Annotated in this window: 58 protein-coding genes, 7 pseudogenes and 2 riboswitches (2 of these 67 cut by a window edge); of the genes and pseudogenes, 58 read left to right on the forward strand and 7 right to left on the reverse strand. The window is 34.6% G+C overall.

Annotation, left to right across the window (positions count from 1 at the left end; genetic code table 11):
• The 28 genes and pseudogenes from MHH45_RS01530 to MHH45_RS01665 form a co-directional block, all read left to right on the forward strand.
• A protein-coding gene (locus tag MHH45_RS01530) for a hypothetical protein (RefSeq protein WP_016115372.1) crosses the window boundary here: on the forward strand, window positions 1-139 show its 3' portion. It extends 2 nt beyond the left edge of the window; the window shows 139 of its 141 coding nt (coding positions 3-141); its start codon straddles the left edge of the window (only 1 of its three bases is visible, at window position 1); it ends in the stop codon at window positions 137-139.
• 416 nt (window positions 140-555) lie between these two features.
• The gene (locus MHH45_RS01535; RefSeq protein ID WP_016133056.1) at window positions 556-1092 is read left to right on the forward strand and encodes a SecY-interacting protein Syd; all 537 of its coding nucleotides are present in this window, start codon (window positions 556-558) and stop codon (window positions 1090-1092) included.
• 125 nt (window positions 1093-1217) lie between these two features.
• Window positions 1218-1781: a DUF1444 family protein gene (locus MHH45_RS01540; RefSeq protein ID WP_016115370.1), complete on the forward strand. Its 564-nt coding sequence runs from the start codon at window positions 1218-1220 to the stop codon at window positions 1779-1781.
• 95 nt (window positions 1782-1876) lie between these two features.
• Window positions 1877-2476 (forward strand): immunity protein Imm33 domain-containing protein, encoded by a 600-nt coding sequence (locus MHH45_RS01545; RefSeq protein WP_016115369.1) that lies wholly within the window; start codon window positions 1877-1879, stop codon window positions 2474-2476.
• Window positions 2473-2607 (forward strand): annotated as a pseudogene (locus MHH45_RS01550) (cupin domain-containing protein); the annotation flags it as partial. The gene MHH45_RS01545 and the pseudogene MHH45_RS01550, both read left to right, overlap by 4 nt.
• Window positions 2608-2929: 322 nt before the next feature.
• Window positions 2930-3055, forward strand: a complete 126-nt coding sequence (locus tag MHH45_RS01555) for a hypothetical protein (protein WP_016115368.1) — start codon at window positions 2930-2932, stop codon at window positions 3053-3055.
• 339 nt (window positions 3056-3394) lie between these two features.
• On the forward strand, window positions 3395-4453 hold the full coding sequence (locus MHH45_RS01560) for an endonuclease/exonuclease/phosphatase family protein (RefSeq protein ID WP_016115367.1): 1059 nt from the start codon (window positions 3395-3397) through the stop codon (window positions 4451-4453).
• Between the two features lie 24 nt (window positions 4454-4477).
• Window positions 4478-4719, forward strand: a pseudogene (locus tag MHH45_RS01565) (DUF4077 domain-containing protein); the annotation flags it as partial.
• 638 nt (window positions 4720-5357) lie between these two features.
• On the forward strand, window positions 5358-5801 hold the full coding sequence (locus tag MHH45_RS01570) for a hypothetical protein (protein ID WP_077293972.1): 444 nt from the start codon (window positions 5358-5360) through the stop codon (window positions 5799-5801).
• Between the two features lie 81 nt (window positions 5802-5882).
• Complete coding sequence (locus tag MHH45_RS01575; RefSeq protein ID WP_016115364.1) at window positions 5883-6230, forward strand: DUF2185 domain-containing protein; 348 nt, start codon at window positions 5883-5885, stop codon at window positions 6228-6230.
• 144 nt (window positions 6231-6374) lie between these two features.
• Complete coding sequence (locus MHH45_RS01580) at window positions 6375-6893, forward strand: SecY-interacting protein Syd (RefSeq protein ID WP_088093715.1); 519 nt, start codon at window positions 6375-6377, stop codon at window positions 6891-6893.
• Between the two features lie 54 nt (window positions 6894-6947).
• Entirely contained in the window at window positions 6948-7127 is a 180-nt protein-coding gene (locus MHH45_RS01585) for a hypothetical protein (RefSeq protein WP_088093714.1), read from the forward strand.
• Window positions 7128-7283: 156 nt separating this feature from the next.
• Window positions 7284-8417, forward strand: a complete 1134-nt coding sequence (locus MHH45_RS01590) for an RNA-guided endonuclease InsQ/TnpB family protein (RefSeq protein WP_016115361.1) — start codon at window positions 7284-7286, stop codon at window positions 8415-8417.
• A 17-nt stretch (window positions 8418-8434) separates the two neighbouring features.
• A complete protein-coding gene (locus MHH45_RS01595; RefSeq protein WP_016115360.1) occupies window positions 8435-8959 on the forward strand; it encodes a hypothetical protein in 525 nt (174 codons plus the stop codon).
• A gap of 71 nt (window positions 8960-9030) precedes the next feature.
• Window positions 9031-9720: an SMI1/KNR4 family protein gene (locus MHH45_RS01600; protein WP_170927921.1), complete on the forward strand. Its 690-nt coding sequence runs from the start codon at window positions 9031-9033 to the stop codon at window positions 9718-9720.
• Between the two features lie 65 nt (window positions 9721-9785).
• Window positions 9786-10178, forward strand: coding sequence for an immunity 22 family protein (locus tag MHH45_RS01605; RefSeq protein ID WP_016115358.1), 393 nt, complete (start codon window positions 9786-9788; stop codon window positions 10176-10178).
• 21 nt (window positions 10179-10199) lie between these two features.
• Complete coding sequence (locus MHH45_RS01610) at window positions 10200-10916, forward strand: endonuclease V (protein ID WP_016115357.1); 717 nt, start codon at window positions 10200-10202, stop codon at window positions 10914-10916.
• A 236-nt stretch (window positions 10917-11152) separates the two neighbouring features.
• Complete coding sequence (locus tag MHH45_RS01615; RefSeq protein WP_016115356.1) at window positions 11153-12097, forward strand: ATP-binding protein; 945 nt, start codon at window positions 11153-11155, stop codon at window positions 12095-12097.
• 25 nt (window positions 12098-12122) lie between these two features.
• Complete coding sequence (locus MHH45_RS01620) at window positions 12123-13862, forward strand: tetratricopeptide repeat protein (RefSeq protein ID WP_016115355.1); 1740 nt, start codon at window positions 12123-12125, stop codon at window positions 13860-13862.
• 207 nt (window positions 13863-14069) lie between these two features.
• Window positions 14070-14261 (forward strand): DUF378 domain-containing protein, encoded by a 192-nt coding sequence (locus MHH45_RS01625; RefSeq protein WP_016115354.1) that lies wholly within the window; start codon window positions 14070-14072, stop codon window positions 14259-14261.
• Window positions 14262-14468: 207 nt separating this feature from the next.
• Complete coding sequence (serC, locus tag MHH45_RS01630) at window positions 14469-15551, forward strand: 3-phosphoserine/phosphohydroxythreonine transaminase (protein ID WP_016115353.1); 1083 nt, start codon at window positions 14469-14471, stop codon at window positions 15549-15551.
• A 12-nt stretch (window positions 15552-15563) separates the two neighbouring features.
• A complete protein-coding gene (locus tag MHH45_RS01635) occupies window positions 15564-16736 on the forward strand; it encodes a phosphoglycerate dehydrogenase (RefSeq protein WP_016115352.1) in 1173 nt (390 codons plus the stop codon).
• Window positions 16737-16749: 13 nt separating this feature from the next.
• Window positions 16750-17997, forward strand: coding sequence for a DUF1015 domain-containing protein (locus MHH45_RS01640; RefSeq protein WP_016115351.1), 1248 nt, complete (start codon window positions 16750-16752; stop codon window positions 17995-17997).
• Between the two features lie 639 nt (window positions 17998-18636).
• Window positions 18637-19314, forward strand: coding sequence for a response regulator transcription factor (locus tag MHH45_RS01645; RefSeq protein ID WP_077293979.1), 678 nt, complete (start codon window positions 18637-18639; stop codon window positions 19312-19314).
• A 1-nt stretch (window position 19315) separates the two neighbouring features.
• Entirely contained in the window at window positions 19316-20692 is a 1377-nt protein-coding gene (locus MHH45_RS01650; RefSeq protein ID WP_016115349.1) for a sensor histidine kinase, read from the forward strand.
• Window positions 20693-20893: 201 nt separating this feature from the next.
• A pseudogene (locus MHH45_RS01655) lies at window positions 20894-21334 on the forward strand (Tn3 family transposase); the annotation flags it as partial.
• Window positions 21335-22175: 841 nt separating this feature from the next.
• On the forward strand, window positions 22176-22865 hold the full coding sequence (locus MHH45_RS01660) for a hypothetical protein (RefSeq protein WP_016115347.1): 690 nt from the start codon (window positions 22176-22178) through the stop codon (window positions 22863-22865).
• A 243-nt stretch (window positions 22866-23108) separates the two neighbouring features.
• A pseudogene (locus MHH45_RS01665) lies at window positions 23109-23554 on the forward strand (hypothetical protein); the annotation flags it as partial.
• Window positions 23555-23639: 85 nt separating this feature from the next.
• On the opposite strand, the gene MHH45_RS01670 reads toward MHH45_RS01665, so the two are convergent.
• Together MHH45_RS01670 and MHH45_RS01675 are read right to left on the reverse strand one after the other, a co-directional pair.
• Entirely contained in the window at window positions 23640-24080 is a 441-nt protein-coding gene (locus tag MHH45_RS01670; RefSeq protein WP_016114898.1) for a YaiI/YqxD family protein, read from the reverse strand.
• Between the two features lie 61 nt (window positions 24081-24141).
• Window positions 24142-24729 (reverse strand): annotated as a pseudogene (locus MHH45_RS01675) (MFS transporter); the annotation flags it as partial.
• Between the two features lie 93 nt (window positions 24730-24822).
• On the opposite strand from MHH45_RS01675, the gene MHH45_RS01680 reads away from it, so the two are divergent.
• From MHH45_RS01680 to MHH45_RS01705, 6 genes and pseudogenes are all read left to right on the forward strand, one after another.
• Window positions 24823-25887, forward strand: coding sequence for an ABC transporter permease (locus tag MHH45_RS01680; RefSeq protein ID WP_016115344.1), 1065 nt, complete (start codon window positions 24823-24825; stop codon window positions 25885-25887).
• Window positions 25887-26558: an ABC transporter ATP-binding protein gene (locus tag MHH45_RS01685; protein WP_016115343.1), complete on the forward strand. Its 672-nt coding sequence runs from the start codon at window positions 25887-25889 to the stop codon at window positions 26556-26558. The genes MHH45_RS01680 and MHH45_RS01685 overlap by 1 nt, the downstream gene beginning before the upstream one ends.
• Before the next feature lie 131 nt (window positions 26559-26689).
• Window positions 26690-27037 (forward strand): DUF4260 domain-containing protein, encoded by a 348-nt coding sequence (locus tag MHH45_RS01690; protein WP_016115340.1) that lies wholly within the window; start codon window positions 26690-26692, stop codon window positions 27035-27037.
• Between the two features lie 98 nt (window positions 27038-27135).
• Entirely contained in the window at window positions 27136-27897 is a 762-nt protein-coding gene (locus tag MHH45_RS01695; protein WP_016115339.1) for a CPBP family intramembrane glutamic endopeptidase, read from the forward strand.
• A gap of 155 nt (window positions 27898-28052) precedes the next feature.
• Window positions 28053-28304: pseudogene (locus MHH45_RS01700) on the forward strand (DUF4073 domain-containing protein); the annotation flags it as partial.
• A gap of 339 nt (window positions 28305-28643) precedes the next feature.
• Complete coding sequence (locus MHH45_RS01705) at window positions 28644-29639, forward strand: D-cysteine desulfhydrase (RefSeq protein WP_016115337.1); 996 nt, start codon at window positions 28644-28646, stop codon at window positions 29637-29639.
• Window positions 29640-29706: 67 nt separating this feature from the next.
• On the opposite strand, the gene MHH45_RS01710 is transcribed toward MHH45_RS01705, so the two are convergent.
• The gene (locus MHH45_RS01710; RefSeq protein WP_016131725.1) at window positions 29707-30051 is read right to left on the reverse strand and encodes a VOC family protein; all 345 of its coding nucleotides are present in this window, start codon (window positions 30049-30051) and stop codon (window positions 29707-29709) included.
• Between the two features lie 113 nt (window positions 30052-30164).
• Between MHH45_RS01710 and MHH45_RS01715 the strand changes: the two genes are divergently transcribed.
• From MHH45_RS01715 to MHH45_RS01760, 10 genes are all read left to right on the forward strand, one after another.
• Window positions 30165-32474, forward strand: coding sequence for an AAA domain-containing protein (locus MHH45_RS01715; RefSeq protein ID WP_033671851.1), 2310 nt, complete (start codon window positions 30165-30167; stop codon window positions 32472-32474).
• Window positions 32475-32560: 86 nt separating this feature from the next.
• Window positions 32561-32665: riboswitch (SAM riboswitch) on the forward strand.
• A 93-nt stretch (window positions 32666-32758) separates the two neighbouring features.
• Window positions 32759-33961, forward strand: a complete 1203-nt coding sequence (locus MHH45_RS01720; protein WP_088094512.1) for a M20 family metallopeptidase — start codon at window positions 32759-32761, stop codon at window positions 33959-33961.
• 78 nt (window positions 33962-34039) lie between these two features.
• The gene (locus MHH45_RS01725; protein ID WP_340861779.1) at window positions 34040-34618 is read left to right on the forward strand and encodes a GNAT family N-acetyltransferase; all 579 of its coding nucleotides are present in this window, start codon (window positions 34040-34042) and stop codon (window positions 34616-34618) included.
• 9 nt (window positions 34619-34627) lie between these two features.
• Window positions 34628-35125: a GNAT family N-acetyltransferase gene (locus MHH45_RS01730; protein WP_016115332.1), complete on the forward strand. Its 498-nt coding sequence runs from the start codon at window positions 34628-34630 to the stop codon at window positions 35123-35125.
• A gap of 328 nt (window positions 35126-35453) precedes the next feature.
• A complete protein-coding gene (locus MHH45_RS01735) occupies window positions 35454-36083 on the forward strand; it encodes a YdcF family protein (protein WP_016115331.1) in 630 nt (209 codons plus the stop codon).
• A 171-nt stretch (window positions 36084-36254) separates the two neighbouring features.
• Window positions 36255-36344: riboswitch (SAM riboswitch) on the forward strand.
• A 59-nt stretch (window positions 36345-36403) separates the two neighbouring features.
• Entirely contained in the window at window positions 36404-37222 is an 819-nt protein-coding gene (locus MHH45_RS01740) for a MetQ/NlpA family ABC transporter substrate-binding protein (protein WP_016115330.1), read from the forward strand.
• 13 nt (window positions 37223-37235) lie between these two features.
• The gene (locus MHH45_RS01745; protein WP_016115329.1) at window positions 37236-38396 is read left to right on the forward strand and encodes an acyl-CoA dehydrogenase family protein; all 1161 of its coding nucleotides are present in this window, start codon (window positions 37236-37238) and stop codon (window positions 38394-38396) included.
• Window positions 38397-38402: 6 nt separating this feature from the next.
• On the forward strand, window positions 38403-39164 hold the full coding sequence (locus MHH45_RS01750) for a methionine ABC transporter ATP-binding protein (RefSeq protein WP_016115328.1): 762 nt from the start codon (window positions 38403-38405) through the stop codon (window positions 39162-39164).
• The gene (locus tag MHH45_RS01755; RefSeq protein ID WP_088094511.1) at window positions 39154-39816 is read left to right on the forward strand and encodes a methionine ABC transporter permease; all 663 of its coding nucleotides are present in this window, start codon (window positions 39154-39156) and stop codon (window positions 39814-39816) included. Before MHH45_RS01750 ends, MHH45_RS01755 begins: the two co-directional genes overlap by 11 nt.
• Before the next feature lie 202 nt (window positions 39817-40018).
• Complete coding sequence (locus tag MHH45_RS01760; protein WP_016115326.1) at window positions 40019-40240, forward strand: YdbC family protein; 222 nt, start codon at window positions 40019-40021, stop codon at window positions 40238-40240.
• 617 nt (window positions 40241-40857) lie between these two features.
• On the opposite strand, the gene MHH45_RS01765 is transcribed toward MHH45_RS01760, so the two are convergent.
• Window positions 40858-42006, reverse strand: coding sequence for an SH3 domain-containing protein (locus MHH45_RS01765; RefSeq protein WP_016115325.1), 1149 nt, complete (start codon window positions 42004-42006; stop codon window positions 40858-40860).
• Window positions 42007-42403: 397 nt separating this feature from the next.
• Between MHH45_RS01765 and MHH45_RS01770 the strand changes: the two genes are divergently transcribed.
• From MHH45_RS01770 to lepB (MHH45_RS01825), 12 genes are all read left to right on the forward strand, one after another.
• Window positions 42404-43087, forward strand: a complete 684-nt coding sequence (locus tag MHH45_RS01770) for a copper homeostasis protein CutC (protein ID WP_016115324.1) — start codon at window positions 42404-42406, stop codon at window positions 43085-43087.
• Window positions 43088-43108: 21 nt separating this feature from the next.
• Window positions 43109-43663 (forward strand): signal peptidase I, encoded by a 555-nt coding sequence (gene lepB, locus MHH45_RS01775; RefSeq protein WP_016115323.1) that lies wholly within the window; start codon window positions 43109-43111, stop codon window positions 43661-43663.
• A 170-nt stretch (window positions 43664-43833) separates the two neighbouring features.
• Window positions 43834-44601: an IclR family transcriptional regulator gene (locus MHH45_RS01780; RefSeq protein ID WP_077294012.1), complete on the forward strand. Its 768-nt coding sequence runs from the start codon at window positions 43834-43836 to the stop codon at window positions 44599-44601.
• Complete coding sequence (gene pxpB, locus MHH45_RS01785) at window positions 44601-45308, forward strand: 5-oxoprolinase subunit PxpB (protein ID WP_033671314.1); 708 nt, start codon at window positions 44601-44603, stop codon at window positions 45306-45308. The genes MHH45_RS01780 and pxpB overlap by 1 nt, the downstream gene beginning before the upstream one ends.
• The gene (locus tag MHH45_RS01790) at window positions 45305-46294 is read left to right on the forward strand and encodes a 5-oxoprolinase subunit C family protein (protein ID WP_088094510.1); all 990 of its coding nucleotides are present in this window, start codon (window positions 45305-45307) and stop codon (window positions 46292-46294) included. The genes pxpB and MHH45_RS01790 overlap by 4 nt, the downstream gene beginning before the upstream one ends.
• A 20-nt stretch (window positions 46295-46314) precedes the next feature.
• Entirely contained in the window at window positions 46315-47073 is a 759-nt protein-coding gene (gene pxpA, locus MHH45_RS01795; RefSeq protein ID WP_016115319.1) for a 5-oxoprolinase subunit PxpA, read from the forward strand.
• 20 nt (window positions 47074-47093) lie between these two features.
• Window positions 47094-47789, forward strand: coding sequence for a DUF969 domain-containing protein (locus MHH45_RS01800; RefSeq protein ID WP_088094509.1), 696 nt, complete (start codon window positions 47094-47096; stop codon window positions 47787-47789).
• 1 nt (window position 47790) lies between these two features.
• The gene (locus tag MHH45_RS01805) at window positions 47791-48753 is read left to right on the forward strand and encodes a DUF979 domain-containing protein (RefSeq protein WP_016115318.1); all 963 of its coding nucleotides are present in this window, start codon (window positions 47791-47793) and stop codon (window positions 48751-48753) included.
• A gap of 15 nt (window positions 48754-48768) precedes the next feature.
• The gene (gene pcp / locus MHH45_RS01810) at window positions 48769-49416 is read left to right on the forward strand and encodes a pyroglutamyl-peptidase I (protein ID WP_077294020.1); all 648 of its coding nucleotides are present in this window, start codon (window positions 48769-48771) and stop codon (window positions 49414-49416) included.
• A gap of 60 nt (window positions 49417-49476) precedes the next feature.
• On the forward strand, window positions 49477-50202 hold the full coding sequence (locus MHH45_RS01815; protein WP_088094508.1) for an NAD-dependent protein deacylase: 726 nt from the start codon (window positions 49477-49479) through the stop codon (window positions 50200-50202).
• A 213-nt stretch (window positions 50203-50415) separates the two neighbouring features.
• On the forward strand, window positions 50416-52578 hold the full coding sequence (locus MHH45_RS01820) for a peptidoglycan D,D-transpeptidase FtsI family protein (RefSeq protein ID WP_088094507.1): 2163 nt from the start codon (window positions 50416-50418) through the stop codon (window positions 52576-52578).
• A 63-nt stretch (window positions 52579-52641) separates the two neighbouring features.
• Complete coding sequence (lepB, locus tag MHH45_RS01825) at window positions 52642-53163, forward strand: signal peptidase I (RefSeq protein WP_088094506.1); 522 nt, start codon at window positions 52642-52644, stop codon at window positions 53161-53163.
• Window positions 53164-53222: 59 nt separating this feature from the next.
• Here the strand turns inward: lepB (MHH45_RS01825) and MHH45_RS01830 are convergent, their stop codons facing one another.
• The 3 genes and pseudogenes from MHH45_RS01830 to MHH45_RS01840 form a co-directional block, all read right to left on the reverse strand.
• Window positions 53223-53987: a class I SAM-dependent methyltransferase gene (locus MHH45_RS01830; protein ID WP_088094505.1), complete on the reverse strand. Its 765-nt coding sequence runs from the start codon at window positions 53985-53987 to the stop codon at window positions 53223-53225.
• 248 nt (window positions 53988-54235) lie between these two features.
• A pseudogene (locus tag MHH45_RS01835) lies at window positions 54236-54502 on the reverse strand (HNH endonuclease); the annotation flags it as partial.
• Window positions 54503-54718: 216 nt separating this feature from the next.
• Window positions 54719-55234, reverse strand: a complete 516-nt coding sequence (locus MHH45_RS01840; RefSeq protein WP_088094503.1) for a DUF3231 family protein — start codon at window positions 55232-55234, stop codon at window positions 54719-54721.
• A 338-nt stretch (window positions 55235-55572) separates the two neighbouring features.
• Here MHH45_RS01840 and MHH45_RS01845 point away from each other — a divergent pair, with 338 nt between their 5' ends.
• Both MHH45_RS01845 and colA read left to right on the forward strand, forming a co-directional pair.
• On the forward strand, window positions 55573-55878 hold the full coding sequence (locus tag MHH45_RS01845; protein WP_016115310.1) for a WGxxGxxG family protein: 306 nt from the start codon (window positions 55573-55575) through the stop codon (window positions 55876-55878).
• Window positions 55879-56434: 556 nt separating this feature from the next.
• Window positions 56435-57671, forward strand: partial view of a collagenase ColA gene (gene colA / locus MHH45_RS01850; RefSeq protein ID WP_088094732.1) — the beginning only. It continues 1400 nt past the right edge of the window; the window shows 1237 of its 2637 coding nt (coding positions 1-1237); the start codon lies at window positions 56435-56437; its stop codon lies off the right edge, out of view.

Below are 57671 nucleotides of genomic sequence, written 5' to 3' on the forward strand. Positions count from 1 at the left end.
GTATCATACAGATAATGCAGTAGAATTATTTCAAGCTTTTGTTACAGTGGCCGAAGAAGATGATTTTTACTATACATGTGGTATGCATTGCTTTGGGCTACCGGATGTAATTACTTTTAAAGATCAAGTAACTCCGTAATATGCTCAAGAATTAATGAACGTTTTTTGTCTGTATAATCTCATTGAAAATCCTAGCTTAACGGACTATTCTACATTCAGCTTAGATGAAGAAAACCCTCATTTCATATTGCAACATACGGAGTGTAAACATTTTTCAGAAGATGAATTGTTTTATAATCAGTATGGTATTTGGGCGTTAGTAAAAAAATAGTAGTATAAAATTTGTTGTGATAGGAATAGATGGTGCAGGAAATCCGATTTATTGTAAATCACTAACTGTAGAAATGATGAGAGTTGATATGGATACAGGTGAATAAGAATGGAGTGCTTCTAATTTAGGGGCATATTTACATAGGCATTTACTGAAGAGATACAAATCCATTTTTGATGAAAGATTTGTAGGGGGAAAATTAAGTGAAGTAAAGGGGAATATGCGTGTCTATTAAGAATGCAATGCAACAATACTTTAGGTTAAGAATAAAATTAGCGCACGAAGGTTTAGAGTTTCTATTAAAAACACCAGTTCTTGAAGAAGTGAATCCTATTCTTTATGATGGGGAAATAAATGAGGAAGGTTATATTCTATGGAAACCAGTAGAAAAAAATATCGTACACGACTTTATTCATTTAGAACAAGAAATGGATATTCACTTTCATCAAACGGTTATTATGTACTTTAATTCCTATTGGTTTGCTAAATTAAATGGTTTTTATAAAAATTATTATATTGAATTAGAAGCGGTATTGCCGAATATTGAATTGAATTCATTTGAAGAACAGTTAAAGGGCTATAAGGAGAACCACCAAGAGAGATTAAAACATATCCCAATAGGTATTGAAGGTAACGGGATGTTAGTTGTAATTGACAATGAGGATGGAAAAGTTAAATTAGAAGATTATGAAAGAGGTTCATTTGAAACCATTTCAGAGAGCATACAAGAATTGATTTCAAATTTACGTTTGAAGAGGTGATAGTCAGTACAAGTTTAAAGGAACTCATATCTCGATTAAGCTTCCGATGAATTTAGTAGTGTTTTGCTGGCTTTATATCTGTTAATTGGTGTGTATTGTTATAGAAAGTAAAGGGGCGTATTTATATGACAATCCGGTTTTGTAAGGAAGCAGTTGCATACTTAAAACCAATAGTAAAAGAGGATCTTGATGAAGAGTGTTTTACTTTATCTGAAGAAAGTAGTTTTGTCCATACATTTTTTAATGAAGATTTAATGATTACCTTTTTAGCTGAAAATGATCAAAACGATTATTTTCAATATGTTCAAAATAAGCATATATCAGGAGAAGGATTGGATGAGGAACAGTTATTAGAAATCGGGATCAATAATCTTTATAAATTAGCAGATGAAAAAGAACTACGGGTTCACACGCTATCGGAAGGGTGCTTTGCTTTAATTCTTGACGGGAATTTCGAAGCTAGCTTAATTGTTTTAGACGACTTATGGGATCACTCATTAAAAGAATTCGTATCAAATGGATATGCAGTTGCGATACCAGCGAGAGATATTCTTGTTTTTTGTGATTGTAATGCTAGTAACGGAATTGAAAAAATGAAAAGTATAATAGAAAAGGTTTGGGAAGACGGAGATCATTTACTTATTGATAAAATTTTGCTGAGAAGTGAGGGGAAATGGAGCTATTTATAGCCATCCAAAATATTCAAAAATAAAGTTGTACTTATTCTAATAGAGTGAGTATTTGGGATGAAAACGAAGTGCTTGTGAAAAGAGGGAGGAAATAGGTGGAAAAGTTTATTAAGAAGATAGGGGATAAAACTTTCATTGCTCAGGCAGAAAAGATCTTTGCAGTGCAGGTAGAAGGGTTATTTCATTTTTTAACTGAAGTAGAAAATGATCGTTTAATAGATGGATTTTCTATACAAGTTGGTTGGTCGATTTATTTTCTTGATAAAAGGGAAGATGGGTATCATATTATCATACATGATTATACGAAGAATCCATTTGAAGATATGACAGATGATTTGACGATTTCTTTATGGATATTATTAACACAAGTGAGTTTTTTAAAACCATTAACAATTGAAGGGGAATTGCTGCGTTTTTGTGACAAAATTGTTGCTGCTAAAAATGTACTGGAGTTAGATAATATTTATTTGGAAAGAACAAAGGGGTGTGAAAAAGGTGACTCCGGTTGGTATATAGGTCCTGTTAATGATGAGCATAATGCAGAAGAGTACGAAGCGCTTTATGCATATGAATTACTAAAATTGAGACCTTCTCTTATTCGAGTTTTGACATTGCCTTTTGAATATCTTGTAATCTTTGAAAAAGATGAATTGAAAGCAGTTGTAAATGAACGCAATGTTAACATTATGTTTTAAACGTTCAAGAAGGAATAGAAGTACCACCTTTAGTTCCACATCAAATGAGAAATGAATCCGAAGGCGATGTAGAATTTTTGGTAATATCTCAACCTAACAGTAAAGGTGACAGGGTTTTAACAGACAAATAAAATGGGTTGGTTTATTGTGCTATCGGGTACGATTGTTGAGTAACATAGGAGAAAATGTTCAAACTTTTTTATAAAAATCACATCTATATCAAAACTGTTGAATCTATTTTGATAGCTCCTTTTTCAAAATGGATTCTTTTTCTAGTTGAGCAGTTTAGTTGAAAAAGAAAATCAAATCGTATAGCATACAAAAAAGAAAGCAAACTAAAATCGTGGGTGCCGATAATGAAAAAATACTACTCCGCTATCTTTATATAGCGTATTTATTATAGTTGGCATCCTTGAAGGAATCACTAAATCATACTACAAGGGCGGTGAAAAAATGGCTAAAAATAAGAATAATCAATTGAAGAATAATAAAAATGTTCTACCAAAAGCAGATGTAGAATTTGCGGGAGAAAACGGACTTGAAAAAATAGCATTAAGAGCTCAAAAAAAATCAAAATAAGTAAACAATATGGGGCAGTAAATCTGTCCCTCAAAATTAACCTGATGTTTTTTAGGGATACTAAAAGTAGATCGTCATAAGGCGGTCTTTTTATTGTTTTCCGACAGAAGACTCCTTTTTCAAAAATTAAACTCTGAAAGAGACTTTATTTATAGAACATTATCAAATCAACATAATTTCATATTAATTTGACCTCAAAAACGCTATTCTTTTTGTAGAAATAAACAGAAAGGAAGGCGTTTTCATTGTATATTTTAGAGTTACTTTATGTTTACGTTTAGAACATGTTAAAATAACCACGTATGCAAACTATAAAAAGAGAATAAGGGAGTCATGAGCTTGAAGAAGGCATTGAAAGGTTTATTATGGGGGACAGGCTCGATATTTGGTGCTTTCGCGGCATTTATTACGTATGTGGTAATTACGGATGTGAAGCATAAGGATGTTGAGAAGTTGAAGGTGGCAAATAATAACGAGCGCGTTCTTAAAGTTGGGGAAGAGTTTAAGGCGACAACGTTTAATATTGGCTACGGCGGTTTAGATAAGGATCAAGATTTCTTCTTAGACGGAGGGACGGGTTCGCGCTCTAGTAGTAAAGAGCAAACAGAAAAGAATATCAGCAATATGCTGTCTTTCTTACAAAAGGAAGATTCTGATTTTATTTTAGTGCAAGAGATGGATGAGAAGTCACTTCGTTCATTTGATGTGAATCAGTATAAGGCGTTTCAAGATGGACTGAAAGATCATGCGTCTACGTTTGGTTATAACTTTAATGCGCAGTGGGTGCCGGTGCCAATTAAGAAGCCGCACGGATATACGAACAGTGGACTTAGTTCGTTCTCAAAATATAAAGTAGAAGAAGTGACGAGATATCAGCTTCCTGGAAGAGAGATGTGGCTTCGTCAATTATTCGAATTAGATCGAGCGATTGTTGAGCATAAGGTTCCAGTTGATAACGGAAAATATTTACGAATGGTGAACGTTCATTTATCTGCATATGATAAGGGCGGAAACATTCGAAAGCAACAAGTTGAGTTTTTGAAAGAGTATATGAATAAGCATTACAAAAATGGCGATTATATCGTGCTTGGCGGAGACTGGAATCAGCTATTATCTGATGTGCAGTTAAAAGATCCGAAGTTTAAAGAAGAATGGCCAGAGTGGTTAGTACAGCTACCAGAAGATTTCACTGATGGTGGGTTCCAGTGGGCTGTTGATGATACTGTTTGGACAGTTCGTGATAATGTGAAGAGTTATGTCGAAGATGAGAACTTTGTTACGATTATCGATGGATTTTTAGTGTCTCCAAATGTGGAGATTGTGAGCGTACAAGGGCATGATTTGAAGTTTGAAAACAGTGATCATAACCCGGTTAGCGCAGTGTTGAAGTTAAAATAGTAGGGGAAGACAACGGAATGGTTCAAGAGAGAATGTGTGCAAGAAGAGTGTAAGCATATGTTGTCTGAAGTCTTATCCAATGTAAATAATCTCGGCTCGTTCATTCCATTAATGGATGAATGACAGAAATTGCAACGCATCAAGGAAACTTCCAAGTAAAGAAGACAAATATTGTCCAAGATGTGAAATATGCTTCGGATGTTATTCAAGAAACTTCCGCGGCAACAGAGGGAATATTAGCGAGTATAGAAGAAGAGATGCAATAATGGCTCTATTGAAACGTTTGATACTTTGAGCAGCTAGAGGGAATTTTAAGAAAGTAAAAGTGAAATGCTATCCTTTAAAAAAGAAGCCGCTGAAAAAGCAGGAATATCACGAATGACTCTCTATCGAAAAGCAAACTCAAATATATAAATCACGAACCTCGTTGACATCCAACGAGGTTTTACTTTTATTACTATCTACTTTGCGTGTGGTGTCAGCCTCGCTGGTACTCTCCCATCGCTATCAAGCTAAGATTTTACAGTACCCCCAAAACACAAATTTCATCTCAATTTTTTGTTTTATATGTTTCATTAAAAAAATGTTTTAGACTATAGAATAAAGTAGTAGACTGTTAAAAAATAGTTGTAGACTGAAAAGGTGTTTTCAATATGTGAAAACACCTTTTGCTAACATAGATTCCGCTATTGAGTAAGATAGTTCGCGATAAGAATGATAAAAAGTAAATAGCGCTCTACATATCAAAGTGTAAAGGTTCTCTATAATTTGAAAGAATACATACAGATCGAATAGGTGGTAAAACATTAACCTTAAAACCATAATAGGCGTTATAAGCAAATGCTGGAATGTTATAATTTAGGGGAATATAGTTTCATAGTTATACACATATAGAGGTGAGTATATGACGAATTGTTATTTTGAGTTTGTAATACATAAAGAGGCCCGTTTTCATAGGCTAAGAGAATTTTTTTACAAGCTTAAGGAAGAAAAAGAAAAGGAGATGATAAATTCTAGTGATTCTATGTGGCTAGATTATTTTGAAGAAGATGCATTAAAACAGTTTTGGTGGCCGACGGAAGAAGAATTACGTAACTACCAGATGTTATGGGAACAAACTCCCATAGAAAAACGTTTAACAGATCCTAAGCTTACGACCCCATGGGATTTTGAATCTATGATCGATGCGTTTGCTTGTGGGGAATATGAACTAATATCTTGTGAAAAGGTATCAAACAATATGGGAAGAATTGAATTTTATCCCTATGGATGGCCATATGGCGGGAGCGATGTGTTTAGAGCGTTGATTGAGTATAGTGGATTCAAAATTATCGATGAGAGCGTATAGGATTTACGATCTTTAAAGGTATAGTGATAGATATGGAATAGAATAAATCATAAAAAGAAACTACAGAAGGGATGAGAAAATATGTCCAATTACTTAAGGTCGGAATTTATCGAAAATGCAGGCGGCTGTATCGTATCGAAAAATATTTTAGATGGAAATGGAAAATTGAAATGGTTGGTTAGAGATGAATCTGTAAATAGTGTTGATAATGGATGGAGATTTTTTTCGGATATTGATGATGACGATTATGTAAACGATCCGAATAATTTAGTAGTATGCGATTTTAATACGGTAGCCCAAATTGAACCTGCTATTTTAGCGATTTATTTCTTTCCGGTCGGAAGTGATTTACAGTTAGTTGTAGAGGATGGAAAGCGTTATTTTGTTGATAATATAACGGAAGAAGTTGTAGATTTTTTGTATCATTAAAATAACATACATAACTAGAAAAGTATTTCATAGGGAAGCAAAAATTGGCTTCTATTAATAGTAAGATGAAATTTGATATAAGAAAAGGAATAATTTTTAGGTAGTGAATGAAGGAAAGAATAAATGGTTTGGGAGAAGTAAAAAATGAAAGAAGAAATGAAGCAGTATTTTCATATATTACTTAAAGAGTGGAAAGATTTTAATGATTCATTACCAAAATCTCCATGGATAGAAGAAGCAGATTCTTTTATATATGAAGGGGAACCAGATGCAGAGGAATACGTCTTCTGGAAGCCTATAGAAAAAGATGTGCTTCATGATTTTTCAGTTATAGAAAAGAAATTAGCAATACAATTACATCATTCGATTAAAGAATACTATAATTCTTACTGTTTTTTTGACTTAGCTGGAAGTTATTTAGAGTATAACCTGGAGCTAAATCCTGTTATACCGGGAATTGAACTCCGAGACTTTTATATCACTTTACAAGGCTATAAAAAATCGCACCATAATGAGTTAAAGAGTATTCCTATAGGTATGGAGTGTAATGGGCTTTTAGTTGTTGTAGATAATGAAAATGGACAGGTGAAGATAGAAGATTATGAAAAAGGCAGTCTTGAAGTGATTAGTAATAGTTTAGCAGAACTTATTTCAATGCTCTAATGAAAGTATATAATATAGGGTTCAATTTGAAATATAAGTTAAGAGATAATGAATATGAGTAAATTATTATTAGAAAAAATAGAATTAGTCAAAGATATTTTAGGTGATGATTCATTTAGTTTGGTTATTGGTGAAATTGTGGAGGCAGAAAACCAAATAGATGAAAAATTAGAAGATAATATTTTAATAGTATTCCAACAGAATTCCCCTTCCTCAAGCGCGTGCAGGACATAGTCCAGTGGTAGGGAGGGGATGAATGTTGGTCATGCACAGCACGAAGTTTTCGTTTCCTTTTTTGTAACTTCATGTATACTAGTAGTGAAGGGGAACGTATATTCGTTTCTTTGTTTTTAGGAATTTGAAACACTACAATGAAAAAAGAGGAAGGTGATGAGAATGTTGCTGAGCCAAAAATATGAAATTTTCCCAACGAAAGTACAGAAAGAAATGTTAGAACGTTGGCTGCAATATTGTCGTCAAACCTATAACTCTGCTCTTTTAGATAAACAGAGAAAATATAAAGAAAATAAGCAATTGTATACACGTTCTGACATGCAAAAGCAACAAGTAATTGATAAGAAGAGATATTCTTTTCTGAAAGAAGTGCCATCACAGCCCTTACAAGAAGTATTTTTACGACTCAAAAAGGCATATGATGGCTTTTTTCGTGGGGATACAAACTATCCCAAATTGAAAACGTATAAAGACTATAATAGTCTCACTTTCCCTCAATTTGGATTCAAATCGAATGGGAAACACCGCTTTGCGATGTCATTTGCAGATAACGGAAATTTATATAACAAACAATTAGGAGAAATAGAGATTCATATGCATCGGCCGATAGAAGGAGCGATCAAACAGTTGATTCTGAAACGCCAATCGAAGAGATGGTACGCTATTTTTAGTGTCGAAAGACAAGTGGTACCTTCCTCTATTGTTATGGAAAATGCGATTGGTATAGATGTAGGACTTAATAAATACGCTGTTCTTTCCAATGGAGTGGTATTTGAAAATCCAAGGTTTCTGCTACAAAAAGAAAAACGACTGAGGAAAGCACAGCGTAACCTTTCGAAGAAAAAGAAGGACTCTGCGAACTATAAGAAGCAAGTAGAACGAATTCAGGTCCTTCATGAAAAGTTAGCGAATCAAAGAAAAGATTTTTTGCATAAATTAAGTTTTCACCTTACGCAAATGTATTCGGTGATTTGTATAGAGAATCTCGATATCCGAAGCATGGTTCGGAATCGAAACGTATCAAAGTCGATTTCTGATGCAGGCTGGGGCGCTTTTCGCAAGATGCTTATGTATAAGTGCGAAAAAATTGGAGGTCTTCTTGTGAAAGTAGATCCGGCATACACATCACAAGATTGCTCGAGCTGCGGGAATCGCGTGAAGAAATCCCTATCGATTCGGACACATATTTGTCCAACGTGTGGAACAGTATTAGACAGGGACCATAATGCAAGTCTAAACATTTTGTGCAAAGGGTTAGAACAATTACTTGTGAGAACGACAGAAGACTGAAACTGTAGGGCAAGGTTGTGTCCAAACAGTATAAACGACGCCTGTGGAGAGTATGTAAGTCTGCTTGGAAATCCCAAACAGCAGCACTCTATGAAACAGGAAGCCCCTTCTTCAAACAACTCGTAAGAGTGTTAAGGAGGGGTCATTCACAAGATTATTATTTTATTACAAGAAAATACAAAATATTGAATGGTGGAGTAATTACTATATACGGCCATCAAAAACTTGAAAGTATTCAGTTTTATGTGGAAGATATGCCAGATAGAGATGATAAATGGATTTGTATAGGGACAGTAGAAAAGTATCCATTATTTATTAATAAAATTGATGGAGAAGTATCTTGTTTGTTTGGAGATTTAATTGATCAAAATTTTGTTATTGAATCATACGGTGATTTTAGCAGTTTTTTAGAAAATTATTTTTTAGGGAGCCAATATATTGATATCGGCCTGTCTTTTGTTGAAGCGGGTGGAATAAGGAATTCCATTGGAAGTAAAGATGACGAGTGGTATAAACTGTTAGAATTGAATAGATTAGTTTAAAGGTATTACTTTGAATTTGGTGGTGAAAACTTTTTTACTTTAGAGAAGTAGAAATGAAAGGGGACGGCTATATGGAACCAAAACTTGCATTTTTAAGAAAATATAAAAGAAATGTAAAGCTTCAATCAATAGATAAAATAGATAATAAGGTCATACCTAGTATTTGGTATGAAATTTTTAAAGAATACAATAGCAGCAAGAGAATAAAAATGGTTTTAGAGATTTGGAGAACATACGTAGGGAAAGAATTAAGAAACACAATCTTATATTTGGAAGAGCACCTTTTCAATGTGGAGTTAATAGAAAATAACGGCATGTATTCGATGTTATACATACTGGAGACGTCGGATGGTGAAATAGTGTATTATGAAGCAGGAAATCCTATGGATACATTTCATAATAAAGTACTAGAAGTTTCATGGGATAGAATTCCCATTTCAGTTCGAAAGTTTTATGAAAAAGTTCATAATGGTTTTTATTATTATGCGAGCGGTGCTATGGGATTAGTGCCTTTTGAATGTGTTACTTATTTTGATGATGATGAGTGGGGAATTATTGAAGAATTAGAGGAGAACTTACAAATTGATTTGAAAACAACTTTTGGATTTTTTAAAAGTGGAGCGGGCGGTTATGTAGCTATTGATTATAACAATTGCAAATATGATAAATCTACATTATGGTTTACAAACGATCAACCAAAATATAATGTTGATTTTTGGGATGTAGTAGATGAATGGATTGTGATTGGTTTTGAAGCGTAGTATGTAGAGGGTTTAAGAATTACTTTTGTGTACTGAGAAACTATATATGAATGGAGTTTGTATGCATGGAAAAAGAAGGTGTGGTCTCATTATGGCTAGGAAATATGGAATCTGAAGATTTTTTAGAGGATTATTTCAGTATAAAATATACAGATGATGGTGATTCCATACCATCACCATTTATAAAAGACTTTCATATTTGTATGTATGATATTGATGAGGACTTTATTGAAAAAGAATTTTATTTAAAGCGAAGTGATAATCTAGAAGCTTTATTAACCGGGTGTTCTTATGAAGAAGTTGTGATACCACAGATGAAAAGATTTGCTTCGAATACACTAGAGATGAAATACAACACGATTATTATGATATATAACTATGAATACAGCGGCGAAATAACAAATAAAAATGAAAATCTTTATGAAATGAAATACATAGGAGCTGTTTCGTATAAATGATAATAAAAAGGGGATGAGAACATGGAAGTTAGAGAAGTACATTCATTTAATCTGAATTCAGAAAAAGAATTTTCTGAAATTCAAGATAAATTGATACATAGAATTGAATTGAAAAATAACTTTCATCTAGAAAATGTAAGTTTAATAGCTGGAGTAGATTTAGCTTATTGGGAAAAAGATGATAAGCACTATGGAACTTGCTGTATTGTTGTTATTGATTATCATACGAAGAAGGAAGTGGAGAAGGTCTATAGTTATGGGGAGGTAACGGTACCGTATATACCAGGTTTTTTAGCATTCCGTGAGTTGCCTTTAGTAATAGAGGCAACTAAAAAGCTTACTTCAGATCCAGATATATTCATGTTCGATGGAAATGGTTATTTACACTATAAACATATGGGGATTGCGACACATGCTTCTTTTTTTCTACAAAAACCTACAATCGGTGTAGCGAAAAGTTATCTTAAGATTAAAGGTGTTGATTTTATCATGCCAGAGAATAAGGAGTTTGCTTTTAGTGATATTATGATTGATGACGAAGTATATGGGAGGACTCTGAGAACAAGAGAAAATGTAAAACCAATTTTTGTCTCTTGCGGAAATAATATAGATTTAGATACGAGTATTCAAATTGTATCGAATTTAATAGGGAAAGAAAGTAGATTACCAATTCCAGTAAGGTTGGCAGATTTAGAAACGCATAAGGTAAGAAGAGACAAGAGGGAAAATGATAGATGATAGGTATGTCTATGTAAAAAGGGATAGGAGGATGATCCCTTTTTTTTGTTATATTCGACGAAATACGACAACGCATAAAAACTTTATTTGCTATGATATTTTTTGGAATATTTCATTTTTATAATAATGAGTTGTATTAGCTATTCTTTATGGTGTTTTTGGAGAGATTCACTCTACAAACACCATGACAACATTAGTTAGAATCAAAGTGTTTATTTAGAGGGGAATGAATAAAAGTGAAAGACATGGAGAAATATCGCGAAAAAATTAAGGTGATTTCTTTTGATAGAGAACAAAATAGAATGGTGGAAGTGGAAGAAAATAAAATGATTTTCGCCGATGTTGGCGGAATGGAAGAGATTAAGAAGAAAATTAATATGGATTTTATTATGCCAATTAAAAATCCTGAATACTTTCAAGCGTTTGGTAAGAAAACAGGTGGAAGCTTATTATTTTATGGACCGCCTGGTTGCGGGAAGACATTTTTAGCACGTGCGGTAGCTGGGGAAATTGATGCGAATTTTATTCATTTGGAACTGCAAGCTATACTTTCTATGTGGACTGGTGAGTCTGAGAAAAATTTACATGAGATTTTTGAGGAAGCGCGGAGAACAAAGCCATGTATATTGTTTATTGATGAGTTAGATGCATTTGGAGGGAATAGACAAAAAATGGGTTCCCATCATCAGCGGACACTAGTAAATCAATTGCTAGTAGAAATGGATGGAAGTAATTCTTTTAATGAAGGAGTTTATATTATTGGTGCAACAAATACACCATGGTATATTGATCCTGCGTTACGTCGTCCAGGACGTTTTAATTCTCTTGTTTTTGTTGCACCACCGACTTATGAGGAACGATTAACAATATTAGATTTGAAAACAAAAGATAAGCCGAAAACAGAATTACAGCTTGACTTGGTCGCAAAGTATGCAGAGCATTTTTCGGGTGCCGATTTAACATATTTAGTTGAGGATGCGATTAATCAAGCGATTCAGCGTTCATTTGAAACAGGGCAATTACAACCTCTTTCAAATGAAGACTTGCTAGAAGCGATGAAAAAACGTCAGCCAACGACTTTAGATTGGTTTTCAACAGCGAAAAATTATGCGACATTTAGCGATGTGAATAAGGATTTTGATAAAGTGCTAGATTATATGAAAGAACACAGATTGAAATAGCAGGTAAGAAGCAGGGGATGAGGGAATGGAAGACAATTTTAGAAGGGTTTATTATTTGCTGAAACTTGGTGATGTTGAGCGTGCCAAAGAAGAAGCGGAACTTATGGTTAGGGAAGATCCAGAAGATGTTTATGGATATCTCAGCTTAAGCTATGTATATTTCTATGGGCTTCATGAAAGTGATATTGCAAGTGAATATATAGAAGAAGCACTTAAATTAGATCACTTAAATGAATTTGTTCTTTTAGCAGGATTAGATATTTTTACTGCGCAAAGTAATTTTACAAGATTAAGAGAAATAGCGGAAATTGGTATAAGAAACTACCCTGAAGAGGGATCATATTATTTCTATATGAGCGAAGCTGTCATGCATCTTGAAGGAATGAAAAATGTACTTGTTTACCTAGAAAAGGCGATGGAATTAGACCCTGAAAATGAAACGTATGTAGGCAGGTATGCTTATATCCTTTTGAAACATTTCCCAAAACGAAAAGAAGAGGGATTAAAGGCTGAAAAGCGTGCTTTAGAATTAAATCCAGAAAATATAACGAATCTTTTCTGTTTTGCAAGTATAGCGAAGGAGAAGAGGAATTTTAAAAAAGCAAGAATGCTAGCTGAAACTGCGATGAAACTAGATCCAAATGATGAGGGCGTTAGAGAAATTTATAAGGATATAATTGTAACGAAAAATAAATTTTGTGCTTTTACTATGGGATTTTCACAAATTTTAGAACGAGCTTTTTCTAAATTTTGCTCGTTATTTGGATTTGTATATAATTTGAATCGGTATGTGTATACTTTTTTAATTGTATTAAGTTTTATTGGATGGCTTATTCTTCCTATATATGTGATAGGTAGGTATGCAGGTATTATCTATTTTGTTGTTCTTGTGATGTGTCTTGTTTCTTCTATTATTAAAGGGAAGATATATAAAGAAGTTGGACTAGGTATGCCTTCGGATTGGAGAACGAATCTGCGCCGGAATCAATTTATTAGAGATCGAGAAATCTCTAAAATGAAACGTGATGTTGGGAAAGTAGAGCCTGTAAATATATCGACACAAAAGCTGTCACCAGAAGAGATTGAGTCGCAATTAGCAAGTTTTTGGGGAAAAGAAGCCGTGTTTGAAAAACAACAAGCCGAAGAAGTAGCGCCCACGGTTGCTCGGTCACAATTATCGTCTGAAGAGCATAAACAAATTCAATCGTATTCAGATATTAAATCTCCGCGTTATAATAAATGGGGAATCTGCCTAGTCATTATTTTCTCTTTTACTCTTATGTATCGTGCTGAAAAATTATACAACCTGTATCAGAGGGAAACTGGAAATACAACGCCACATATCAGCCAAGAAACAAAACAATCGATTGTTGAATATCAGGATAGAGCGCTCGAAGAACAAAAAGAAAAATTCAATAAGTATACGGTGGAATCTATTTTATATTCATTGAAAAGAAGTGATTTTAGTGAGAAATCACTTCAGCAATTTGTTGAGGAAGATTATGTTCCAGTTGTGATGGGAAAGGTTGGTCAACCTAGTGTCGAGAAATTAAAAAATGCACATCCAACTAAATTTTATAAAGAAGGAACAATTACATATGTATTATTGCAAGATGAGGAGGGCTCGTTTCTTTTAGAAATCCGAACAACAAAAATAAGTCACGTTTACGGTGAAAGTTGGGATAATAGTGAGCGAGAGATGCAGAGATACCATGAGTTAATTACGAAAATTGATACACAAGGTATTGCAGTAGGAACAAAATAAAATCATATAGGTTACATTGTTTATTTTTATATAACAAGTAAGGGGGACAAATGTACTCCTCTTAGTTTTTGCTGAATGTTGAGGTAGGGATATTACTGCTCGTTAATGTGTGATAAATTTAATTGAAAAATAAGAAAGTTTTTTGATTTGTTACATATATTTTAGTGAAAGGCCTTTCACCATTTTATCACCTAGGGGGCAATCATAATGAAGTTTTTGTCTTACCTTACAGTAATTCTGGTGATTCTTGGCGGTTTGAATTGGTTGTTTGTTGCGCTGGATTATAATGTAGTTGAGAAATGGTTTGGTTCTACACCAGCTCTTGTGGATACCATTTATTGGCTCTTTGGTCTTTCTGCTCTTTATCAAATTTATGATCGGTTTTTTACGGACAATTAGCTCTTATAAATTTATGAATGGAGTGTTAAGCGAGATGAAATGCTTAACACTTTTTTGTATGTTTATAAAAGTAAATGCATCTGCAAACGGTTCCATTGCGTCTTGCATCCTAATAAAGCAAAACAAATTGACCGTATATTTTATATGGGTTATAATTCAGAAAGTTTAAAAAATAACGAATATAGAAACAGGGAGGTCATACGGTTGATGGAGAGAGTTTACAATTTTTCAGCAGGGCCATCTATACTCCCTTTGCCAGTTTTAGAAAAAGTGCAAAAGGAGCTTTTAAATTATAACGGGACAGGTATGTCTGTTATTGAAATGAGTCACCGATCTTCGCAGTTTCAAAGTATTATAGATGAAGCAAGTAGCTTGCTTCGTGAATTGATGCACATTCCTGAGAATTACGATGTTTTATTTTTACAAGGAGGAGCATCTTTACAGTTTTCAATGGTTCCGCTGAATTTAATGAATGAACATAAAAGAGCCGGATACGTACTTACAGGTTCATGGTCTAAGAAAGCCTTACAGGAGGCTCAGAAAACTGGTGAAGTAGAAGTTATTGCTTCATCGGAAGAAAATCATTTTTCAACGATTCCACATGTAGATGTTCCAATGATTCCGAAAGAACTAGATTATGTACATATAACAACGAATAACACGATTGAAGGAACGAAATATGTTGAGTTACCACAGTTAGAGAATATTCCGCTTATTGCTGATATGTCTTCGAATATTTTATCTGAAAAATACGATATAGAGAAATTTGGTTTCATTTATGCAGGAGCACAAAAGAATTTAGGACCAGCAGGACTAACGATTGCAATTATTAGAAAAGACTTAATTGGTAAAGCGGATACTTCTTGTCCGACAATGTTAAACTATGAAACTTACAGTAAAAATAATTCCTTATATAATACACCGCCATCCTTTAGTATTTATGTGACGAAGCTAGTATTAGAATGGTTAAAGGAGCAGGGCGGCGTATCCGCAATTGAAGAACAAAATAGAAAAAAAGCAGCGCTTCTATACGATTTCTTAGATGAATCAAAATTATTTACTTCACCGGTTGATCCTGCATATCGTTCGCTTATGAATATTCCATTTACAACACCATCCAATGATTTAAATGAGCAATTTTTACAAAAAGCTAAAACACTAGGGCTTGTTACATTAAAAGGACATCGTTCTGTTGGTGGTATGCGAGCTAGCATTTATAACGCAATGCCAGTGGAAGGCGTTCAACAATTAGTAGATTACATGAAGGATTTTGAGCTAGAGAATAGATAGGGAGATGGGGAAATGTTTCGCGTTCAAACATTAAATCAGATTGCTGAAAAAGGCTTGCAAATTTTTGGTGGAGAGCGATATGAGGTTGGAGAAGACTTAGAACATCCAGACGGTATACTACTTCGAAGCTTTTCCTTACATCAAGAAGAATTTTCAAAAGATTTAAAGGCAATTGCAAGAGCTGGAGCTGGTGTAAATAACATTCCTGTAGAACGTTGTACAGAAAGAGGGATTGTTGTTTTCAATACACCAGGGGCAAATGCGAATGCAGTGAAAGAGCTTATTCTTGCCAGTCTTATCATGTCATCACGTAATATTATAAGTGGGGTTAGTTGGACAACAGGATTAGAAGGTGAAGAAGTTCCGCAGCTTGTCGAAGCAGGGAAAAAACAATTCGTTGGTTCAGAGATAGCAGGAAAACGACTTGGTGTTATTGGACTTGGTGCCATTGGTGCTCTTGTCGCAAATGATGCATTATCTCTTGGTATGGATGTTGTTGGATACGATCCATATATATCTGTTGAAACAGCATGGCGCTTATCAACACACGTACAACGTGCATTTAGTTTAGATGAAATCTTTGCAACATGTGATTATATTACATTGCATATTCCACTGACAGATCAAACGAGAGGGATAATTGGAGAACATGCTGTGCAAACGATGAAAAAAGGTGTCCGTCTTTTTAACTTTTCAAGAGGAGAACTTGTGGATGAAGTTACGTTAGCAAAAGCTTTAGAAGAAGGAATTATTAATCATTACGTAACTGATTTTCCAAATGAAAATGTAATAAAAATGAAAAATGTAACGGCAACGCCCCATCTTGGAGCTTCAACGTATGAATCTGAAGAGAATTGTGCAGTTATGGCTGCTTGTCAATTACGAGACTATTTAGAAACAGGAAATATCCGTAATTCAGTAAATTATCCAAATGTGGAACTTCCTTATGTCGGAAAGAAACGAATTACAATTATGCATCAAAACGTTCCAAACATGGTGGGGCAAATTACAGGATGTTTAGCGGAACATCATATTAATATTGCTGATATGATAAACCGTAGTAAAGGCTCTTTTGCATATACAATGATTGATATCGATAATGGAATTGATGATATAATTAAAGAAAATGTAGTTGAAAACATAAAGAAAATCACAGGTGTAGTAGCTGTTCGAATGATTGTATAAAGGAGAGAGAGATTTGGCGACAATTCGACCATTCAGGGCAATTCGTCCAGTATCTGATAAAGCTGCACAAGTTGCAGCACTGCCGTATGATGTGTTAAATAGTGAAGAAGCAAGAGAAGTTGTAAAGGGAAACCCATATTCCTTTTTACATATTGATAAAGCTGAAATAGACTTAGATCCGGCTGTTTCACCATATGATAATAGCGTATATGAAAAGGCAAGTGAAAACCTACAACGTTTAATGCAAGAAGAAGTATTGATTCAAGATGAAGAGCCATGTCTTTATATTTATCAATTAACAATGCAAGGGCGAACACAGTCTGGGCTTGTCGTTTGTACATCAATCGACGAGTATACTGATAATACAATTAAAAAGCATGAGCGGACCCGTCATGAAAAAGAACAAGATCGCATTCGTCATGTTGATATATGTAATGCGAATACAGGTCCGATTTTTTCAACATATCGTGCGAAAGAAGACGTAACAAAGTTAATTGCAACTTGGCAAGAAAATCACACGCCAATTTATCAATTTACTACGGATGATGGTGTGGAGCATGTAATATGGAAAATCGCAGAAATTGATGCGATTTCTGCATTAGTAGAATCATTCGAAGAGATTCCTTCCTTATATATTGCAGATGGACATCATCGATCAGCATCTGCTGTGAAAGTTGGGTTAATGCGTAGGGAACAATATCCGAACTATACAGGAGAAGAAGAATTTAATTTCTTTTTATCTGTTTTATTCCCTCATGATGAACTATCAATTTGGGATTATAATCGTGTTGTGAAAGATTTAAATGGTTTATCACAGGACCAATTTTTACAGCAAATTTCACACTATTTTTATGTGGAAAAAGCTGATGTATCTCCATATAAACCAACTGAACCAAAATCATTTGGTATGTATTTGGATCAGGGGTGGTATAAACTAACTGTGAAAGAAGAAACATTTGATGCCCATGATGTTGTACAACGTTTAGATGTTTCTATTTTACAAGATCACTTATTGAGTCAAGTATTACAAATTCACGACCCACGTGCAGATAGCCGCATTGATTTTGTTGGTGGTATTCGAGGTTTAGAGGAACTAGAGCGCCTTGTAAATCGTGGTGATTATAAAGTAGCGTTTGCTTTATATCCTACATCAATGGAAGATTTATTAGCAATTGCCGATGCGGGGGAAGTTATGCCACCAAAGTCCACTTGGTTTGAACCGAAGCTTCGTAGCGGCCTTTTTATACATTCTTTAGAATAGAGAAAAGACAGCAGATCAAATTTAAGACATACAAATAGTAAGAGTAAAGATAGTAAGGATTGAATATCCCTACTATCTTTTTTAACTATAAGTACAAATTAAAGATCCATAGTAATAATTGACGACTTATGAAAATACGCTATACACTATTCTTTCTTCAACTAAGGGATAGGCTCTAAAGTACCGTAGTTGATTGAAATTCCTCTTCCAACCATAAAATAGTATGAACACATTCTATCCATTTTCATCTTCTATAGTGTAGTACCTGTGCTGTATGAATGGATAACAGGTAGTTATCTACAAAAACAACGTGATTTTTGTATTGATCTAATGGTTCTAGATGTGATGAAATTTATGAAATCGTAGCCATCCGTCATTTTGCATTGATGACCTTGGATTCCGTCTTGCTCGTTCTTTTTGACTCCTACAAAGAGGGAGGACAGCTTAACTAACGGAGTACTACAGGTGAATAAAAAAGAGCCTGTATCGAAAATTACTTGGTAATCGAAGGTGTAGGTTTTAATTTGTAATATTTATTAATATTTGTATATATTTAATTTTAAATGCGGGCTTTTTCTTGCAAAAAACACAATTGTTTCTTAATGTAATAGTGTAGAAGGATAAACAAGGAAGGATTTAATGAATATGATACATATTTTATTAGCGGATGATGACGGGCATATTAGAGAATTATTACATTACCACTTACAAAAGGAAGGCTATAAAGTTTTTGAAGCTGAGGATGGAAAGGTAGCGCAATCCATATTAGAAAAAGAAAATATTCACCTGGCCGTTGTCGATATCATGATGCCATTTATTGACGGATATACTTTGTGCGAAGAAATTAGAAAGTATCATGATATACCTGTTATTTTATTAACTGCTAAAGATCAATTGGTGGATAAAGAAAAAGGATTTATTTCAGGAACAGATGATTATATTGTAAAGCCATTCGAACCAGCGGAAGTTATTTTCCGTATGAAAGCTTTACTTCGTCGTTATCAAAAGCTGAGTGCGGACGTTATCACGCTTCACGGAACAACGATTGATAGAAAAAGCTTTGAGGTAAAATGTAATGACCAAACGATTTTACTTCCTTTAAAGGAATTTGAATTGTTATCACAACTTGCAGGGTATCCTGGAAGAACGTTTTCAAGAGAAGAGTTGATTGAACTTGTTTGGGGGATGGACTTTGAAGGAGATGAACGGACAGTCGATGTTCATATTAAACGTCTTCGAGATCGTTTTTCAAAACGAACAGATGATTTTCAAATTAAAACGGTACGTGGACTTGGTTATAAGTTGGAGCTGAAATAAGATGAAGTCACTTTATTCTAGATTTGCATTGATTACTATTGGGATTATGCTTCTTAGTAGCATCATTGGTTTTTTATTAACCAATGTTTATTATCAAGTAAAATTAAAACCGTATAATAGTGAAAAGATTTTACGTTACGCCGAGGAAGTAAAACATTTATATGAAAAACAGACTGAGGAAAATAAGGATGAGTATTTACATTCTATTGCGAAATTAGGTTATGAGATTTATGTAGTAGATGATCAAAAACAGGGGAAACGAATTGGAAATGCTTTTCGGACTATAAAGATTAGTGATGCTACCATTGACAAAGTCTTACAAGGGAAAACATACAATGGTGTTTCTACCTATCCAACTCGTCTATTTATAACAGGCTTTTTTGATAATGAATTAATTAATAGCGTAGGGGTTCCGCTGAAACATGGTGATAAGCAATATGCCTTATTTATTCGTCCTGATATTCAGCAACAATTCGGCGAAATGAGGATTTTCTTAGCGGTATTGCTTGGATTTATTGTTGTATTAAGTATCATTTTTATTGCAATCGCAGCGCGGTATATCGTTCGTCCGATTCGCATATTTACAAAAGCGACGCAAAAAATTGCGAATGGTGAATATGATATTGAATTAGAAGAAGGGCGAAAAGATGAGATTGGAACATTATCTACGAGTTTTAAAAAAATGATAAAAAGTATAAAAGAGTTAGATCAAATGAGACAAGAGTTTGTTTCTAACGTGTCTCATGAATTTCAATCTCCACTTTCCTCGATTCAAGGTTTTTCTAAAACTCTACAGTCAGAAAAGATGACAGAAGATGAAAGAAAACGTTATTTACAAATTATTGAGGGCGAAAGTAAGCGAATGTCTAGTTTATGTAAGCAGTTACTTACGCTTGCTTCTTTAGATAAAGAGGAAAAGGTTCTTCAAATAAAAGAATTTGATGTGCATAAACAAATGAAAGATGTCATTTTTATGTTGGAATGGAAATGGCGTGAAAAAGACATAGCGGTTGAATTTGACGTACCTAACATAAATGTAAGAGGCGATGAAAATTTACTTCATCAAGTGTGGACAAATATCTTTACAAATAGTATTAAGTTTACAGATAGTGGTGGAACGATTGGATTTGCTGTAGAAGAATTAGAAACGAGTGTAGTGATTTCAATCTCAGATAGCGGGATTGGTATGGGACAAGAAGAAGTAGGTCGGATTTTTGATCGATTTTATAAGGTGGATACAGCAAGGGCTCGTAATGTAGAAGGAAGTGGCTTAGGTTTATCCATTGTGAAGAAAATTGTTGAATTGCATCATGGAGAAATCTCAGTGGAGAGTGTAAAAGGAGAAGGTACGACGTTTCGAATTGAATTACCGAAATAATGAGAAGGACTGATTTGAAGAGGAAATCTTTAAATCAGTCTTTTTTTATAGGATAAAATGATAAAAATGCTAAAAGAAAATATGTAAATCATTTGAGGTAGATTGTTGGAAGTAGCCATTTGGAAAGGGGTACGTCATTTTCTATTATGTTTAGTATTGCTAGTTGTATATTACATAGAGCATGCGACACAAATTTCATAGGTAAATGCAAAACATGGTAGGGATCCAGGATTAAGTTTTTATACACATATCTGAGATCAATACGCCCCATTTTATGTACAAGTTATTAGTTCTTCAGAAGAAGCGCCCCATATTATTGATGGCCTACTGTATCATGAAACAGATTTAAAAATTGAAGAACATTATACGGATACAGCAGGCTTCGTAGATCACGTTTTTGCCATGTGTCATATGTTAGGATTTCGATTTGCTCCTAGAATTAAAACGTTTAGTAAAAATAAAATTTATACTTTTGGAAAGCCCGTAAATCAACCACATCTAGAATTTATGATTGGCGGAACAATTCATACAAAGAAAATAAGAGAAAATTGGGATGACTTATTACGATTAACTAGCTCTGTTCGTAATGGAACCGTCACAGCTTCTCTGATTCTCAAAAAGCTTGCGGCTATTGTAAAAGAAGAATTTGAGGATTTAAAAAGGGGTTTATTAAGGAATTAGTTATTGTGGGAAGCAAGGGTATAGTTCACTGTTGTAATGCAAGGTTTTTTCTTATTGAACTAAAGAACCAAGTTAGGCCAGTAAAGAATGTGAATAAGCTTATGTATAAATTGATTACGTTGAGGAGTAGAACCAAATGGGGATTAGAAAAGCGAAGGTTGAAGATGATTAACGAATCTGTATAAGAGTCATCTTACCATGATTATGAAGGAAGTAAAACGAACTTCAAAATATCAATCACGATCTAGAAAAAGTTAGAAAATATTTTAGCGTTTGTTTATCCCTTCTGAAAGAATAAGGAATTCTCTCAGAAGGGTTCAAAAGAAAAAACATTTACTTTATCAAAACTTAAAATCAAGAAAGAAGTCACCAAATCTTATTTAGTAGCTAATCCAAAAAACCATTTTGAATAAAGATTGATCATTTCAATAAAACCTATTCAACAAACGTTCCCATTTGTTTACCTTACATACGCGAATTACCAATAACTTCTGTTCCATATATTACATCTTGCAAACATTTTTTTAAAAGTTATACTTTTTATATCAACGAAGAAATTTGTATCACCAATCATAAAATTCGGCTATACCCTTGACTTAGGAGTTTGACAGGCTAAAATTCGGTCTGTTTTTTTGCTGCAACAAAGACATGTGCAATACTACTACATCTTGTGATAAAACAGATAAACATATTTTTTTATTAAAATTCTCCAATTATCTTATATTTTCATAGGGTGACTGAGTAGTTATCAGGAATATTTATATAAGCTACAAATTAGGATTGCGTTTCATAGGAGGTTTAAATGAAAAAAATATTGCCGGGAGCCATTTTATCTTATACCCAGTATGGATATTTAAAAATACCAAAAAATATTAAAAGCCAATGTCCGAATTGCGGTAAATCAAGTGAATTTACGTTGAAAGCAAATTTTTACCAAGTGAAAAAAAGAGGATTATTCGCAGAAGGGCTTTGTTCTGAATGTGAAAAACCATCAGAGTTTGTCATTATGTTTCATAATTGTTCAGATCAAATCAATGAAGTAGACATCTTTATGTATAATCCTTCAGATTCAAAAGATCCTTTACATCAACTCGAACACAACCAAAAAATCCCTATAGACCTTCTCAGATCATATCGCTCTACCTTAAATATCAGTCAGTCAAAAGATCATTCTGCTACTGCAGTAATGTCAAAACGAGTTCTTGAAGGTGTCCTCAAACATTTCCTTGGGGAGAAAACGAATGGGCAGTCTCTTTGCCAGCAATTCGAGCAATTTCCAAAACATGTTGATTTAACGAAACCGATCCAAAATATTGGCCACCTTGTTCATCCGGACAGTCCTTTTTATGAAATGCTTGAACTAAAGCAAGAAATTGACGATGAAATGATTGTTTTATTAACAGAATTATTGGAAGTCCTGGTCGAATATTTATTTATACTGCCTGAAAAAATCGAATTGATACATGATAAGATTGAACAGAAATTGAAATAGAAGTCGCACATATGACTATCCATTTGAGAGTAGGAATATTCCTTTCATATAAAGTGAAACTTCTATCAGTGATTTTTTCATCCCCACTGACGGAAGACCAGCTAATATACGAAAAAAAGAAGATAGCCACCTATATATGAGATGGCTATCTTCTTTTTTTGAACGAGCTTTTAAAAAGTCCATTATTATTTTAACGAAAAATATCTTTTGCTACCCAGCCGACTACACCATCTTTTTTTATGTGAGGTGCAAAAGATTAATGCTTGTAATATATCCCTGAGGATATATTACAAGCACTCTGGCAAGAGCATAAATTAAATGCAATGGACAATCCCTATGGAACATGTCATGCACGATTGAAAGGAGATTGTCCACATATGGAAGCGCCACCTTGTTTGACATGCAACAGTGGTAATCCTTGCAAAGGCTTGGCGATTGGATTTTCAGAGCTAGATATTGAAAAATATGAGTTGCACATTAAAACGACAACAAGGGCTGTAGAAGTAGCTAAACAACATAATCGTGAGGATATGGTTGAAAAACATGAACGAAATCTACATCGATATGTAAAGGTAAGAGGGGGAAGAAGTGTGAATACAATTTGTTCACAAGAGGAAATTATTGAAAAAGTAAAAGAGATTTTATGCAGTTGTATACCTAAACACATTCCTAAAGAACAACTTACGTGAGTGTAGTGTAAGGCTAAAAAAAGAACTGAAATACTTGTCACAATATTATTTTTCTAGGTTTTCCTTAAAAATGAACGGTTCATTTTTAAAGTGAAATCGCTCTTTTAAAAAGCTCCCTAAATTTCTCCCTATCTTCTGATGTAAATGGTTTTGGCCCCTTTGTACGCTTTCCGCTTTTTCGAGCCATTGCACTCAAATAACGTGTTTGCAACAATTGGTCAATGTTTTCATTTGTATAGCTATACCCATTATGGTGAAGAACCGTACATCCTTTTGCTAAACCTAGCGAAGCAAGACCATAATCTTGCGTAACGATTATATCTCCTTTTGCTGCTAACTTCATAATCCGATAATCTGCAGCATCTGCTCCAGAATCAACATAAATCTTTTCCACCCCTGATGGTTGTTCCGCATTAGAAAAATGAGAAAAGCTAGTAACAAGGAGAACAGGAATTTCAGCATTCGTACCTTCAGAGATAATAATATCTTTTACCGGACAAGCATCTGCATCAACATAAATTTTCATCTTTATCACTCCCATAAATAAGTTCGAATTGATGATAATGGCAGATTTAGCTTTTGTCAAAAGAAGATGCATCTTCTTTATGAGCTGGTATATTTAATAAACTAAATAACAGTGCAGTAATGGCAAATGTGAAGGAGTCTACGAGGTATAGAACAATAGCCCCTAAACTTGCTACTAGGATGCCTGAAACAGCAGTACAAATTAAATCGATCCCTTGATAGGAAAATGAGAAGAGGGAATTTCCTTTTAATAATTGTGTTTTATTCAATAGAAGAGGTAAAGTCTTTGTTTGTACGGGATATGTGAATTGTTCAATAAAAGCTACGATTGGCATAATGATGAGTACAAGTTGGATTGATAACATGTCGAAGTAGTATGTAATAGGGATGATTAGAATTAGAATACATTGTGAAATTTGTGTAATGATGAGAGTGTTTTTTATTGACCATCTATCAACGAATGGGCCAGTAAGAAATTGAAACGCAGAAGGTAATAGTGTAACAAAACCTGCTAAACCCGTGTGAAAGGCATTGCCACCAAGTTTATATACGAGCCACATCGCTGCTACGTAATACAAGCTATCCCCGATGTTTGTGAAAATTCTTCCTAAAAATAGCAGTAAAAAATTTCGGTTTTTTAATATGTCCATTTTTTCTGTAATCTTTTGTTCATATTCCGTTCATATTTCTTTTTTAAGATGAGTACATAGAAAGAAAGAAAGAAAGAGGAAGGAGCGAGCGAAATGTTTTTAGCTCTACGTGAATTAAAACAATCAAAATTAAGATATGGATTAATCGGGCTTATTATGGTTTTATTATCATTTTTAGTCCTTGTAATTTCTGGGTTAGCAAATGGTTTATCGTATGATAATGCCTCTTCCATTCAAAATATGGATGCAACAAAATTTGTATTAGCAGATGATGCGGAAAATAAATTACTCCGTTCACAAATAAAGAAAGAAGATGTGGATGATGTAGTAGGGCAAGTAGATGCAAACGATGCTGTGCCATTTCATGTGAAAGTTTCTACGTATGAAAAGAAGGATAGTTCAAAAAAGGTTGATATTGCGATTTTTGCAAGCGAACGTGACACGTTCTTGGAACCAAAGATTGTACAAGGGAACGCATTAGGAACAGCACAAGATGAAATGGTTGCTGACGAATCGATTAAAGAAAAAGGCATAGATATTGGAGATACAATTATCGATCCTGTTTCTAAAAAAGAATTCAAAATCGTTGGCTTTACGAAAGATCAAATGTTTAGTCACACACCTGTTGTTTATGTGAATCAAGATGTATGGGGACAAATTGCGCAGCCAAATCAAAAGGACTATAGTGCAATTGCACTTCGTACGGATAAAGAAGTGAAAAATGCACATGTGATTGAGAAAAAAGAAGTTCTTCAAAGTATCCCAGGGTATAAAGAAGAACAAGGAACATTAACAATGATTATTGCGTTCTTGCTTGTGATTGCTGCTTTATTAATCGGTGTGTTCTTCTATGTCATTACACTACAAAAAACACAACAATTAGGTGTACTAAAAGCGATTGGAACAAAAAATTCGTATTTAGCAAATAGTTTAGTTGTGCAAGCATTATTCCTATCTGTTGTCGCAATGGCGATAAGTATTGTACTCGTAGAAGGTTTGCAAAGAATATTGCCAGAAAGCATGCCGTTTTTATTAACAACGACAATGATTGGTCAATATGCAGGAATCTTTATTGTAATTAGTATTCTTGGAACACTTATTTCCTTATATCAGGTATTAAAAGTTGATGCACTAGAAGCAATTGGAGGTGGCATGTAATGACATCGCTATTAAAATTAGAGGAAGTTAGTAAAGTGTACGGAGAAGGGGATACAGAGGTAACTGCTCTACATCCAATTTCACTTAATGTGAAGGCGGGAGAGTTTATCGGTATTGTTGGCCCTTCTGGATCAGGGAAAAGTACTTTGTTATCAATTGCTGGTGCTTTATTATCACCATCAAAAGGAAATATTTACATTCGTGAACAAAATATTACGCGTTTATCAGAAAAGGAAATGACAGATATTCGTTTAAGAAAAATCGGGTTCATTTTTCAGTTTGCAAATCTTGTTCCCTATTTAAATGTAAAAGAACAATTACTCTACATTGCAAAATTAAAGAAAGAAGACCGAAAAGAATCTGAAAAGCGTGTCGATCATTTGTTAGCTGCATTTGGACTATCTCAGAGAAAAAATCATTATCCAAATCAATTATCTGGCGGAGAAAAACAAAGGGTTGCAATTGCTCGTGCTTTCATGAATAATCCGGATTTAATATTAGCGGATGAACCAACAGCAAGCCTTGATTCAAAACGCGGACGCGAAGTTGTCGAAATGATGAAACGAGAAGTGAAAGAAAGTCAAAAAGCAGCAATTATGATTACGCATGATGAAAGAATGCTGGATGTATGTGATCGTATTTTAACATTACGTGACGGAAAGTTAGTATAGGTATTATAAGAAAAAGCACAGGGTGGATTCCTGTGCTTTTTTGTACATGATAATTCGTTTAGACTGGTTTTGGAATTAAATGTTATAATAGTCTTATTATTCCGTTTTTTTATAGAGGAGGAGGATAAAATATGGAGAAAAAAATCATACATATGGAAGGGCTTATTGTCTTAATAGCGACCATTTATATATATGCATTAAATGAATTTAGCTGGTTCATATTCTTCTTGTTGCTTTTAGTACCTGATGTTTCAATGCTAGCATATCTTATTAATAATCGTATTGGTGCGCAGATTTATAACCTGTTTCATACTTACATAGTATCAATATTACTGATTTTGATTGGCTTATTTCTAAAATCAGATGTGACTCTTATGATCGGCTTAATTTGGACAGCTCATATTGGAATGGATCGTCTGTTCGGATATGGTCTTAAATATCAAACGGATTTTAAAGATACGCATATTCAAAAGTTATAAGATACAGTAGGAATAAACGTTTACAATACATATAAATCTTTTTATGTACCAAGCTATATTCATTTTAAAATCTAATCACGACAAAGAGGGATAGGTATATGAATAATGATATGAAACGATATTTAATATGCACGTTCATATTTACATGGATACTCTGGGGACTATTAATTAGCTTGATAAAATGGGACATTACCACATTCGGTACTCCATTAGCAATGATATTGTTTGTTTTCGGAGGTATCATGCCAGCAATTAGTGCAATTAGTTTAAAGAAAAAATATGGATCAAAAGAGGAGTTTAGAGTTTTTATCAAAAACATTGTTAACGCTAAACATCATTTTGCATGGTATATTCTGATCATTGTTCTAGCTTTTATTACCTGTTATCTGCCAACGCTATTTGGTGGGGCAACGATGCAAAAGCCATTATACGTTGCATTACTTAATTTTCCAATAATGATTATTGGTGGTGGAGTTGAGGAAATCGGATGGAGGGGATTCTTGCAACCTGCACTTCAAAAAAGGTTTTCTTCATTTTTAAGCACCATGATTGTGAGCATAATATGGGCTGTTTGGCACCTGCCGTTATGGTTCATTCCAGGCACTAACCAGACTCAAATAAACTTTATATACTTTATAATCACGATAATTGCCGTATCCTTCATATATACTACAATTTATAATGCAACTAAAAGTATTTTTATGTGTCTAGTTTTCCATGCACTTATGAATTCTTTTTGGAGCGTATACGTGCCAAATGATAAGATTTTACCAGCCTGTTCAACTCTTATCTTTGGAATTTGCGTCTTTATAGTGTATAAATTAGTGATAAAAAGAAAAAGTACCTTATTAACAGGTTAACAAAGATAAAGCAAGGAAACCTATTTCGAGTTTCCCCTCATCAAACCTTACGTCCCCTATTAAGGGATATAACTTACCGACATGTTATATCGTGGATTTTAAATGCTGCTCTCTGGGCACAGTTTTATTTTGCGAACGCTGTCTGAAGCGTGATAAAGCGATCTATTCATGATGGGGAAATGACGCAAATGGAACTCGATGTAATAGCTGATGATAAAAAGAATATTCTTGTCGGTGCAACAGAGTACATGGAATATTCTATAGAAGGAACAAACGAAGGGCATACATATAATGCGGGGAATCCTCCAAAATTTGAAAGGGATCAAACGGTATATGTGCGCGATAAAGGAGAAATGAATTTACATCCAGGTTTAACACAGATTGTTCATTTTTCAGCTAATAAATAGTTTAGAAAAGTAGTATGAAAGTAATAATGTATATCTTCTATATAAAAAGGGCTTTTATGTTATGATAAAGCTCTTTTTTGTGCGTTTATAAAAAAGTGAGTGAAATGTTAGGGGAAATCATGTTTTTTAAATCATTAGAGTCGCTTTACTACGATGAATCAAGTATACTGAGAAATGTTTCCTGAAAATAATTCAGGCTAAAAATCCATTAGGGTTGTTTGGTTACTGAAGACTTTTCTAATAAAAGTGTAAGAGTTATGATTAGTGAACAGATAATGCTTGATGGATATTTGAATTACCATTTTAATTTTAGATAAAGAGTAAATAAGGAGAGTTAGTATGAATTTAGCGAAGTTTCCTAGAAAGAAATACACAGAATTATATACGCCAATCGAAAAATTAAATCACTTTTCTGAAGTCCTAGGAGGACCTTCTATTTACTTTAAACGAGATGATTTACTTGGTTTAACAGCTGGTGGAAATAAAACAAGAAAATTAGAATTCCTTGTGGCGGATGCACAGGCGAAAGGTGCAGATACGTTAATTACTGCTGGCGGTATTCAGTCCAATCATTGCCGATTAACATTAGCGGCTGCGGTAAAAGAGAAAATGAAATGCATTCTTGTATTAGAAGAAGGACTTGAACCAGAAGAAAAACCAGACTTTAATGGGAATTACTTCTTATATCATTTATTAGGTGCTGAAAATGTAATCGTTGTGCCAAACGGAACTGACCTTATGGATGAGATGCAAAAAGTGGCCAAAGAAGTAACTGAAAAAGGGCATACACCATACGTCATTCCAGTTGGAGGATCCAATCCTACTGGTGCAATGGGATATATTGCATGTACAGAGGAAATTATGGCTCAATCGTTTGAGCAAGGGATAGATTTCAATGCGGTTGTTTGTGTAAGTGGTAGCGGTGGCATGCATGCTGGTTTGATTACTGGATTTTATGGAAGACAAACAGGGATCCCGGTAATTGGAATGAATGTGAGCCGCGGAAAAGCTGAACAAGAAGAAAAAGTATGGAAGCTTGTGCAAGAAACTTCAGCGCATGTTGGTATTCTAAACAGTATTCCGCGTGAGGCCGTGACATGTTTTGATGAATACGTTGGGCCAGGATACGCTTTACCAACACCTGAAATGGTAGAAGCTGTTCAGCTTTTAGCAAAAACAGAAGGAATTTTACTGGATCCAGTATATACAGGGAAAGCAGTAGCTGGACTGATAGACTTAATCCGAAAAGGTACATTTAAGAAGGAAGATAATATTTTATTTGTACATTCAGGTGGTTCACCCGCTTTATATGCGAATACATCGCTATTTTCCTAAAATAAAAAATCAGCACCGAAATATGTGGTGCTGATTTTTTATTGGCTATGAATGAAAAGAAGTATAATTACCTCCCCGTCTCAAAAAACTCAATCCATTCCCCACCAGGACCAGAGAAGAAAATGTAACGTGTTCCATCAGGCGATGTTTCAATTGCCTCTTCCAATGAATCTACTTTGAAGCAAATATGTTGTACTTTTCCTCCTGTTGGAAGAGAAGGGTTATAGCCTTCAATTAATTCAAAAATTGTTTCTTGTGATTCTTCTACACCTAAAAAAGCAAGTTGTAAGTTTGGATTTGGATGTCCCATACGTTTGATAAGTTTTAGTCTAACTACTTCTTCATAAAATGAAATAGATGTTTCTAAGTTGGAAACCATGATTCCAACGTGTTCTATTCTTCTTACTGGCATATTGATTTCTTATTTCCATAAATTTCATATGTATCATAATATTGAAAATTAAGAAAATAAGCGAGATAAAAACCTTACAAATTTTAGCGTGTTATATGATATAGTGAGAAAGTATGTTTGGAGAGAAGGAAGGAGATTATTATATGAATACAACTTCGCAAACTCCTTCATTAACGGAAACGATGAAAGAGTGGCATCAGGCGTTAGCATATGAGATTAAACATTGGAAAACGATAGGCGGCAGTAAATTATCGATTATAAATGGCCGTTTTTTATATACAGATTATGAGAGTACAGTTTATGTATTTCAGCTTATTTCGGAAGTAAGCTTACCTGATGGTACACCAATCCGAATTGAATTTGATGGTGAGGAAGCAACAGGAGAAGTGCTATCTGTACATGGATTAGAAATCGAACTGAAATTAAATGATTATATACAAGGCGAAATAAGAGAAGCGATTTTATATAGTGAACCATGGCAGTTATTAGAGCAATTACAAGAGCGGTTGAAAGAAGTTCGAAAAGATAAGCAAAAGCGTCAGCGTGTAAAACGTCTTTTGGATGGAAAGAGTGCGCCAAAGCATATTGAAAAGATGAAAAATCCGAAGAATGAACTTGCATATCGTTCTTTTTATAATCCGACAACATATGTTTGGGGACCGCCTGGAACAGGGAAATCTTATAACTTATCACGCATTATCTCGGCTCATTATCAAAAAGGAAAATCAGTACTTGTACTTGCTCACAGTAATGCGGCAGTTGATGTATTAATGAGTGAAGTAACAAAGCAAATCGAAAAGAAAGAAAAATGGACACCAGGAGAAATCGTCCGGTATGGATTTAGTCAACATGAACATATACGTAACCATGAAACGTTGCTTGCTTCTAGATTAGTGGAAACAACGAATGTGTCATGGGGAGAAGAAAAGCTCTATTTAGAGGAAATGCGCCAAGATTTACGTCAAAAAATCTTATCTTATAAGGCGACTGCTTCTGATAAGAAACGCATACAAGAAATTGAAGGCGATCTCAGAAAGCAAAGAGCGAAAATTAAAGAGGTAGAAAGAGAATATATTGAAAATGCACAGGTAATTGGTGCAACGCTATCTAAATGCGCAATTGATTCTCTTGTTTATGAACGAACATTTGACTTAGTTGTTGTAGATGAAGTGAGTATGGCATATGTGCCACAAATCGCATTAGCTGCTTCTCTTGGTAAGCGAATTGTCGTTTGTGGTGATTTTTTACAGTTACCTCCAATTGCGATGGCAAATCATGAGCTTGTTAGAAAGTGGCTCGGGGAAGATATGTTTTATCATGCGGGGATTGTGCAATCGGTAAATAGTTATGAAAAGCATCCGAATTTATTTATGCTGCAAGAACAAAGACGTATGCATGCAGATATATCTAAATTTACAAACTCGTTTATTTATAAGAATAGAGTGTTCGACCATCCTTCTGTTTCGGCAAGGCAAGAATTAGCGAAATTACAGCCGTTTGCAAATGAAGCGACAGCTCTGTTTGATACAAGTTTAATGGGAGCTTATTCTTTAAAAGATGCCGCTTCTGGTTCTCGTTTTAATATTATGTCCGGTTTAGTTGCAATGCAAATGATCTTAATTGGATTATTAGATGGGGTGCAATCGATTGGAGTTGTAACGCCATATCGGGCACAGTCTCGGTTCTTATCAACATTTATAAGAGAAGTATTGCAAAAAACAAAGTATCGAAATACACCTGTTCTAGCAGCGACAGTTCATAAATTTCAAGGATCTGAACGAGACATGATGATATTTGATACGGTAGATAGTTATCCGCAAGAGCGCCCTGGCGTGTTATTCTTTGATCATAAGAATCATCGTCTTGTAAACGTTGCAGTATCAAGGGCAAGAGGGAAGTTGATTCAGTTATCGGATTGTCAGTATATGCGGAAAAACCTTTCTAGAAAACAAGCGCTATCTCACTTAACTGCTCACATAGAAAGACACGGAAATGTATATGATCGTACAACATCGCGTCCATTGTTAGAACGAAAAATTACAAAACGCTTGAGATGGTTTATGCAAATGAATTTGGAAGAGACGAAAGCATTATTAAAAGACATTCTGTCAGCAAAACAAAAAATTATTATTTCGCTTCCAAGTACAAGACAAGTAGATAAAAGGGTATGGCAGGCGTTAATGCGTACAACAGCGCAAGTAACAATCTATAGCGATGGACCAATTCCATTAAAAAATGTGAGAGTACAAAGGCAAAATAAATCACTCCCATTTGTATGTATTGATGATGAAATCTTTTGGGTAGGTGCTCCGTTAACATCGCAAATGATGTTTGAAGGAAGTCCGGAATTCCCTTTTATAAGTGCGAGAATGCATGCACCTGAAACGATTGGCGTTTTAAAAGGTTTTTTAGATATTCGTTAAAATCGGATCGTAATTCCTTGACATTTAGTCGGAATAAAACTAGAATGAAAATAATTTAATGCAATTTTATGAAAATAAAAATGATTTTCTTATCACGAGAGGTGGAGGGACTGGCCCTATGAAACCTCGGCAGCGGATTCGATATGAATACTGTGCCAATTCCAGCAAGTGAAAGACTTGAAAGATAAGAAAGAAGGCCATTTTTGAATCTGTATTTTTTAAGCCTCTTTCTATCTTTTGGAAAGAGGCTTTTTTATGTGCAAATTTAAAGGAGGAATAGGGAAATGGGAACAACACAAGTAACGTCACACCGAAATAGCATTACTAAAAGTATAGAAAGAAATAAAGAAAAATACTTACAAACAAGTCATGATATACATGCGAATCCTGAAATTGGAAATCAAGAATTCTTTGCATCTAGAACATTAAGTTTACTTTTAGGGAGTGCAGGATTTCAGCTTCAGCACAATATAGCAGGGCATGAAACAGGATTTATCGCACGGAAAAGTTCAGGGAAACAAGGACCCATAATTGCCTTTTTAGCGGAGTATGATGCTTTGCCTGGATTAGGCCATGCGTGTGGTCATAATTTAATTGGCACAATAAGCGTTGCGGCAGCGATTGCATTATCGGAAACAATTGAAGAAATTGGTGGTGAAATCGTTGTATTTGGGACACCAGCAGAAGAAGGTGGGCCGAATGGAAGCGCAAAAGCAAGTTATGTGAAAGCAGGTTTGTTTAACAATATTGATGCAGCACTTATGATTCACCCTAGCGGAAAAACAGCAACGACAAGTCCTTCACTAGCAGTTGATCCACTTGATTTTCATTTTTATGGAAAGTCTGCACATGCGGCTGCTTCCCCAGAAGAAGGAATTAATGCGTTAGATGCAATTATTCAGCTTTATAATGGCATTAATGCACTTCGCCAACAACTTCCATCAGATGTGAAAATTCATGGTGTCATTACAGAAGGAGGGAAGGCACCAAATATTATTCCAGATTACGCATCGGCACGTTTCTTTATTCGCGCAGCAACACGTAAAAGATGTGCTGAAGTAACTGAAAAAGTACGAAATATTGCGCAAGGTGCAGCGCTAGCAACAGGAACAACAGTAAAAATTAATCAGTTTCAAAATGAAATCGATGAACTATTAGTGACAAAAACATTTAATGAAGTGGTTGCGGAGGAATTAGAAAACCTTGGTGAAAATGTAAATCGTAAAGAGAGACTTGGAATCGGTTCAACAGATGCAGGAAATGTGAGTCAAGTCGTACCAACGGTTCATCCTTATATTAAAATTGGGCCGGATAATTTAGTTGCACATACGAATGAATTTAGAGAAGCAGCTCGTTCGGAACTTGGCGATAAAGCATTAGTTACATCCGCAAAAGCATTAGCGTATGCAGCATATCGATTAATTACAGAAGAAGGAACGCTTGATCAAATTAAGGAAGAGTTTAAAGAAGCACAGAGAAATCAATAATGTGATTCATATTGTGGAGGTGTTCGTTTGAAATTTTATTTATAATACAGCTAGATACATAGAAAAGGGGAATTGTTCATGCAAATAACAAATGAACGAGCAATGTTACGATTAATAGATACAAATGATGCCGAAAAATTATTTTCAATTGTGGAAGGGAATAAAGAAATATGGACGTATTTAATAGCTAAAATGGATAGCTATCAATATATGGAGCGATATGTTGAAACGGCAGTAAAACGATATGAAAAGGGAACGGATTTACCATTTGTTGTTATAGATCAAAAAACGAATGAAGTTGTAGGCAGTACACGTTTGTACAGTATTTCAAATAATAACAAAACGGTTGAACTCGGCCAAACTTGGTATCATCCGAGTGTACAACGAACAAGTATGAATACGGAATGTAAGTACATGTTATTGCAATATGCGTTTGAAGAATTACAAATGCTGCGCGTGCAAATAAAAACAGACTTGCGAAATGAAAAAGCACAACGAGCAATTGAACGGCTAGGCGCAGTAAAAGAAGGGATATTACGAAATGAGAGAAGGTTACCAAGCGGTTATATAAGGGATGCGGTAGTATATAGCATCATTGCAAGCGAGTGGCCAATCGTGAAAGATCGATTACTGTACAAAATGGACCTGTATAAATAGGAGGCAAACATGACAAATATTGAAACAAAAAGACTAAAGATGATTCCTTTTACATTAGAACTTGTTGAGGCAACGATAAAAGGCAGAGAAGAGCTGCAAGAAATCATACCATATAAAATATCTTTAGAATGGCCAATGCCTGATTATAAAGATATTTTACCATGGGTTGCGGAAGGTTTACGGAAAAATCCAAAGCAAAGTAAGTGGAGTGGACTCATTATTCATAAGGAAGACAATATCATTATTGGTGAAATGGGCTGTAAAGGTGCACCGGATTCAACTGGTACAGTGGAGATTGGATATAGTATCGTATCAAATTATCAAGGAAATGGTTATGCGACTGAAATGGCGCGTGCGTTTGTAAAATGGTTGCAGCAGACTGAAGAAGTACAAACAATTCAAGCGGATTGTTTAACGAGTAATGCCGCTTCAAGTAGAGTGTTAGAAAAAGCCGGTTTTACATGTGTGCTTGAAGAACAACATATGAAATATTGGATTGTAAAGTGAAGTGGAAGAGGTATACGTCCCTAAGAGGGAAAAATATACCTCTTTTTCTTACAAAATGATTACTTCTTTTATATACTTTTGTTTCATCATTCCCTTCTGTGAAAAAATTCGTTACAATGGAGTTGTATGAGAAATTTTGTACATAAATTAAATTCATAAAATATGAACCACAAAAAATAGTAAATTAAAAATCCTCTATTTGAATGAAAACCCTTTATAGCACGAATCAATTGTTGAGAAAAGTGCCTTCTTTCAAATGAACTCAAATATAATGATTTAAAATAGATTATTTTTTAGAAGTATGGATAATGCACGGAGGCCAGTACAAATGAAACAAAATAAGAAAAGTAAAAAAAGAAGAGTCTTGCAAGTGTTCTTGCTTATGGTTAGTTCTATCATTCTATTTGTAAGTTATGCAGCTTACGATATTTGGAGTTATCGCTTTAAAACGGATGAGGTGGATACAGATGCTGCTATTGTACTAGGAGCAGCTTCTTGGAACGGAAAACCATCTCCTGTATTTCGTGAAAGAATCAATCATGCGATTTCTTTGTATAAGAATGGAAGTATTAAAAAAATTATTTTTACAGGTGGTACTAAATTTGAAGCAGAGCAGGAAGAAGCACGTACTGCGAAAGCGTATGCATTAAAGCATAACGTAAAGGATGAAGATATATTAATTGAAACACAGTCGCGTTTTACAGAAGATAATTTAAAGAATGCGAAACAGGTTGGAATTGATAATGGCTTACATACGTATACGATTGTAAGTGATCCTCTTCATATGAAGCGAGCGATGAGAATAGCGAAACATATTGGGATAGATGCATATGCATCACCAACGCCAACATCAGCATATAAAACATTAGATACGGAAATTCCATTTTTCTTTAAAGAATTATGTTCTTATATTGGATATGTTGCATCGTTACCTTTGCGTATGTTGAAAGGCGATTAAAAAATAAAGAAAAGGATAGACAAAGGTAGAGTAGTTCTACGAGTCTATCCTTTTCTTTATGCAAATATGCTTTGGATTTTCTATAAATTTACAAATTATAGAAAAAACTTTCAATAAAAACCTTGTATTTTCATCGGAATAGTGACACAATAGAGTGCATAATCAAATATAATCTTATCGAGAGAAGTGGAGGGAACGGCCCAATGAAGCTTCAGCAACCTATCTGTAATAAAAAAGGTGCTAATTCCGAGTAGATAAGAAGGAAAAAAGATGACAACCTTCTTAATATGTAAGGTTGTTTTTTAGTAGGAGGAGAAGGGATGAAACGTTTATTTTTTACACTTGTAAGTATTGTATGTAGTTTATTTATCATTACGGGTTGCACGCAGACATCAGGGGGCGATCAAAAAGAAATTCGTTTAGGTTTTACACCTGGTCCGTACAGTGATCAAGTGAAAAAAGGGGTACAACCGTACTTAGAGAAAAAAGGGTACAAAATTAAAATTGTTGAGTTTAATTCACCAAACGAAACAAATCCAGCATTAACGAATAAGGATATTGATGCAAATATATTTCAAAGTACTGCTTTTATGAAATCTTACGCAAAAGAAAATAATGCGAAAATTTCAAGTATTATTCAAGTTCCATCAGCACCTCAAGGTGTATACTCTGAAAAACATAAATCATTAGATGATTTGAAAGATGGAATGAAGATTGGGGTACCAAATGATCCAGTTAATTTAGAACGGGCATTACGTATGTTAGAAGGGATTGGCTGGGTGAAATTAAAAGAAAATGTAAATATTTTAACAATCTCTGAAAAAGATATAACGTTTAAAAAGAAAGATTTCAAATTAGTACCACTTGAATCACCACAAATCCCAAGGGCAATGAAAGATTTAGATTACGGCATTATTAACGGAAACCTTGTCATTTCATCTGGACATAAGTTAAAAGAGGCACTGGAATTAGAAAAAACACCATCACAACATAGAATTATTGTTACGGTTCGTGATGAAGATAAAGAAAAACAATTTGCGAAAGATTTAATTGAAGCGTACCATTCACCAGAGTTCAAAAAGATGATTCAGTCTGAAGAACAATTTGAAGGGTTTGTGCTTCCTGACTACTTAAAGTAAAGGAGATCTTGACATGACATTATCATTTATAGAAACAGAAGAACAAGTTCTCGTATTGGAGAAGATAACAGAATTCATTCCGCAATTTGCAGGAAGGGAACATCAACTGAGTGAACTAGGCTCTTTTCCTTTTGAAAATATTAAAGACTTACAAAGTATTGGTTATACAAAATTAACTCTTCCGAAGGATTTTGGTGGGAAGGCGATTTCATTATATGATTTTGTTTTATTTCAAGAGAAGATTGCAGAGGGAGATGGAGCAACAGCTTTGTCTATTGGATGGCATCTTGGAATTGTGAAGGAACTTGCGGAAAATCGCTCGTGGAAACCTGAGATGTTTTCTTGGTTTTGTGAAGAAGTAAAAAAAGGCGCCCTTTTTAACAGGGCGGCAACTGAACCGAAGACAGGGAGTCCTACTCGGGGAGGGAAACCAGAAACATTAGCTGTACAAAAAGGCGACAAGTGGATTATAAACGGAAGAAAAACGTTCACAACGATGGCGCCCGTACTTGATTATTTCATCATATCTGCAAGCATTGAAGGGCGAGATGAGATAGGAGAATTTGTGATTCCAAGACATGAAAAGGGTGTGTTGATTGAAGAGACATGGGATAGTGTTGCGATGCGTGGAACGGCTAGCCATGATCTTGTATTACAGAATGTTGAAATCCCACATGAATTTTTTACAGATGTAAAAGGTTCACAGGCGAAACCGAAAGGAATTGGATGGTTACTTCATATACCAGCATGTTATTTAGGGATTGCGCAGGCTGCAAGAAATTATGCGATTGATTTTGCGAAAGCATATCAACCGAATAGTTTAAATCACCCAATTAGTTTGCTTCCAAACGTTAGAAGATTAGTAGGCGAATTAGAGCTGGAACTCTTGCAAGCTCGTACTTTTTTATACCAAGTTGCGAAAAAATATGATGAGGTGGAAAATAAACAATCTTTACAAGCGGAATTAGCAGCAGCGAAATATATTGCGACGAATGCGGCGATATCAATTGTTGATAAGACAATGAGAATTGTAGGGGCAAAAAGCTTATCTGAAAAGAATCCACTGCACCGCTATTATGTAAATGTTCGCGCTGGTTTACACAATCCACCGATGGATGATGTAACACTCTCATTACTAGCAGATGATGCTTTTAAATCAATTGAAAAGGAGTGAGTGAAAATGATAACGCTACGCGATATCAATAAAACGTTTCAGACGAAAGAAGGTTTATTTCACGGTGTAAAATCAGTCTCTCTGCAAATTGAGGAACATGATATATATGGAATTGCTGGATTAAGTGGTGCTGGAAAGTCTACATTATTACGTACAATGAATTTATTGGAAAAACCAGATTCAGGTGCAGTTATTGTAAATGGAAAAGATTTAACAAAGTTATCCAAGAAAGATTTACGAACAGCAAGACAATCAATTGGTATGATTTTTCAGCATTTTCATCTTCTTCATAATAAAAACGTATCGGATAATATTGCTTTACCATTAGAATTGAAATCAGTTTCAAAAGAAGAGAGAGAAAAACGTGTAAGAGAGTGCTTGGAGATTGTTGGCTTAAGTGATAAAGCGCATCATTTTCCTTCTCAACTAAGTGGTGGACAAAAACAGCGTGTTGCGATTGCTCGTGCATTAGCAAATGATCCCAAGGTATTGCTTTGTGATGAACCGACATCGGCACTCGATCCGAAAACGACACGATCTATTTTGCAATTTTTACAAAAGATAAATAAAGAGTTAGGAGTTACAATCGTAATTGTAACGCATGAAATGAATGTAATTAAACAAATTTGTAATAAAGTAGCGGTGATGGAAGAAGGAGAAGTTATTGAATCCTTCCACTTACGTGACCAACATCTAAAACCAACAACAGAAATTGCAAAACTTCTATTAGGTATAGAACAAGAGAGGGGCATTGCACATGTTCAATAATGTTATCCCACTGCTTCCAGAGATTTGGACATCACTTTTACAAACATTATTAATGGTTGGACTTTCAGTTGGAGCAGCAATTATTTTAGGTGCTCCTTTAGGTGTAATTTTATATTTTACAAGTAAAGGACAAATTTTGGAACAAAATATTGTCCATCGTATTTTAAACGGCATTGTAAATATTATTCGCTCATTTCCATTTATCATTTTACTAGTGGCTCTTGTACCACTTACAAGAACCTTATTAGGAACTACAATTGGTCCAATCGCTGCAACGATTCCTTTATCAGTAGCAGCCATTCCCTATTTTGCGAGACTCGTAGAGCAAGCATTACGTGAGGTTCCAAAAGGTGTAATTGAAGCTGCTGAGGCAATGGGAGCGACGCCACTGCAAATTGTGTGGAAAGTATTGCTCGCTGAAGCACGTTCAGGCCTTGTATTAAGCTTAACAGTTTTAACAGTAAGTTTTATTTCCTACTCAGCCATGGCAGGTGTTGTTGGAGGAGGCGGTGTCGGCGATTTAGCAATTCGTTTTGGATATTATCGTTTCCAAACAGACGTTATGATTGTTACGGTACTTATGCTTGTTATCCTCGTTCAATCTGTTCAATTCATTGGGAATAGGATTGCTGCAAAAATTGATAAACGGTAAGTATGAAAAAAGGCTTCGGTATACACCGGAGCTTTTTTATAGTGAAAGATGAATTGCTGAGGGTGTTCTGCTAAGTTCAAACAATCAGTGTAGTTCATAATGAATCAGAGGTAGATGTGTGGAAAATTAGCCCTATCGATATAGATATGAGAGAATGTAGGAGATCTAGATAGGGAATATATATTTTAAAGGGGGAATAACAGTGGCGGAAATTAAATTTGATATTAAGGAAACTTTTGGAACTTTATCGCAGTCACCTAAAGGTTGGAATAAAGAGCTTAATTTAATCAGTTGGAACGGAAAAGAGCCAAAATATGATCTGCGTGATTGGGCACCAGAGCATGACAAAATGGGAAAAGGTGTCACATTGACGATTGAAGACTTAAAAGCATTAAAAGATATCTTAAACCGTATGGAGTTATAAAGTAAAACTTTAATCAGTGGGGGGCTATCCCCACTGATTATTAGCTCTCACCAATCGGGCTTTTACGGACAATTCATCTCCCACCTAACTTCTTTGCTTTCACTGAATTTTGAGGCGGGAGTGTTACTATCCGTTAATGCGGGATAAAAACGAAATGATTTGTGCAGAGAAAACCACTTTTGAATCATTATTTCAAAAGTGGCTTTTTGTATATATAGCATTTCATTTTAGAATTATTTTTGTATGGACGTATATGTCAGAAAAGACTATATAATCTTTTCCTCTTTATCTTCTTTTTTGTGATGTTCAGGTACATAGATATATTGGGATACGATAAGGAGAACGCTTATAAAAAATATAGGGAACATACTCGATATAAATAGACCATCAACCTTTAAATTAGTGATTAGACAAACGATAATAATGAGTGATGTAAATAGATGAGAAATGTGTTTTCTTAATCGTATTTTATATATCTCTCGCAATATTTCACAGCATACAAATAGGATGAGCATACTTAAAAAAATTATATTTGTATCATAAATAATAAAACAACAGATTAGGCCGAAAAAAGCTAGGTATTCAATGAGTAATGGAATATTACGTAGCATAAGATGTTACCGTACTAAGTAAGGAAGTGGATCAACGGCATTTGTTTTTTCGAAATTCCATTCCCCATTATGTAATTCGAAATGAAGATGTTGCCCAGTTGAATGTCCAGTATTCCCCATCTGCCCCAACACCTGTCCAGTTTGAACACGATCTCCAGCTTGTACAGATCGGTTTTTCATATGTGCATAAACAGTTGTATATAATTTTCCTTTTATGTAATGAGTGACGAATACGACGTTTCCGTAGCTACTAGAATAGTAGGATTTGATAACTTTTCCAGCAGCTGCAGCACGAATAGGCTTATCTCCAGTTGACGTAAAATCGACACCATAATGCATTTGCCCCCATCTGACTTCGAAGTTTGAGCTAACTTGTCCTTGTGTTGGAAATTTAAAAACAGCAGGTATAGAAGGGGATGTAGACTTTTCTTGCTGCTTATTTTGTAATACATATTGCTTTGCAACATATCCATATCCAGAGCCAAAATGAATTTTATACCATGTACCTACTGTGCCTACTACTTGTATTTGTGTCCCATTTTGCAAGGAACCAATAACAGCAGTATTTGTTCCTGCACCATTTCTTACCCTTAGTTTAGGGATTGCAACATAATAAGAATTATTTTGTATAGTGATTCCTTTAACGAATGGTTGTGAGTTATGTGATATAAATTCTTTTTTTACATATCCTATTTTTCCGTTGTAAGAGATGAGATACCAGTCATTAAGTGTTTCTTGAACGGAGATAAATGTCCCATTTGGTAATACGTCAAGGATTGATGATTGTATACTTGGTTCTGAACGAAGGTTTAAGGCGCTTGCATTTACGATATGTTGGTTACGCTGTTGATTTAATTTCGCCAAAGATAAATTAGATTTTTGTATGTAACCAATTTTGTTTTGAGCGTTTACTTTATACCAGTCACGTGTAGTTTCGAGAATGGTAACAGGTGTATTGTATGAAATACTGCCAAGGGAATCACCATTTGTTGTATTTTCTTGATATAGTTGGACTTTATCAAGTTTTACATATCCGATTTTTACATTGTTTTTTGGTTGTACAGCAGCTGTTTTCATATCCGCTTCAGTAATTGATGGGAGAAGAGAAGTGATTGCGACAGTTGCTGCTGTCAATGTTGTAACTTTCATATTCATCGTATAATGAGCCCCCTTGTATAATTTGTGGTAAAATTTTGAATTATATTAAAAGAATAACAGAAATATAAAGATTATGGAAATAAATGAAAGAGATTTTTGTTTTTCTCAACATAAGATTTATTCGTACGATAATATTTAGAGAAATCTATGGAAGGGTTGATAGTTTAAATGAGGCGTGAAAGTTATCCGATATTTTTTAAGAAGATCAGCTGTTTTATAGAATTCGCAGACTTCATGTGATAAACGTAACAATTTTGAGAAAGTAATAAATCTGTTAAGGAGTTTCGAAATCTTTCTTTTCAATTCCTTTTTTTATGTTTTATATGAGAAACCTAGGTTTCTTATTTATGCTGCGGTATAATAATGTGGAAAAAGTACGAAAAGGGGTAGTTTCATGCTAGAAGTCATTGCAACTTGTTTAGAAGATGTGAAGCAAATTGAAAAAGCTGGTGGAAATCGAATTGAGCTAATTTCAGCATATACAGAAGGTGGATTAACGCCAAGTTATGCTTTTATAAAAACAGCGGTGAAAGCAGCAAACATACCTATCCATGTTATGATTCGTCCACATGCTAAGTCATTTATATATACAACAGAAGAAATCGAAATGATGAAAGAAGATATTTTAATTGCACAAGAACTTGGTGCAGCAGGTGTTGTTTTAGGTGTATTAAATGAGCAGAATCAAATTGATGAAAAAAAATTAGCTAATTTATTATCTGTTGTAGATGGGATTAACATCACATTTCATCGTGCGATAGATGAAGTGGATGATCTTATTGGTGCAGTTAAAACATTACGTAATTTTGAAAAGATAACTCATATTTTAACTTCTGGTGGTCAAGGGACGATAGAAGAAAATATACCTGTGCTTCATGAAATGCAAAGAGTAAGTAAAGGGGATATTCAGCTCATTGTTGGAAGTGGTGTGACAAAAGAAAATATAAAGCGACTATTGAACGAAACAGGAATTTCAGAAGCACATGTTGGTACTGCAGTCCGAGAAGGTAAATCTTGTTTTGCTGAAGTAGATCAAAAATCTGTACAAGATTTAGTGGTATTAACAAAATCATTATAATACTAGAGAAGAGGGAAAAAGATGGAGAAAAGCAAGAAAAAAGAAATCGTTTCATGGGTTAAAACAATAGGGATTACACTAGGAATCGCTTTAATTGTACGTGGTATTTTATTTACTCCTTCACTCGTACAAGGTGAGTCTATGATGCCTACTTTAGAAAATAACGAGCGTGTACTTGTAAATAAAATTGGTTTTAATGTACAAGGATTAAATCGTTTTGATATTATCGTTTTTCATGGAAAAGAAGGATATGATTTAGTGAAGCGAGTAATTGGCTTACCAGGAGATACGATTGAATATAAAAACGACGTATTGTACGTGAATGGAAAAGCGGTTGATGAACCATATTTAGCAGATTATAAGGCCGAGGTATCGAAAGGGAAATTAACTCCTGATTTTACATTAGAACAAAAAACTGGGAAAACAAAAGTTCCAGAAGGTCAAGTGTTTGTGTTAGGAGATAATCGTCAAGTTTCAAAAGATAGTCGCATGTTTGGGTTTATTTCAGAAGATCAAATTGTTGGAAAAGGTGAAGCGGTATTTTGGCCACTGCAACAAGTAAGAGCGTTGCATTAAAGAGAGAGTTTACGTATACGCGTTAAAAAAGCATTGAATTTTACTTTCAATGCTTTTTTATTTGAGAAAAATATTGTTTAAATAGTAAGAATATTTTATAATTTTAAATTATATATTTGTTTCAAAAAACGGAATTATTGTTCCGAATTACGGAACTTAGGGGAGCTAAGATGAGTGTAAATAAAACGGCAGTAAAGACGATGGATATTTTAGAACTATTTTATGGACATGAAGAGCTAACGTTAACGGAAATGGTTCATCAGACGGGAATGCCTAAAACATCTGTATACCGTTTAATTGGTTCGCTTGAAGAAATGGGCTTTTTACAAAAGACAACAAGGGGAACATATAGGCTTGGATTAGTATTTTTAAGGTTCGGTCAACTCGTTTCGAAGCGATTGTCAGTACGAAATATTGCAAAGCCATATATGAAAAAGCTTAGAGACTCTCTTGGTCAAGCTGTCAATTTAATTGTTCAAGATGCGAATGAGGCAATTTATATTGAAAAAATGGATGGAGATCAACCAGTAAGAGTATACACAGAGATAGGACGGCGAGCTCCTTTATATGCCGGAGCATGTCCGCGTATTTTACTTTCGTATTTTTCGGAAGACGATCAAATGCAGTATATAGAGAAAGTGCAATTACAACGATTTGCAGATGGAACGATAGTGGATAAAGAAGAGTTGCAAAGCCTATTATGTAAGGCTAAAAGAGAAGGATATACGATAAGTTATTCGGAACTTGAGAATCATACAGCTGCAATTGCAGCCCCTATTTTTGCAAGTGATGGTAGTGTAATAGCTGGTATTAGTATTTCGGGATTAGAAATAGAGTATAATGAATCGACAATTCCAAACTTTATTACAAAAGTAAAAGAAACAGCGTATCAAATTTCGAAAGAACTTGGCTGGATAGGTGAAAAGGAAGGTATATGATGAAATTTTCAGCACTAGGTGATCAAGCAGTTGTTGTTACGTTTGGAGAAAAAATTGATTTGGATATATATGAAAAAGTGCAAAATTTACACCGACTATTAAAGGGGAATCCATTTCTTGGAATGGTTGAGTGTGTACCTTCTTTTACTTCTTTAACGGTTTACTATGATGTATATAAGTTATGGAGGAAAAATGAAAGAAAGGTAGTACCGTATGAGTTTGTATGTGAATACATGAAGCGATTGTTTAGTCATAATCAAAATAAAACACAAAAACAATATGATTGTATTTCAATTCCAGTTTGTTATGGCGGGAAATATGGACCTGATTTAGAAGAAGTTGCGGCGTATCATGGGTTATGTGCAAGTGAGGTGATTCGTCTTCATAGTGAAGTGACTTATTTTGTTTATATGTTAGGATTTACACCAGGCTTTCCATATTTGGGTGGTATGCCCAAAGAGCTAGAAACACCTAGAAAGCAAACACCACGTTTACAAATAACACCTGGTTCAGTTGGAATTGGTGGAAGTCAAACTGGAATATATCCATTAGAAACACCAGGCGGCTGGAATATTATTGGCCGAACACCGATTGCGTTGTTTCAGCCAAATGAAGAAAAGCCTACATATGTGCAGAGTGGAATGTATTTACGTTTTATCCCAATAACAGAGGAAGAGTACCTGGTTATGGAGGGAGCTAGGAAATGAATGTTGAGGTTTTACATGCTGGGATGTTTACAACTGTTCAAGATTTAGGAAGGTATCACTATCAACAATATGGTGTGCCTGTTGGCGGTGCTATGGATCAGGCAGCATTAAGAGTGATAAATATGTTAGTTGGAAATGAAGAGAATGAAGCTGGATTAGAAATTACAATGATGGGACCAAAGCTTCTTATAAAGAAAACGACATTGCTAGCAATTGGTGGTGCGAATATGGAGCCTCTGTTAAATGGAGAACCCATTCCATTGTGGCGACCAGTTTTAGCGAAAGAAGGTAGCAGGCTTTGCTTCGGGAAGACGCAGTTTGGGTGTAGGACATATGTGACATTTGCAGGTGGAATTGATGTTGCAAGTAGTATGGGAAGCAAAAGTACATATGTAAAAGCAGCTATAGGTGGGCTAGAAGGACGAGCGCTTAAAAAGGGCGACCTTTTTCAAATTGGTACACCATCAAAATTTGCTACTTGTATGATAAAGAAATTGATGGATGAAGGCAGAATAGAAACATGTTGGGGTATATGTAATCATGTTCTACCCAAATATAGTCGCAGCCCAATCATTCGTGTTATTCCAGGTTTTGAATGGGATCAATTTAAGAGCGAGAGTTTAGAGTCGTTTTTTACAAAGGAATATAAAGTTTCCAATTATGCTGACCGTATGGGCTATCGATTTGAAGGTGAAAAATTAAAAAGAATAGAACAATCTGAGATTCTATCAAGTGCAGTTACATTTGGAACAATCCAAGTGCCATCTGGTGGTCATCCAATCATCTTAATGGCAGATAGACAAACGACAGGTGGATATCCGCTAATTGGTAATGTCATATCAGTTGATTTACCTATTCTTGCGCAATTGAAACCAGGTGATTATGTCACGTTTGCAAAGACTTCTATAACAGAAGCGACGGAGCTTTACATCGAGCAAGAACAAAATATGAATCTATTAAAGAAGTTCATCGCTTTACAAGCGTAAAGCAGGAGGAGAGATAGCGTATGGTTACCGTTGACTTAAATTGTGATTTAGGAGAAGGATTTGGTGCATATAAGATAGGAAACGATGATAAAATTCTTCCGTTTGTTTCATCAGTAAATATTGCATGCGGTTTTCATGCTGGTGATCCAACTGTCATGCGTCAAACTGTTGAAAAAGCATTGTACCACAATGTGGAAATAGGAGCACATCCAGGGTTTCCGGACTTAATTGGATTTGGTAGAAGAATGATGTATATTTCGCCAGAAGAGGTCTATGATTATGTTTTATATCAAATAGGGGCATTAGATGGATTTATAAGAGCGGCAGGAGGAAGGATGCATCATGTAAAACCGCACGGTGCACTTTATAATATGGCAGCCACTGATCAAGAGATTGCGGATGCAATTGCAAAAGCAATTTATCATATAAATCCAGATTTATTTCTGTATGGATTAGCGAATAGTAAATTTATACAAGCAGCTGAAAAATATGAACTGAAACTCGTGCAGGAAGCATTTGCCGATCGTACGTATCAATTAGATGGAACATTAACAAGCCGAACAGAAGAAAATGCACTCATAAAAAATGAAGATATAGCAATTGAACAAGTGTTGCAGATGGTTAAGGAAAGAAATGTAAAAGCAGTTGGTGGAAAGATTATCAATATCGATGCACAAACAATTTGTATACACGGTGATGGTGAGCATGCAGTTCAATTTGCAGAAAGAATATACAGAACATTTAGATTAAATAATGTTTCTATTTGTGCACCAAAGTAGAATAAGGAGGAGATACATAGATGTTGAAACTAATTGGAATATTGCTTGTAGCTGTTGGATTTTTATTTCGCCTTAATACGTTATTGGTTGTAATGGTTGCAGGAATTGTTACTGGTATGGTTGCGGGGATGAGTTTTTATGATGTCATAAGTATGTTTGGAAAGTTTTTTATAGAAAACCGATATATGTCTATGCCAATATTATTAACTTTGCCTGTAATTGGAATTTTAGAACGATATGGGCTGAAGGAACGTGCAGAAGCATTGATATCAAAATCTAAGGGAGCAACGACTGGTAGAGTATTAATGTCATATTTTACAATTCGTGAGACTTCGGCAGCGGTAGGACTAAATATTGGGGGACATGCTCAAACAGTAAGGCCTCTTGTTGCACCGATGGCAGAAGGTGCAGCTCATGGACGTTATGGAAAACTACCAGAAAAATTAAAAGAAAAGATTAAAGCGAATGCAGCGGCAGCTGAAAATACGGCATGGTTTTTTGGTGAAGATATTTTTATCGCAACAGGAGCGATTCTATTAATGAAAGGATTCTTTGATTCTGTAGGAATGCATGTTGGTGTGTGGGATATGGCGCTTTGGGGAATTCCTACGGCAATCTCAGCTTTTATTGTAAGTTGGATTCGTTTTAAACAATTCGATAAGTATATTGAAAAAACAATGAAAAAAGAAGAAAGCCAACAAAAGGAGGCGATATAGGATGAATATTATTACACTTGATACAATCTATTATTTATTAGGTATTATTGTTGCCTTTGTCGCGATTCGTGTCGCTTTTGATCGTCAACATCCAAATCGCTTTGGTTCTAGTTTATTTTGGGCATTATTTTCTATTACATTTTTATTTGGAAATATGATTCCATCATTTTATATCGGTTGTATTGTATTAGCGATGGTCATTTTAGCATCATTGAATAAAGTAACGAAGTCCGATGAAAAAGAAGCACCTACTGAAGAACGAGTGAAACATGCAGAAAAACTGAGAAATAAAATTTTTATGCCCGCTATTTTAATTCCTATTTTTACGATTATTGGTACTTTAACTTTAGGAAAGCTAAAGTTTGGAAATGTATTTCTTGTTGATCCTGAGAAAGTCACATTAATTGCATTAGCTCTTGGGGCATTGCTTGCTTTTGTAGCAGCAATGGGAATCACAAAAGCAAAAATAACAGCCCCTGTACAAGAGGGAAGCAGATTATTACAAGCTGTCGGCTGGGCAGTTATTTTACCACAAATGTTAGCTGCACTTGGCGGTATTTTTGCAAAGTCTGGTGTGGGTCAAGTTGTCTCAGATTTAGTAGGACAAGTATTGCCGACAGAGTATCCATTCGTTGCTGTTATGGCATATTGTTTAGGTATGATGTTGTTTACAGTTGTAATGGGGAATGCCTTTGCCGCATTTGCTGTTATTACAGGAGGAATTGGTTTACCGCTTATCGTTCAAATGCATGGTGGTAATCCAGCGATCATGGCCGCGCTTGGAATGTTTGCAGGGTACTGCGGTACATTGATAACACCAATGGCTGCAAATTTTAATATTGTACCAGCAATGCTATTAGAATTAAAAGATAAAAATGCGGTAATTAAAGCCCAAGCACCAATTGCTATTACCATTTTTGTTATTAATATGTTCATCATGTATGGGCTCGTATATCGATTTTAGTAAGGAGTGGGAATGATGAAGACAGTATTGTTAACAGGGTTCGAACCTTTTGGTGGAGAGGAGATTAATCCTGCCTGGGAAGTTGCAAAGCAGCTTGATGGACAAAGCTTTGGAGATTACAAGATTGTTAGTAAACAAGTTCCAACTGTGTTTCATAAATCATTACAAGTGTTAAAGTCTTATATGGAAGAAATAGAACCGGAGCTTGTTATATGTATCGGGCAAGCAGGAGGACGTCCAGATATTACAGTGGAACGAGTTGCAATAAATGTAGATGATGCAAGAATCACTGACAATGAAGGAAACCAACCGGTTGATGTATCTATTGTAGAAGGGGGGCCCGTTGCGTATTGGTCTACACTTCCTATAAAAGCTACTGTAAAAAAACTTCGGGAAGAAGGAATACCAGCTTCTGTTTCTCAAACTGCAGGCACATTTGTTTGTAATCATCTCTTTTATGGACTTATGGACATTTTAGCAAAAAGTGAAAACGGGGTTCGTGGTGGTTTTATACATATTCCATTTTTGCCAGAGCAAGCAAGTAAACATCCTGGACAACCGAGTATGTCGCTTTCAACTATTACAACTGGAATTGAATTATTGGTACGGGTCGCATTAACGGTAGAAACGGATATTATAGAATGTGGCGGGACCACACACTAAGCAAAAGTATAACGCCTGCTATGGACAAATGTTATAATAAAGGAAGGATTATACATAGAGGTGATTTTTGTGCAGCAAATTGAGGAAGTACGTTCAATTTTAGAAAAAGCGAAGAAAATTACAGTATTAACAGGTGCTGGTGCAAGTACAGAAAGTGGCATTCCTGATTTTCGCTCAGCCAATGGTTTATATGCAGATGCTAAAGTTGAAATGTACTTATCTAGAGGATATTATAACCGTAATCCAAAAGAATTTTGGAAGCATTACAAAGAAATATTTCAAATTAATACTTTCCATCAATACAAACCAAACCGTGGGCATCAATTTTTAGCAAGTATAGAAGAGCAAGGAAAAGATATTGTGGTGTTAACACAAAACATTGATGGTCTGCACCAATTAGGAGGGAGTAAGCATGTAATAGATTTGCATGGTACACTCCAAACGGCTCATTGTCCAAAATGCAAAACGAAATATGATTTGCAATATATGATAGGCCATGAGGTACCACGATGTGAAACATGTAATTTTATTTTAAATCCAGATGTCGTTTTATATGGTGATACATTACCACAATATCAAAATGCAATACAGCGTTTATATGAAACGGATGTATTACTTGTTATGGGAACTTCGTTAAAAGTGCAGCCAGTTGCATCGTTCCCGCAAATTGCAAAAAGAGAAGTAGGGGCAACAACAATTTTAGTGAATGAAGAGTTAACGGGTCAAGAGTATTATTTTGATTATATCTTTCAGCAAAAAATTGGACAGTTTGTAGATCAATTTTAAATGATGTAGGAAAACCGAGATAAGAGGTAGTTATCTCGGTTTTTTTGGAGCTTAAATTTTCTAAATTTTCTTTAAAAACACTATAAATTATATTATCTATGTGCTTTAATATTATTAATAGAGGAGATTTTTATATCCAGATGAGAAAGTATGGTTTAATTTTTGTTATTTATGAGATAAAGATACTTTAGACCATAGAAAGAGGAGAGCATAATGAAAAAGAAAGAACAGAAAAAGGAAGAACAGAAAAAGAAACGGAAAAAGAAAACCCATATTCCTTTCCGATTAAATGTGTTGTTTTTCTTTGTATTTCTTATGTTTTCAACTGTTATTGTTCAATTAGGTAAGGTTCAAATTATTGATGGTGAGACTTATAAAAATGAGGTGGAAAAAAAGGGGGATTTAACGGTTAGTACTCCCGTTCCACGTGGGAAAATTTTTGATCGAGAAGGCCACTCGATTGTTGATAATAAACCATTACGGACAATTACATATACAAAAATGAAAGGTGTTAATTCAGAAGAGATTTTAAATACGGCAAGACAACTTGCGAAGATGATTGAAATGCCGCAGGAGGCTATAAATAAGTTAACAGAGATAGATAAGAAAGATTTTTGGATGCAATTACATAAGAAACGTGCAGCAGAAAAGGTTACAAAGGAAGATGAAAATAAATTAAGAGCAAAAAAAATGGAGAGAAAAGAATTAGATAAAAAGGTGGAAGAAATTAGACGTGAGCGAATTACAGCGGAAGAGTTAAATGAACTTACCCCACAAGATATAGAAGTATTAGCTATTAAAAGTAAAATGAATGCAGGATATAATATGACTCCTAAAATAATAAAAAAAGATGTAAAACCAGAAGAATATGCAGTAATTAGTGAAAATTTAGCAAATCTTCCAGGTGTGGATACGACCGTAGATTGGGAACGTGAGTATCCATATGATAAAATACTTCGTTCAGTACTTGGAAACGTTTCAAGTGCTGATGAAGGACTACCGAAAGAGCAATTAGATTATTATTTAGTTCGTGATTATAACCGCAATGATCGGATTGGAAAGAGTTATATTGAAAAGCAATACGAAGATGCCCTACACGGTATGAAAGCACAATCGAAAAATATTACAGATAAAGAAGGGAAAATACTTCGTACTGAACAAATTACGAAAGGGAGAAGTGGCAATAATTTAATGCTAACAATTGATATGGAATTGCAAAAGAAAGTTGAGGAAAGCATTGAAAAAAACTTAATGGCGTTCAAAGCTGTAGAACCAATGTTGGATCGTGCCTTTGTGGTAATGATGAATCCTAAAAATGGACAACTTTTATCAATTTCAGGAAAAAAACTAGTAAATAAAGATGGAAATATTCAAGTAGAGGATTATGCCCTTGGTACAATGACAAGTTCATATGAATTAGGTTCAACAGTCAAGGGAGCTACGCTACTAACAGGTTATCAAACGGGTGCGATTAAGCCATTTACTCATTTTTACGATGCACCGATGACATTTAAAGGGACAACAAAAGCAAAGAAATCATGGAAAGATTTTGGTGATATTGATGATGTCAGAGCTTTACAAGTGTCTTCTAACGTATATATGTTTAACACAGCTTTAAAGATTGCGGGGATTGATTACGTACCGAATAGTCCGTTAAATATTAAACAAGAAGTTTTTAATAAAATGCGTTATCATTTTGGGCAATTTGGTTTAGGCGTTCCAACGGGGATTGATTTACCCAATGAGACTGCGGGACAACGGGGAAGAAAAGATAATACACCAGGATTCTTACTTGATTATTCAATCGGTCAATATGATACATATACACCGCTTCAGCTTGCGCAATATATTTCGACGATTGCGAATGGTGGTTATCGTATGAAACCACAAATTGTACAAGAAATTAGAGAGCAACCGAATAAAGCTGAGGATATAGGCAAGGTAGTTCAATCAATGGAACCGGTCATCTTAAATCGTGTAGATATGGACATATCCTATATTAATCAAGTGAAGGAAGGATTTAAGAAAGTGTTTCAAGAAGGCGATGGAACCGGTGTAGCACACTTTCAAAATCTGCCGTATAAGCCTGCTGGAAAAACAGGAACAGCAGAAACAGTGTATGGTGGTGATAGTAATATAGGTAAGGATGAAAATGGAGATAGAAAAAAGTGTTATAATTTAACCTTAGCTGGTTACGCACCTTATGACTCTGATCCAGAAGTTGCATTTTCTGTTGTTGTACCATGGGTAAACGATGATAAATCAGGGATTAATTCTAAAATTGGAAGAGAAATTTTAGACGCATATTTTGATTTGAAAGTGAAAAGAGTCGGTGGAAATCCAGTACCTATGGAACAGCCGAATAAACAGCAATAAAAGATTTTTACATTTACATCGAATAACAGGACAGTGAGGTATTTTAGGGGATGAAGGAAAGTCATGGAGCAGATTACTAGAAAAGAGTGGGGCAAACATATTTTGCTTGTATTCGTTATAATTGTTATGATTCAGTCTTTTACATTGTGTAAAGTAGAAGGGAAATCGATGCAGCCAACCTTACAAGAGGAAGATTATGTGTTTGTAAATAAAGTTGCTGCGCATTTCCCCCCTCTGCAACATGGGGAGATAGTTGTGATAAAAAACGTGGACGACTCTAAATATTATGTGAAGAGAGTAATTGGACTACCAGGCGAAACAATAAAGATGGAAAATGGCACACTATATGTAAATGATAAAGAACAAGATGAGCAATATATAAATAGAGAGTTATTTCATAAATCGGAAGTATTTTTAGAGTATAAAAAAACGCGAATTCCTCCAAATAATTTTTTTGTAATGGGAGATAACCGCTCTCATAGTAAAGATAGTTGGAATGGTCTTGGGTATATTGATCAATCTAGTGTTATAGGGAAAGTAGAATTTGTGTATTATCCTTTTTCTAAAGCTGAGATTTTAGAATAACAATTCATCCGAAAAAGAGTCCTAAAAGGTAATGGAGCATACCTGTTAGGACTCTTTTATTATGATATTCTTATCGTTTTAATAAAAAATCGGTGTTGTTTCAGATCAAAATACCCTTTTTGTAGGATAAGTTGATGTATTTTGTACAATTCATTTACATATGTTTCAGTTTTAAAATCAGGCACTTGCCAAGGAATTGCTTGTAAATAATAGACTAAAGCACCGATATCATAAAACCTTTGAACGGGAAACTCTTCTTTATATGTTAAAACTTTAAAACCATGTTGCTCGAGCTCACTTAGAGCAGTTTCTAAATTCCAATTTGTAAATTCAGAATTGAGTGGTGTCCCTAGTGCTTCATTGATTTCCGCACAATCTAAGCCACCTACTTGCTGCGTAAGAAAAATGCCATTTGGAGAAAGGATCCTTTTTACTTCGGAAACAGAGTAGGATTCGTGTTGATTTAAAATCAAATCGAATTGTCCATCATCAAATGGTAAAGTCTCATCATTGGTTACTTCTACAACCTTTACACCTAAAGGTTCTAAATTCTTTTTTGCTAATGGGATATTTGGAGAATACCCTTCAGTCGCATAAATAGAAGAAGGGAATGGTCTTAACATGGATAAGAATTCTCCACCGCCTGTTCCCATATCAAGCATAGAATTCTTGTTTTGAATAAGGGAAAAGGCCATGCTACCGTAGGACCAAGAAAGTAATTGACTCTTCATACGACCAGTTTCTGTAATAAAGGAAAAATCCCATCCAGTAAAGCTTGCGTTTGCATTTTCTAATAAGGTGAAAAATAATTTATCATTCTTCATGTTAAATCCTCCTGTTTATTATATTCGAAATAGGGTGAATATAATAAACGGGAGGAGGACCTCTAATTACAATATACGGTTGTTACGTTTCGTGTTCTAGTATTTTCATATGAAATCACTCCCGACAAAAGTATATTGTTCTACCTTCTAGTTTTACAGGTATAATACCTTCTAAAAGTAAAAAATAAAATAGATGTAGCTGTACAGTGGTAATAAATAAAGTCCCATAAACGGCTGTTTTTGGTACTTTTTAAACGATCATATACTTCGTTGTGACATTGATTACAAAGAGACTTGAGGTTATCAAAGGTTAGTGCAAGTTCTGGATGTTCCTTTACTTCTTTAATATAATGAACACAATCAGTTTTACGATACTTTCCTTTGTCTCTGCACATACAACATTCATAGTTGTTACGCTGAAAAGCCTTGAGTCTCAGCTGCCGCCACTCTTTAGATTTATAGAACTTCATAAGTTTATCAACTTTAATCAAGTTAATAAGACTCTGTTTTTCCATAACTACCACCTCACTTAAACAAAGTAAAAACCGCTACCCCTTCGGATAACGGTCTTCAAAAATAGACAAGTCATGTTGTGTGCTTCATATTTCATTACGTTTGGTTAAGGTGTTTTTACGTCTCTGCCACTTATTTTAATTCACTAATAGTCTTTATTTTCCTAGACAACCTCACTGCAACAGCCATAAAGAATAAATTGAATTTTCATTTAGGTATTATGCTTGATCTGATTGTAGAACATGTAATGGAGGCGGAATAATCCAACCTTTTTTCTTATTCAGACGAAGCAATATAGCTCCAGCTTGTGCTTTTTTCATATGAAATTGACCAAACATCATTCCAACATCTTCTCGAAGAGATTGTCCCATAGCTTGACTACATGCTACTAAACCAGCAGCAAGATCTATGGAAATTTTAGTTGCAATTTCGGCATCATTAATACGAGCACCAGGAGGAATCGTTTCAATAGATGCAACCGGTCTTTCTGGAGGTGCTGGTGGTAATGCAACTCCATTTAATTTTAATAAATTTTTTAATTCTTCAACTTCTGATTGGATATCATTCTCTACAAGATTTTCTAAAAATTTCTTTAAATCCTCGTCTCCTGTGTGGTTAATAAGAACTTGATATCCAGCAATTGCTCCCTGTGCCGCTGCAAGATAACTCCAAATCCCAAAGACTTCGCCGTAGTGCATTGGTTCATTTTGCGGATTTCCACTTAAAATACCCATTAAAATATTCCTCCTTAAAGAAATTAAACTCTTAACAAAAATGCTTACTATAGAAAAAATTTTCCTAACCATGTTCCAGATTAAAGAAAATAAGTTCTTATAACTCATAAGGAACACCTTACCCAAATATAGTAATTACCCCTCATAGGATATACTGTTATAAAAAATTTATTCTTATAAATATAAAGCAATTGACTTGATCCATTATTATCAGTACTTTTAATAATAAAAGTTAAAGATGTTTATCATAATATCAATTCAAATGGTTTTATATATTTTCAAACGAATATTGTCTAAAGGAACTGGAGACATTACTGAATATGAAAGGAGGGAAAACTATGAAGAAAAAACTGTCATCTATTTTAGGTGCCCTATTACTAACTATTATGGTTTTTAGTACAAGCGTCCATGCTGAATACGATGGATATAACACGGATAGAGTTAACAATAATAATATTACAACTCGAGTTAATGACAATAACATGAATAGAGTTAATTATGATACTAGAACTCGAAATGTGAATACAACAAATGATTTGAATAATCATCGTGATGGTAATAATAATTGGGCGTGGCTTGGTTTATTAGGACTAGTCGGTTTATTCGGTCTTAGAAAAAAAGAAAAAGAACCAGAAAGACGTTAATGTAGAACATTACATTTAACTTTAAAAGATACTTATTTATCAAAAGAATGCAAAATGAATAAATTATGAATCGCCTTTAATAAGGCGATTTTTTATTTTTTCAAAATCAATAACAATTACATAAAAACGGATACTATTAATTGGAAACAATGAATTTCTTAACTTGATGGTAATGGGATAGTGCTATATAGCCATCAACTTAAGAAAGGAAACAAAATGAATTTTCACCGGAAGTGTTTTTATAAAGGAAGAATCTCATGTCAAATAATTTATACATCATTAAATTGTTTGTGTATATTTTATTATACAGTATTAATAAAGGGTTGTTTCCTAATCATAAGATGCAACATTGGCACAGTTTTTGCTTGTATTAAATTTAAGGAAGGGGGAATGGATTTAAGAAATAAGTAGGGTGTATTATTAACAGTAAAAAAGTGACCTACCATTATCTCACTAATTTTACTAGTATCAATAGGAAAGTTGTTTAATATAGACAGATTGAATGACTTACTCTAAAATAGTCTGAATTTTTAAACTATTAAAAGGGGGCAATAGCATGGCGAAATACTCGAAATTTTATAAACTGATGCTTGGGGTTGGGCTTGTTACGATATCATGTAATGGAATGCAAATTCAAGCAGAGACAAAAGAGAAAAATACGAAGAATGTATTACAAATGGAACCGGTAGGAATACAGAAATCCGTTGATGAGTTGGCACATCCTTCGAACGTACAGGAAAATGCATCATATACAAAACGGTTAAAGTTAGCAGACTTATCGCAGCGTCCGCCAGCGCCAAAAGAGAATGCTAAACAGCTAGTTGAAGAAAAAAAATATTCGATGGCTGAATTGAATCAATTAAGCAACAAACAATTAACTGATCTTCTTGTGACAATTAAATGGTATCAAATTCCGGAATTATTTCAGTTTAATAATGATAGTTTGAAATTCTATCAAGATGATAGCCGGATGCAAGCGATCATTGATAAACTAGCAGAACAAGGACAAGCTTATACGAAAGATGATTCAAAAGGAATTGAGACATTAGTAGAAGCTCTACGTGCGGCATTTTATTTAGGTTTTTATCATGATGAATTAAGCAAACTAAATGAGCGTAGCTATCATGATAAATGTTTACCAGCTTTAAAAACGATTGCAAAAAATCCAAATTTCAAACTTGGTACATCGGAACAAAACAAAGTTATTTCATCGTATGGAAAGCTGATTGGAAACGCATCAGCTGATGCTGAAGTTATTCAATATGCCGGTGAAATCTTCAAACAATACAACGATAATCTTGCAACTTTCATTGAAGACTACACAAAAGGAAATGCTGTATATGATTTGATGAAAGGAATTGATTATGAAGTTCAGTCGTATATGTATACTACGGGCAAGGAACCAAAAGATACGATGTGGTATCGAAACATCGATAGTTTTATTAATGAAATCAGTCGTTTTGCGTTAATTGGTACGGTAACAGATAAAAACGGATGGTTAATTAATAACGGAATTTACTATGCTAGCCGATTTGGTAAGCTTCATAGTACACAGGTAAAAGGACAGCAAGTTGTTACAGAAGCGATGCGGATTTATCCATATTTAGGAGAGCAATATTTTGTTGCGGCAGAACAAATTGCTACAAATTATGGTGGAGTGGATGCGAACGGAAAAACAGTAAATTTAGATCAAATTCGAGAAGATGGTAAGAAGAAATATTTACCGAAAACGTATACGTTTGATGACGGAACAATTGTCTTTAAAGCGGGAGATAAAGTTAGTGAAGAGAAAA

The organism is Bacillus sp. FSL K6-0042 (assembly GCF_038006685.1).
Lineage (GTDB): Bacteria > Bacillota > Bacilli > Bacillales > Bacillaceae_G > Bacillus_A > Bacillus_A pseudomycoides.

What these genes read in the sequence shown, in the direction of transcription:
- pcp (WP_077294020.1), top strand. Translation starts at nt 48,769, where the DNA reads ATGAAGACAGTATTGTTAACAGGGTTCGAACCTTTTGGTGGAGAGGAG.
- MHH45_RS01805 (WP_016115318.1), top strand. Translation starts at nt 47,791, where the DNA reads ATGAATATTATTACACTTGATACAATCTATTATTTATTAGGTATTATT.
- MHH45_RS01635 (WP_016115352.1), top strand. Translation starts at nt 15,564, where the DNA reads ATGTTTCGCGTTCAAACATTAAATCAGATTGCTGAAAAAGGCTTGCAA.
- MHH45_RS01645 (WP_077293979.1), top strand. Translation starts at nt 18,637, where the DNA reads ATGAATATGATACATATTTTATTAGCGGATGATGACGGGCATATTAGA.
- MHH45_RS01705 (WP_016115337.1), top strand. Translation starts at nt 28,644, where the DNA reads ATGAATTTAGCGAAGTTTCCTAGAAAGAAATACACAGAATTATATACG.
- MHH45_RS01735 (WP_016115331.1), top strand. Translation starts at nt 35,454, where the DNA reads ATGAAACAAAATAAGAAAAGTAAAAAAAGAAGAGTCTTGCAAGTGTTC.
- MHH45_RS01745 (WP_016115329.1), top strand. Translation starts at nt 37,236, where the DNA reads ATGACATTATCATTTATAGAAACAGAAGAACAAGTTCTCGTATTGGAG.
- MHH45_RS01605 (WP_016115358.1), top strand. Translation starts at nt 9,786, where the DNA reads ATGGAAAAAGAAGGTGTGGTCTCATTATGGCTAGGAAATATGGAATCT.
- MHH45_RS01585 (WP_088093714.1), top strand. Translation starts at nt 6,948, where the DNA reads ATGAGTAAATTATTATTAGAAAAAATAGAATTAGTCAAAGATATTTTA.
- MHH45_RS01790 (WP_088094510.1), top strand. Translation starts at nt 45,305, where the DNA reads ATGAATGTTGAGGTTTTACATGCTGGGATGTTTACAACTGTTCAAGAT.
- serC (WP_016115353.1), top strand. Translation starts at nt 14,469, where the DNA reads ATGGAGAGAGTTTACAATTTTTCAGCAGGGCCATCTATACTCCCTTTG.
- MHH45_RS01765 (WP_016115325.1), bottom strand. Translation starts at nt 42,006, where the DNA reads ATGAATATGAAAGTTACAACATTGACAGCAGCAACTGTCGCAATCACT.
- MHH45_RS01740 (WP_016115330.1), top strand. Translation starts at nt 36,404, where the DNA reads ATGAAACGTTTATTTTTTACACTTGTAAGTATTGTATGTAGTTTATTT.
- MHH45_RS01680 (WP_016115344.1), top strand. Translation starts at nt 24,823, where the DNA reads ATGTTTTTAGCTCTACGTGAATTAAAACAATCAAAATTAAGATATGGA.
- MHH45_RS01580 (WP_088093715.1), top strand. Translation starts at nt 6,375, where the DNA reads ATGAAAGAAGAAATGAAGCAGTATTTTCATATATTACTTAAAGAGTGG.
- MHH45_RS01670 (WP_016114898.1), bottom strand. Translation starts at nt 24,080, where the DNA reads ATGAAAATTTATGTTGATGCAGATGCTTGTCCGGTAAAAGATATTATT.
- MHH45_RS01710 (WP_016131725.1), bottom strand. Translation starts at nt 30,051, where the DNA reads ATGCCAGTAAGAAGAATAGAACACGTTGGAATCATGGTTTCCAACTTA.
- MHH45_RS01650 (WP_016115349.1), top strand. Translation starts at nt 19,316, where the DNA reads ATGAAGTCACTTTATTCTAGATTTGCATTGATTACTATTGGGATTATG.
- MHH45_RS01755 (WP_088094511.1), top strand. Translation starts at nt 39,154, where the DNA reads ATGTTCAATAATGTTATCCCACTGCTTCCAGAGATTTGGACATCACTT.
- MHH45_RS01715 (WP_033671851.1), top strand. Translation starts at nt 30,165, where the DNA reads ATGTTTGGAGAGAAGGAAGGAGATTATTATATGAATACAACTTCGCAA.
- MHH45_RS01610 (WP_016115357.1), top strand. Translation starts at nt 10,200, where the DNA reads ATGGAAGTTAGAGAAGTACATTCATTTAATCTGAATTCAGAAAAAGAA.
- lepB (WP_088094506.1), top strand. Translation starts at nt 52,642, where the DNA reads ATGGAGCAGATTACTAGAAAAGAGTGGGGCAAACATATTTTGCTTGTA.
- MHH45_RS01620 (WP_016115355.1), top strand. Translation starts at nt 12,123, where the DNA reads ATGGAAGACAATTTTAGAAGGGTTTATTATTTGCTGAAACTTGGTGAT.
- MHH45_RS01820 (WP_088094507.1), top strand. Translation starts at nt 50,416, where the DNA reads ATGAAAAAGAAAGAACAGAAAAAGGAAGAACAGAAAAAGAAACGGAAA.
- MHH45_RS01725 (WP_340861779.1), top strand. Translation starts at nt 34,040, where the DNA reads ATGCAAATAACAAATGAACGAGCAATGTTACGATTAATAGATACAAAT.
- MHH45_RS01750 (WP_016115328.1), top strand. Translation starts at nt 38,403, where the DNA reads ATGATAACGCTACGCGATATCAATAAAACGTTTCAGACGAAAGAAGGT.
- lepB (WP_016115323.1), top strand. Translation starts at nt 43,109, where the DNA reads ATGGAGAAAAGCAAGAAAAAAGAAATCGTTTCATGGGTTAAAACAATA.
- MHH45_RS01690 (WP_016115340.1), top strand. Translation starts at nt 26,690, where the DNA reads ATGGAGAAAAAAATCATACATATGGAAGGGCTTATTGTCTTAATAGCG.
- MHH45_RS01730 (WP_016115332.1), top strand. Translation starts at nt 34,628, where the DNA reads ATGACAAATATTGAAACAAAAAGACTAAAGATGATTCCTTTTACATTA.
- MHH45_RS01720 (WP_088094512.1), top strand. Translation starts at nt 32,759, where the DNA reads ATGGGAACAACACAAGTAACGTCACACCGAAATAGCATTACTAAAAGT.
- MHH45_RS01660 (WP_016115347.1), top strand. Translation starts at nt 22,176, where the DNA reads ATGAAAAAAATATTGCCGGGAGCCATTTTATCTTATACCCAGTATGGA.
- pxpA (WP_016115319.1), top strand. Translation starts at nt 46,315, where the DNA reads ATGGTTACCGTTGACTTAAATTGTGATTTAGGAGAAGGATTTGGTGCA.
- MHH45_RS01685 (WP_016115343.1), top strand. Translation starts at nt 25,887, where the DNA reads ATGACATCGCTATTAAAATTAGAGGAAGTTAGTAAAGTGTACGGAGAA.
- MHH45_RS01845 (WP_016115310.1), top strand. Translation starts at nt 55,573, where the DNA reads ATGAAGAAAAAACTGTCATCTATTTTAGGTGCCCTATTACTAACTATT.
- MHH45_RS01555 (WP_016115368.1), top strand. Translation starts at nt 2,930, where the DNA reads ATGGCTAAAAATAAGAATAATCAATTGAAGAATAATAAAAATGTTCTA.
- pxpB (WP_033671314.1), top strand. Translation starts at nt 44,601, where the DNA reads ATGAAATTTTCAGCACTAGGTGATCAAGCAGTTGTTGTTACGTTTGGA.
- MHH45_RS01695 (WP_016115339.1), top strand. Translation starts at nt 27,136, where the DNA reads ATGAATAATGATATGAAACGATATTTAATATGCACGTTCATATTTACA.
- MHH45_RS01625 (WP_016115354.1), top strand. Translation starts at nt 14,070, where the DNA reads ATGAAGTTTTTGTCTTACCTTACAGTAATTCTGGTGATTCTTGGCGGT.
- MHH45_RS01570 (WP_077293972.1), top strand. Translation starts at nt 5,358, where the DNA reads ATGACGAATTGTTATTTTGAGTTTGTAATACATAAAGAGGCCCGTTTT.
- MHH45_RS01800 (WP_088094509.1), top strand. Translation starts at nt 47,094, where the DNA reads ATGTTGAAACTAATTGGAATATTGCTTGTAGCTGTTGGATTTTTATTT.
- MHH45_RS01590 (WP_016115361.1), top strand. Translation starts at nt 7,284, where the DNA reads ATGAGAATGTTGCTGAGCCAAAAATATGAAATTTTCCCAACGAAAGTA.
- MHH45_RS01830 (WP_088094505.1), bottom strand. Translation starts at nt 53,987, where the DNA reads ATGAAGAATGATAAATTATTTTTCACCTTATTAGAAAATGCAAACGCA.
- MHH45_RS01840 (WP_088094503.1), bottom strand. Translation starts at nt 55,234, where the DNA reads ATGGGTATTTTAAGTGGAAATCCGCAAAATGAACCAATGCACTACGGC.
- MHH45_RS01780 (WP_077294012.1), top strand. Translation starts at nt 43,834, where the DNA reads ATGAGTGTAAATAAAACGGCAGTAAAGACGATGGATATTTTAGAACTA.
- MHH45_RS01600 (WP_170927921.1), top strand. Translation starts at nt 9,031, where the DNA reads ATGGAACCAAAACTTGCATTTTTAAGAAAATATAAAAGAAATGTAAAG.
- MHH45_RS01540 (WP_016115370.1), top strand. Translation starts at nt 1,218, where the DNA reads ATGACAATCCGGTTTTGTAAGGAAGCAGTTGCATACTTAAAACCAATA.
- MHH45_RS01575 (WP_016115364.1), top strand. Translation starts at nt 5,883, where the DNA reads ATGTCCAATTACTTAAGGTCGGAATTTATCGAAAATGCAGGCGGCTGT.
- MHH45_RS01770 (WP_016115324.1), top strand. Translation starts at nt 42,404, where the DNA reads ATGCTAGAAGTCATTGCAACTTGTTTAGAAGATGTGAAGCAAATTGAA.